General features: G+C 70.2%; 59 protein-coding genes, 1 tRNA gene and 3 pseudogenes (2 of these 63 running past the window's edge). 22 read left to right on the top strand and 41 right to left on the bottom strand.

Annotated features, from left to right (window positions below; translation table 11 throughout):
• Window positions 1-234, top strand: partial view of an epoxide hydrolase family protein gene (locus tag ABD366_RS32330; protein WP_324770986.1) — the final stretch only. The gene continues 963 nt to the left of window position 1, outside the view; the window shows 234 of its 1197 coding nt (coding positions 964-1197); its start codon lies off the left edge, out of view; it ends in the stop codon at window positions 232-234.
• Window positions 235-288: 54 nt separating this feature from the next.
• On the opposite strand, the gene ABD366_RS32335 is transcribed toward ABD366_RS32330, so the two are convergent.
• Window positions 289-1629 (bottom strand): FG-GAP repeat domain-containing protein, encoded by a 1341-nt coding sequence (locus ABD366_RS32335; RefSeq protein ID WP_324770985.1) that lies wholly within the window; start codon window positions 1627-1629, stop codon window positions 289-291.
• Between the two features lie 99 nt (window positions 1630-1728).
• Entirely contained in the window at window positions 1729-2661 is a 933-nt protein-coding gene (locus ABD366_RS32340) for a LysR family transcriptional regulator (RefSeq protein WP_324770984.1), read from the bottom strand.
• A 118-nt stretch (window positions 2662-2779) separates the two neighbouring features.
• Between ABD366_RS32340 and ABD366_RS32345 the strand changes: the two genes are divergently transcribed.
• Window positions 2780-3625 (top strand): alpha/beta hydrolase, encoded by an 846-nt coding sequence (locus ABD366_RS32345; protein WP_324770983.1) that lies wholly within the window; start codon window positions 2780-2782, stop codon window positions 3623-3625.
• A 73-nt stretch (window positions 3626-3698) separates the two neighbouring features.
• On the opposite strand, the gene ABD366_RS32350 is transcribed toward ABD366_RS32345, so the two are convergent.
• Entirely contained in the window at window positions 3699-4616 is a 918-nt protein-coding gene (locus ABD366_RS32350) for a LysR family transcriptional regulator (RefSeq protein ID WP_324770982.1), read from the bottom strand.
• A gap of 205 nt (window positions 4617-4821) precedes the next feature.
• Here ABD366_RS32350 and ABD366_RS32355 point away from each other — a divergent pair, with 205 nt between their 5' ends.
• Window positions 4822-5823, top strand: coding sequence for an ATP-binding cassette domain-containing protein (locus tag ABD366_RS32355; RefSeq protein WP_344442958.1), 1002 nt, complete (start codon window positions 4822-4824; stop codon window positions 5821-5823).
• A complete protein-coding gene (locus ABD366_RS32360; protein WP_324770979.1) occupies window positions 5820-6611 on the top strand; it encodes an ABC transporter permease in 792 nt (263 codons plus the stop codon). The genes ABD366_RS32355 and ABD366_RS32360 overlap by 4 nt, the downstream gene beginning before the upstream one ends.
• Before the next feature lie 20 nt (window positions 6612-6631).
• Here the strand turns inward: ABD366_RS32360 and ABD366_RS32365 are convergent, their stop codons facing one another.
• From ABD366_RS32365 to ABD366_RS32375, 3 genes are all read right to left on the bottom strand, one after another.
• Window positions 6632-7138, bottom strand: a complete 507-nt coding sequence (locus ABD366_RS32365) for a hypothetical protein (protein WP_324770978.1) — start codon at window positions 7136-7138, stop codon at window positions 6632-6634.
• A 41-nt stretch (window positions 7139-7179) separates the two neighbouring features.
• Entirely contained in the window at window positions 7180-7926 is a 747-nt protein-coding gene (locus ABD366_RS32370; RefSeq protein ID WP_324770977.1) for a class I SAM-dependent methyltransferase, read from the bottom strand.
• A gap of 151 nt (window positions 7927-8077) precedes the next feature.
• On the bottom strand, window positions 8078-8974 hold the full coding sequence (locus tag ABD366_RS32375; RefSeq protein ID WP_324770975.1) for an alpha/beta fold hydrolase: 897 nt from the start codon (window positions 8972-8974) through the stop codon (window positions 8078-8080).
• 568 nt (window positions 8975-9542) lie between these two features.
• Here ABD366_RS32375 and ABD366_RS43610 point away from each other — a divergent pair.
• The 3 genes from ABD366_RS43610 (at window position 9543) to ABD366_RS32390 (ending at window position 12398) form a co-directional block, all read left to right on the top strand.
• Window positions 9543-10019, top strand: coding sequence for a ribosomal maturation YjgA family protein (locus ABD366_RS43610; protein WP_411293763.1), 477 nt, complete (start codon window positions 9543-9545; stop codon window positions 10017-10019).
• Between the two features lie 201 nt (window positions 10020-10220).
• Window positions 10221-11543, top strand: coding sequence for an aldehyde dehydrogenase family protein (locus tag ABD366_RS32385; RefSeq protein WP_324770974.1), 1323 nt, complete (start codon window positions 10221-10223; stop codon window positions 11541-11543).
• Between the two features lie 186 nt (window positions 11544-11729).
• Complete coding sequence (locus tag ABD366_RS32390; protein ID WP_324770973.1) at window positions 11730-12398, top strand: Type 1 glutamine amidotransferase-like domain-containing protein; 669 nt, start codon at window positions 11730-11732, stop codon at window positions 12396-12398.
• A 34-nt stretch (window positions 12399-12432) separates the two neighbouring features.
• On the opposite strand, the gene ABD366_RS32395 is transcribed toward ABD366_RS32390, so the two are convergent.
• Together ABD366_RS32395 and ABD366_RS32400 are read right to left on the bottom strand one after the other, a co-directional pair.
• Entirely contained in the window at window positions 12433-12798 is a 366-nt protein-coding gene (locus tag ABD366_RS32395; RefSeq protein ID WP_324770972.1) for a hypothetical protein, read from the bottom strand.
• 81 nt (window positions 12799-12879) lie between these two features.
• Entirely contained in the window at window positions 12880-13560 is a 681-nt protein-coding gene (locus ABD366_RS32400) for a hypothetical protein (protein WP_324770971.1), read from the bottom strand.
• A gap of 174 nt (window positions 13561-13734) precedes the next feature.
• Between ABD366_RS32400 and ABD366_RS32405 the strand changes: the two genes are divergently transcribed.
• Window positions 13735-13953: a hypothetical protein gene (locus ABD366_RS32405; protein ID WP_324770970.1), complete on the top strand. Its 219-nt coding sequence runs from the start codon at window positions 13735-13737 to the stop codon at window positions 13951-13953.
• Window positions 13954-14022: 69 nt separating this feature from the next.
• The gene (locus tag ABD366_RS32410) at window positions 14023-14727 is read left to right on the top strand and encodes a hypothetical protein (protein WP_324770969.1); all 705 of its coding nucleotides are present in this window, start codon (window positions 14023-14025) and stop codon (window positions 14725-14727) included.
• Window positions 14728-14802: 75 nt separating this feature from the next.
• Here the strand turns inward: ABD366_RS32410 and ABD366_RS32415 are convergent.
• The 3 genes from ABD366_RS32415 to ABD366_RS32425 form a co-directional block, all read right to left on the bottom strand.
• Window positions 14803-14877 (bottom strand) — tRNA-Trp (locus ABD366_RS32415).
• Between the two features lie 90 nt (window positions 14878-14967).
• Entirely contained in the window at window positions 14968-15624 is a 657-nt protein-coding gene (locus tag ABD366_RS32420; protein WP_324770968.1) for a hypothetical protein, read from the bottom strand.
• Between the two features lie 38 nt (window positions 15625-15662).
• Complete coding sequence (locus tag ABD366_RS32425) at window positions 15663-17138, bottom strand: alpha/beta hydrolase (protein WP_324770967.1); 1476 nt, start codon at window positions 17136-17138, stop codon at window positions 15663-15665.
• Window positions 17139-17347: 209 nt separating this feature from the next.
• Here ABD366_RS32425 and ABD366_RS32430 point away from each other — a divergent pair.
• The 4 genes and pseudogenes from ABD366_RS32430 (at window position 17348) to ABD366_RS32445 (ending at window position 21008) form a co-directional block, all read left to right on the top strand.
• Window positions 17348-18525, top strand: a pseudogene (locus ABD366_RS32430) (sensor histidine kinase).
• A 141-nt stretch (window positions 18526-18666) separates the two neighbouring features.
• The gene (locus ABD366_RS32435; RefSeq protein WP_324771047.1) at window positions 18667-19317 is read left to right on the top strand and encodes a response regulator transcription factor; all 651 of its coding nucleotides are present in this window, start codon (window positions 18667-18669) and stop codon (window positions 19315-19317) included.
• Window positions 19318-19491: 174 nt separating this feature from the next.
• Entirely contained in the window at window positions 19492-20400 is a 909-nt protein-coding gene (locus ABD366_RS32440; protein WP_324770966.1) for a hypothetical protein, read from the top strand.
• A 134-nt stretch (window positions 20401-20534) separates the two neighbouring features.
• Window positions 20535-21008: a hypothetical protein gene (locus ABD366_RS32445; RefSeq protein ID WP_324770965.1), complete on the top strand. Its 474-nt coding sequence runs from the start codon at window positions 20535-20537 to the stop codon at window positions 21006-21008.
• Window positions 21009-21303: 295 nt separating this feature from the next.
• Here ABD366_RS32445 and ABD366_RS32450 read toward each other — a convergent pair whose 3' ends face one another.
• Both ABD366_RS32450 and ABD366_RS32455 read right to left on the bottom strand, forming a co-directional pair.
• Window positions 21304-21714, bottom strand: coding sequence for a hypothetical protein (locus ABD366_RS32450; protein ID WP_324770964.1), 411 nt, complete (start codon window positions 21712-21714; stop codon window positions 21304-21306).
• Between the two features lie 178 nt (window positions 21715-21892).
• Window positions 21893-22183, bottom strand: a complete 291-nt coding sequence (locus ABD366_RS32455) for a hypothetical protein (protein ID WP_324770962.1) — start codon at window positions 22181-22183, stop codon at window positions 21893-21895.
• Between the two features lie 330 nt (window positions 22184-22513).
• Between ABD366_RS32455 and ABD366_RS32460 the strand changes: the two genes are divergently transcribed.
• Both ABD366_RS32460 and ABD366_RS32465 read left to right on the top strand, forming a co-directional pair.
• A complete protein-coding gene (locus ABD366_RS32460; RefSeq protein WP_411293762.1) occupies window positions 22514-24322 on the top strand; it encodes an RICIN domain-containing protein in 1809 nt (602 codons plus the stop codon).
• 147 nt (window positions 24323-24469) lie between these two features.
• The gene (locus tag ABD366_RS32465; RefSeq protein WP_324770960.1) at window positions 24470-24973 is read left to right on the top strand and encodes an NUDIX hydrolase; all 504 of its coding nucleotides are present in this window, start codon (window positions 24470-24472) and stop codon (window positions 24971-24973) included.
• Window positions 24974-25069: 96 nt separating this feature from the next.
• Here the strand turns inward: ABD366_RS32465 and ABD366_RS32470 are convergent, their stop codons facing one another.
• Both ABD366_RS32470 and ABD366_RS32475 read right to left on the bottom strand, forming a co-directional pair.
• On the bottom strand, window positions 25070-25261 hold the full coding sequence (locus ABD366_RS32470; protein ID WP_324770959.1) for an antitoxin: 192 nt from the start codon (window positions 25259-25261) through the stop codon (window positions 25070-25072).
• A gap of 116 nt (window positions 25262-25377) precedes the next feature.
• Window positions 25378-26271 (bottom strand): helix-turn-helix transcriptional regulator, encoded by an 894-nt coding sequence (locus ABD366_RS32475; RefSeq protein ID WP_324770958.1) that lies wholly within the window; start codon window positions 26269-26271, stop codon window positions 25378-25380.
• Window positions 26272-26493: 222 nt separating this feature from the next.
• On the opposite strand from ABD366_RS32475, the gene ABD366_RS32480 reads away from it, so the two are divergent.
• From ABD366_RS32480 to ABD366_RS32490, 3 genes are all read left to right on the top strand, one after another.
• Entirely contained in the window at window positions 26494-27261 is a 768-nt protein-coding gene (locus ABD366_RS32480; protein ID WP_324770956.1) for a glucose 1-dehydrogenase, read from the top strand.
• A gap of 367 nt (window positions 27262-27628) precedes the next feature.
• The gene (locus ABD366_RS32485; RefSeq protein WP_324770955.1) at window positions 27629-27859 is read left to right on the top strand and encodes a hypothetical protein; all 231 of its coding nucleotides are present in this window, start codon (window positions 27629-27631) and stop codon (window positions 27857-27859) included.
• Window positions 27852-28925 carry a response regulator gene (locus ABD366_RS32490; RefSeq protein ID WP_324770954.1) on the top strand — a complete coding sequence of 358 codons (1074 nt, stop codon included), beginning with the start codon at window positions 27852-27854 and terminating at the stop codon, window positions 28923-28925. The genes ABD366_RS32485 and ABD366_RS32490 overlap by 8 nt, the downstream gene beginning before the upstream one ends.
• A 13-nt stretch (window positions 28926-28938) precedes the next feature.
• Here ABD366_RS32490 and ABD366_RS32495 read toward each other — a convergent pair whose 3' ends face one another.
• The gene (locus ABD366_RS32495; RefSeq protein ID WP_324770953.1) at window positions 28939-29787 is read right to left on the bottom strand and encodes an SDR family NAD(P)-dependent oxidoreductase; all 849 of its coding nucleotides are present in this window, start codon (window positions 29785-29787) and stop codon (window positions 28939-28941) included.
• Between the two features lie 146 nt (window positions 29788-29933).
• Between ABD366_RS32495 and ABD366_RS32500 the strand changes: the two genes are divergently transcribed.
• Entirely contained in the window at window positions 29934-30779 is an 846-nt protein-coding gene (locus tag ABD366_RS32500) for an aminoglycoside phosphotransferase (RefSeq protein ID WP_324770952.1), read from the top strand.
• A 221-nt stretch (window positions 30780-31000) separates the two neighbouring features.
• On the opposite strand, the gene ABD366_RS32505 is transcribed toward ABD366_RS32500, so the two are convergent.
• The 7 genes from ABD366_RS32505 to ABD366_RS32535 form a co-directional block, all read right to left on the bottom strand.
• The gene (locus ABD366_RS32505) at window positions 31001-31573 is read right to left on the bottom strand and encodes a GNAT family N-acetyltransferase (protein WP_324770951.1); all 573 of its coding nucleotides are present in this window, start codon (window positions 31571-31573) and stop codon (window positions 31001-31003) included.
• Between the two features lie 125 nt (window positions 31574-31698).
• Window positions 31699-32559: a DUF72 domain-containing protein gene (locus ABD366_RS32510; RefSeq protein ID WP_324770950.1), complete on the bottom strand. Its 861-nt coding sequence runs from the start codon at window positions 32557-32559 to the stop codon at window positions 31699-31701.
• A gap of 129 nt (window positions 32560-32688) precedes the next feature.
• Window positions 32689-33834, bottom strand: coding sequence for a hypothetical protein (locus tag ABD366_RS32515; protein ID WP_344442966.1), 1146 nt, complete (start codon window positions 33832-33834; stop codon window positions 32689-32691).
• Between the two features lie 290 nt (window positions 33835-34124).
• Window positions 34125-35288, bottom strand: a complete 1164-nt coding sequence (locus tag ABD366_RS32520; RefSeq protein ID WP_324770947.1) for an oxygenase MpaB family protein — start codon at window positions 35286-35288, stop codon at window positions 34125-34127.
• A gap of 62 nt (window positions 35289-35350) precedes the next feature.
• A complete protein-coding gene (locus tag ABD366_RS32525) occupies window positions 35351-36403 on the bottom strand; it encodes a polyprenyl synthetase family protein (RefSeq protein WP_324770946.1) in 1053 nt (350 codons plus the stop codon).
• Window positions 36396-36683, bottom strand: a complete 288-nt coding sequence (locus tag ABD366_RS32530) for a polyprenyl synthetase (protein WP_324770945.1) — start codon at window positions 36681-36683, stop codon at window positions 36396-36398. The genes ABD366_RS32525 and ABD366_RS32530 overlap by 8 nt, the downstream gene beginning before the upstream one ends.
• A 313-nt stretch (window positions 36684-36996) precedes the next feature.
• Window positions 36997-37167, bottom strand: a complete 171-nt coding sequence (locus ABD366_RS32535) for an Lrp/AsnC ligand binding domain-containing protein (RefSeq protein ID WP_324770943.1) — start codon at window positions 37165-37167, stop codon at window positions 36997-36999.
• A 283-nt stretch (window positions 37168-37450) separates the two neighbouring features.
• On the opposite strand from ABD366_RS32535, the gene ABD366_RS32540 reads away from it, so the two are divergent.
• Window positions 37451-37594 carry a hypothetical protein gene (locus ABD366_RS32540; protein WP_324770942.1) on the top strand — a complete coding sequence of 48 codons (144 nt, stop codon included), beginning with the start codon at window positions 37451-37453 and terminating at the stop codon, window positions 37592-37594.
• Here the strand turns inward: ABD366_RS32540 and ABD366_RS32545 are convergent.
• The 17 genes and pseudogenes from ABD366_RS32545 to ABD366_RS32620 form a co-directional block, all read right to left on the bottom strand.
• Window positions 37587-38423 (bottom strand): alpha/beta fold hydrolase, encoded by an 837-nt coding sequence (locus ABD366_RS32545; protein ID WP_324770940.1) that lies wholly within the window; start codon window positions 38421-38423, stop codon window positions 37587-37589. The genes ABD366_RS32540 and ABD366_RS32545 overlap by 8 nt on opposite strands.
• 16 nt (window positions 38424-38439) lie before the next feature.
• Complete coding sequence (locus ABD366_RS32550; RefSeq protein ID WP_324770939.1) at window positions 38440-39480, bottom strand: LLM class flavin-dependent oxidoreductase; 1041 nt, start codon at window positions 39478-39480, stop codon at window positions 38440-38442.
• Window positions 39481-39529: 49 nt separating this feature from the next.
• Window positions 39530-39850, bottom strand: a complete 321-nt coding sequence (gene fdxA / locus ABD366_RS32555) for a ferredoxin (protein WP_324770937.1) — start codon at window positions 39848-39850, stop codon at window positions 39530-39532.
• Between the two features lie 7 nt (window positions 39851-39857).
• The gene (locus ABD366_RS32560) at window positions 39858-40862 is read right to left on the bottom strand and encodes an NAD(P)/FAD-dependent oxidoreductase (RefSeq protein WP_324770936.1); all 1005 of its coding nucleotides are present in this window, start codon (window positions 40860-40862) and stop codon (window positions 39858-39860) included.
• Window positions 40863-40896: 34 nt separating this feature from the next.
• Window positions 40897-41745, bottom strand: a complete 849-nt coding sequence (locus ABD366_RS32565) for a 2-keto-4-pentenoate hydratase (protein WP_324770935.1) — start codon at window positions 41743-41745, stop codon at window positions 40897-40899.
• A gap of 115 nt (window positions 41746-41860) precedes the next feature.
• Window positions 41861-42625, bottom strand: coding sequence for an IclR family transcriptional regulator (locus tag ABD366_RS32570; RefSeq protein ID WP_324770934.1), 765 nt, complete (start codon window positions 42623-42625; stop codon window positions 41861-41863).
• 196 nt (window positions 42626-42821) lie between these two features.
• Window positions 42822-42986, bottom strand: coding sequence for a hypothetical protein (locus ABD366_RS32575; protein ID WP_324770933.1), 165 nt, complete (start codon window positions 42984-42986; stop codon window positions 42822-42824).
• Between the two features lie 106 nt (window positions 42987-43092).
• Window positions 43093-43308, bottom strand: a pseudogene (locus ABD366_RS43615) (LysR substrate-binding domain-containing protein); the annotation flags it as partial.
• A pseudogene (locus ABD366_RS32580) lies at window positions 43301-43768 on the bottom strand (CoA transferase subunit A); the annotation flags it as partial. The pseudogenes ABD366_RS32580 and ABD366_RS43615, both read right to left, overlap by 8 nt.
• Window positions 43769-43785: 17 nt before the next feature.
• Window positions 43786-44574, bottom strand: coding sequence for an SDR family NAD(P)-dependent oxidoreductase (locus ABD366_RS32585; protein ID WP_324770931.1), 789 nt, complete (start codon window positions 44572-44574; stop codon window positions 43786-43788).
• The gene (locus ABD366_RS32590) at window positions 44571-45326 is read right to left on the bottom strand and encodes an SDR family NAD(P)-dependent oxidoreductase (RefSeq protein WP_324770930.1); all 756 of its coding nucleotides are present in this window, start codon (window positions 45324-45326) and stop codon (window positions 44571-44573) included. The genes ABD366_RS32585 and ABD366_RS32590 overlap by 4 nt, the downstream gene beginning before the upstream one ends.
• Window positions 45323-46294 carry a fumarylacetoacetate hydrolase family protein gene (locus tag ABD366_RS32595; RefSeq protein ID WP_324770929.1) on the bottom strand — a complete coding sequence of 324 codons (972 nt, stop codon included), beginning with the start codon at window positions 46292-46294 and terminating at the stop codon, window positions 45323-45325. The genes ABD366_RS32590 and ABD366_RS32595 overlap by 4 nt, the downstream gene beginning before the upstream one ends.
• Window positions 46295-46379: 85 nt before the next feature.
• Entirely contained in the window at window positions 46380-47318 is a 939-nt protein-coding gene (locus tag ABD366_RS32600) for a VOC family protein (protein WP_324770928.1), read from the bottom strand.
• A gap of 6 nt (window positions 47319-47324) precedes the next feature.
• The gene (locus tag ABD366_RS32605; RefSeq protein ID WP_324771043.1) at window positions 47325-48347 is read right to left on the bottom strand and encodes an amidohydrolase family protein; all 1023 of its coding nucleotides are present in this window, start codon (window positions 48345-48347) and stop codon (window positions 47325-47327) included.
• A gap of 17 nt (window positions 48348-48364) precedes the next feature.
• Window positions 48365-49498, bottom strand: a complete 1134-nt coding sequence (locus ABD366_RS32610) for an FAD-dependent oxidoreductase (protein ID WP_324770927.1) — start codon at window positions 49496-49498, stop codon at window positions 48365-48367.
• Between the two features lie 34 nt (window positions 49499-49532).
• The gene (locus tag ABD366_RS32615) at window positions 49533-50495 is read right to left on the bottom strand and encodes a cyclase family protein (RefSeq protein WP_324770926.1); all 963 of its coding nucleotides are present in this window, start codon (window positions 50493-50495) and stop codon (window positions 49533-49535) included.
• On the bottom strand, window positions 50492-51493 hold the full coding sequence (locus ABD366_RS32620; RefSeq protein ID WP_324770925.1) for a fumarylacetoacetate hydrolase family protein: 1002 nt from the start codon (window positions 51491-51493) through the stop codon (window positions 50492-50494). Before ABD366_RS32620 ends, ABD366_RS32615 begins: the two co-directional genes overlap by 4 nt.
• A 136-nt stretch (window positions 51494-51629) precedes the next feature.
• On the opposite strand from ABD366_RS32620, the gene ABD366_RS32625 reads away from it, so the two are divergent.
• Window positions 51630-52565: a LysR family transcriptional regulator gene (locus ABD366_RS32625; protein ID WP_324770924.1), complete on the top strand. Its 936-nt coding sequence runs from the start codon at window positions 51630-51632 to the stop codon at window positions 52563-52565.
• Between the two features lie 146 nt (window positions 52566-52711).
• The gene (locus ABD366_RS32630; protein WP_324770922.1) at window positions 52712-53989 is read left to right on the top strand and encodes a carboxylesterase family protein; all 1278 of its coding nucleotides are present in this window, start codon (window positions 52712-52714) and stop codon (window positions 53987-53989) included.
• A 231-nt stretch (window positions 53990-54220) separates the two neighbouring features.
• Here the strand turns inward: ABD366_RS32630 and ABD366_RS32635 are convergent, their stop codons facing one another.
• Window positions 54221-54941, bottom strand: partial view of a non-reducing end alpha-L-arabinofuranosidase family hydrolase gene (locus ABD366_RS32635; RefSeq protein WP_324770920.1) — the 3' end only. The gene runs 746 nt beyond the window's last position; only the last 721 of its 1467 coding nucleotides appear in the window; its start codon lies beyond the right edge, outside the window — the gene reads right to left on this strand; it ends in the stop codon at window positions 54221-54223.

The following is a 54941-nucleotide window of genomic DNA, read 5'->3' on the forward strand; positions in this document are numbered from 1 at the left end:
GAACTTCGGGTCGACGTCCCGTCGGCCCTCACCATGTATCCCCGCGACGTCGAGAAGTGTCCACGCCCCTGGGCGCAGGAACGGTACCGACAGATCGTCCGATGGAGCCTGCCCGAAAGAGGGGGACACTTCCCGTCGCTGGAGGTCCCCGAACTTTTCGTCAGGGACCTGCAAGAAGGCCTGGCGGCGGTGCTGGCCCCCGAGGCGCAGTCCCTTCCGGGAGACGGTCGGTGACCTCCGGCCCCGCCGACGGCCCAGGACTTCATAGCCGGGACGACGAGCACGTGCCTATGAAGCTTGGTCCTTGCCGGGGGCGAGCGGGAAGGATGCCTCGTCGCGGTCCGTGCCGTCGGTGATCCACCATCGGGACCCGCCGAAAAGGGCCAGTTCGGCGCGGCCGTCGCGGTCCCAGTCGTCGACGGCCATGAGCGCGCCGTCGGCGGGGCCGTCGTCACCCGGCACGGAGCGCTTGGTGGCGCGCCAGGGCTTCGACCCGAGCCCGTGTTCGGAGCCGCCCCGCAGCACCTCGAACCGCGCGTCCCCAGCCTCCTTCTTCTTGGTGAGCTGTACGGCCAGGTCGTCGCAGCCGTCGCCGTTGAAGTCGCCGGCGGCGAGCCGGCTGCCGAAGCCCTCCTTCGGGTCGCCGCCCTCGATGGTGACCCACTTGCCCGGCTCCTTCCCGTAACGGACGCTGACCTGGCCGCGCCGGTCGGGTGTGTCGACCTCGTCGTAGCTGTCGACGAAGCTCCGGCCGACGGCGACGTCGTGGCGCCCGTCGCCGTCGAAGTCACCGAAGACGATGTTCTCGCCCTCCGGCAGCCGCTCGGGCTCCTCGCTCAGGCCGCTGCGGGTACGGGCGCCGCCGGTGAACAGCAGGGGCGGATCGTACGGGGAGTCGTAGATGGCGAGATCGGTGGCGCGGTCGTCGTTCGCGTCCCCGGCGGCCAGCATGGGTGCCGCGCCCTCACTGACCGGGCTGGGGATCTCCGCGGTCCGGGCGGGGGCGCCGGACCGCTTGAACGGTCCGTGGAGAACAACTACCGCCTGGTCCTCGCTCGAGTCCCTGTAGGCCGCGAGGTCGGTGTGGCCGTCCCCGTCGAAATCGCCGGCGATCGGCGCGGTCTGATATCCGTCGCCCGGCAGACGGACGCGCCCGTGCGGCCCGTCGGCCTGCGGGCCCTTGGCGCCTCCCCACACGATCTGGGCCGCGCTGCTGACGACGAGGTCGGCGTGGCCGTCCTCGTCCAGGTCGGCGACCGTGGGCTGCCACCCCTCGTCGCTCACCTGGATGTCGTCCGGCACACCGAGGTCGTCCTGGGTGAGGACGGTCGTGCGGTCGTGGTCCGGGCCCTGCTCGGAGCCGGGCACGACGACCACATCGACCTTCGACGACCCGGAGATCTCGTGCACCAGATCGGCGGAGCCGTCCCCGTCGAGGTCGGAGGTCGCGGGCGGGTCCTCGCGCGCCGAATCGACCGCCCGGCAGGGGCTGCCGGGCACCGGGCGCGCGCCGTCGGACGGGAGGAGAACGAGGAACGCCACCACCGCCACCACTACGAGGAAGGCCGGTACGGCGTGCCACATGCGCAGGTGGCGGACGAACGGACCGCCTGCTGTCGGAAAGTGCATCAGCCCACTTCACGGGCGTGGACGCGGCCCGCACAAGGAAGTGGATCATTTTGTTACGGGGGTGATGCACGGCAGGCGGCCGGGACGACCGGCCCCGCATCAGGCAGGGGGCCGGAGCCGGTCGTCGAGCGCGGCGCCGACATCGGGGCAGTTCTTCCGAATGGTGTCGAGGAAGGCGCTCAGCACGGGGGAGTGGTCGCGGGCGGCGAAGGACAGCACGAGATCGGGCAGCGGCGTGCGCGGCGTCACCTCGCAGAACCACGCTCCCGGACGCGGGGCCGCCTTCATGCGGGACGGTCCGAGGCCGATGCCCACGCCGGAGGCGGCGAGGCCGATGATCGTGTGGACGTCCCGCGCGACGGTCGCGCCGCCGAGGGCCGATGAGTCCGCGCCGAGCAGAATCCGCAGTCCGGCGACGACGGCGGGCTCGTCCTCACCCGCCGACACGATCAAGGGCTGCCGTCGCAACTGGTCGACGCTCACAGCCGGTTGACCCGCGTAGGGGTGCGCGGTGCTCACCACGGCGATGACGTGGTCGTGCCCGATCGGGACGGAGACGAGATGCTCGGCCCCGGCACCCCGTGGCGGGCCGAGGGTGATGGCCACGTCCAGTTCCCCGGCGACGAGAGCCGTGCTGCTGCGGCTGGTCGACATCTCGTGCAACTCGAGGCGTACGTCGGGCCGTTCGCGGCCGAACCGGCGCAGGACGTCGGGCAGCGGGTCGAGCAGTGCCGAGGCGATGAAGCCGAGGCGCAGCCGGCCCGTCTCGCCGCGCGCGGCCCGGCCCGCGTCGACCGAGGCCGCCGCGATCTCGTCGAGGGCCCGGCGCGCCCGTGCGAGAAACGCCTCGCCGGCGGCGGTCGGGAACACCCCCTGACGGGTGCGGTCGAACAGCCGGGCCCCGACCTCGCGCTCCAGGTCGGCGATCTGCTTGGACAGCGGAGGCTGGGCGATGCCCAGCGCGGTGGCCGCCCGGCCGAAGTGTGCGTGCTCGGCGAGAGCAACCGCGTACCGCAGATGCCGCGCTTCCACGTGCTGCCCTCCATCTCATCGTCGCCTTGCCGCATTTGGCGATACCTCAAAGATATTGCCATTCCACTTGCCAGATCTATGAGTGGATGGCGCTGTGGTTCCTGACTGGAATGGGGCCATGAAGAACGCATCTCCGACTGGCACCGTCTTCGTCTTCGTGCACGGGGCCTGGCACGGCTCCGGACAGTGGGCGGCGACGCAGCGCGCGCTGGCCGGCCTCGGCGCCGCGAGCGTGGCCGTCGACCTGCCGGGGCACGGTTTCGACGCACCTCTGCCCACCGGTTACCTGCTGCCCGGCCAGCCCGGCCTGCTGACCGAGAAGTCGCGGCTCGCCACTGTGACGATGGACGACTGCGCCGAAGCAGTAATGAGCGTCCTGCTCCAGGTGCGCCATCACCGCACTGTCGTGCTCGTCGCGCACAGCGCGGGCGGCGGTCCCGCGTCCCTGGCCGCGGAGCGGGCGCCCGAGTTGGTGGACCGGATCGTCTATCTGTCCGCGTTTGTCCCTGGCGGGCGCCAACGGTTCTTCGACTACTTGGGCTCACCCGAGAACGCCATCGCGCTGGGCCGGAACCTGAACCTCGGAGACTCCGCGGCCCTGGGCGCCGTACGGATCAATCCGCTCTCAACGGATCCCGCCTACCTCGACGAACTGCGCGAGACCCACTACCACGACACTCCCGTGGACCGCTTCGACCGGTGGCGGTCCGCGCTGAGCCCCGATCTTCCACTGGCGATCCCGACGTCCCCGGTCACGCTGACCGCAGCACGGTGGGGACGGGTCCCGCGAACCTTCCTGCGCTGCGCCGAGGACCGGGCGCTGGCACCGGCCGCCCAGGACCTGATGATCGCGGAGGCCGACCGGGCCTTTCCCCACAACCAGTTCACCGTACGTACCCTGCCCGGCAGCCACAGCCCTTTCGCCGCCAGGCCGGGCGAGCTCGCCGCTGCTCTCGCCTCATGAGCGGCTCTCGCCTCGTAGGCGGGGAGGCCGGCTGACGCTGGGTCTCTCCGGCCGGTGCCGCGGCCGGCCTTGTCTACTTCGCACCCGCCGCGGGTCCGGGCGGTTGGAGAGGGCCACCTGCGTCGAGCATGGCCTGGACGAACGCGCGTACATGCGGTGTGTTTCCTGAGGCAGGCCACGTCAGGCCGTACTGCACGGGCGGGGCGTCACGGAAGGGCACGTAGACGATGTCCGGGCGGGAGTAGTAGCGCGCTGCCCGGAGAGACGTGGGGGAGACTCCCTTTCCCGCGCCGACCAGGGCCAGCACATCCTGCCAGGCTGTGGCGGACGGTCCGCGGGGAATGGTGCGCCCCGAAGGGGTGCGGTGCGGATAGTGCAGGTCGAGGAAGTACTGAGGCTGGTTGGTGACCGCGATCAGGGGGACTTCGGCCAGGTCCTCCAGAGAGACGGTGCTGCGCTCGGCGAACGGTTGGGCGGCGGGCACCATGAGTGCGCGGGGCTCGGTGAAGAGCACGGGGCCGTTGACGATGTCGGGCTCGTCGATCGGCAACTCGGTCAGCTGGAGGTCACAGTTGCCGTCACGCAAGGGCGTGAGAGGGTCATCCATCTGGAAGTTCAGAAACCTGATCGTGCTGTGCGGGTGACGGGTCCGGAAGGTGTCGGCGGCCGTCACGACCAGGTTCCCGCACCAAGCGGCCGAGTAGCCGACGCGGAGTTCGCCGGTGAAGGTTCTGCCCGCTGCGGCTGCGGCGGCCAGGCTTTCCTGGATCTGCTGATAGCCGGTGGACAAGCCCTCTTTCAGCTGAACGCCGATCGACGTCAGTTGCACGCTGCGGCTGGTCCGTTTGAAAAGCTCGGCACCAAGGGCGCGTTCCTGCTTCTTGACGGCCTGGCTGACACGGGCCGGAGTGACATGCAGGCGGTCTGCCGTACGGCCGAAATGCAGCTCCTCGGCCAGCACCAGAAAGATCTCTATCTCCCGCAGCTCCATGCGTTCCCCCGGCATCGGCATTCCGTCGACTGTTAACTCGCAGGTTAACTGTCGCGGCCCAACCTGTCGTTGATCGGCCGTCAGGCCTCGCCGATCCTTGGGTGAGGTCAGCAACGGCGAGAGGGTGCGCGGGGAAAGCGCTCCGTGCACCGGGCCGAGCCCGCCCCGCCCCCGCAGCCACGTCCGCTCATATCGGGAGATCCCCATGCCTTCATCTGTCATGTCCACTACCAAAGCGACCGGTGGCCTCGCTGCGCCGGCCGCCGTCTCTGCCGTCGGTCTGCACAAGGCATACGGTGACAAGACCGTCCTCGGCGGCATAGATCTGCACGTCCCGGCCGGGTCCGTGTTCGCACTGCTCGGCCCGAACGGTGCGGGCAAGACCACCGCCGTGAAGATCCTCTCCACGCTCGTCACCGCCGACGCCGGCGACCTGCACGTCGGCGGGCACGACCTGGCCACCGACCCACAGGCGGCCCGTGCGGCGATCGGTGTCACCGGCCAGTTCTCCGCCGTCGACGGGCTGATCACTGGCGAGGAGAACATGCTTCTCATGGCGGACCTGCACCATCTGTCCAAGAGCGAGGGCAAGCGCGCCGCCGCCGAACTCCTGGAGCGGTTCGACCTGGTGGACGCCTCGAAGAAGCCCGCGTCCACCTACTCCGGCGGCATGAAGCGCCGCCTGGACATCGCCATGACCCTGGTCGGCCGCCCACGGATCATCTTCCTGGACGAGCCGACCACCGGCCTCGACCCGCGCAGCCGCCACAACATGTGGGGCATCATCCGCGAACTCGTCACCGACGGCGTCACCGTCTTCCTCACCACCCAGTACCTGGAGGAGGCCGACGAACTCGCCGACCGCATCGCGGTGTTGAACGAGGGCAGGATCGCCGCCGAGGGCACCGCCGAGGAACTCAAGCGGATGATCCCCGGCGGACACGTCCGGCTCCGCTTCACCGACCCGGCCGCCTACCAGGCGGCCGCCCGCGACCTGCGCGAGGCCACCCGGGACGACGAAACCCTGGCCCTGCAGATCCCCAGCGACGGCAGCCAGCGCGAACTGCGCTCCATCCTGGACTGGCTGGACGCGGCCGGGATCGAGGCCGACGAACTCACCGTGCACACCCCCGACCTCGACGACGTCTTCTTCGCCCTCACCGGCCCCTCCCGCCTCGCCGACCAGACCCAGGAGAACGTCCGATGAGTGCCCTGTCCCTCGCCGTGCGCGACTCGAACACGATGCTGCGCCGCAACCTCCTGCACGCCCTGCGCTATCCGTCCGGCACCTTGAACCTGCTGCTTGCACCGATCATGTTGCTGCTGCTCTTCGTCTACATCTTCGGTGACGTGATGAGCACGGGCATCGGCGGCCGAGGAGCCGACCGCTCCGACTACATCGCCTACATCGTCCCCGGCATCCTGCTGATGACCATCGGCTCCACCGTGATCGGAGCCGCCGTACACATCTCCATGGACATGAGCGAGGGCCTCATCGCCCGCTTCCGCACCATGGACATCCACCGCGGCTCGATGGTCATCGGACATGTCGTCGGCAGCGTGTTGCAGTGCCTGGCCAGTGTGGTCCTGGTCGGCGCCGTCGCCCTGGCCATCGGCTTCCGAGCCACCGACGCCACACCCCTGGAGTGGCTGGCCGCCTTCGGGCTGCTCGTGCTGTTCTCCCTGGCCTTCACCTGGATCGCGGTCGGCATCGGTATGGCCAGCCCGAACGCCGAAGCGGCCGCCAACAGCGCACAACCCCTGATCCTCCTGCCGCTCATCTCCAGCGCCTTCATCCCGGCGGGCACCATGCCGGGCTGGTTCCGGCCGATTGCCGAGTACCAGCCCTTCACACCCGCCATCGAGACCCTGCGCGGCCTGCTGCTGGGCACCGAGATCGGCAACAACGGGTGGATCGCCCTGGCCTGGTGTCTCGGCCTGACGGCGCTCGGCTACCGCTGGTCGATGGCCCAGTTCAACCGCGATCCGAAATAGCGACACAGCCTGCCCGTTCGTCAACGGCCGTCCGCGGGCCTGTCCTGCTGCCAGGCGTAGACGCGGACGCGGTCGAGATGAAGTTCGTTCGGGCCCATGCAGTCGGCGGCCCAGGTGGCCAGACGTGAGCCGCAGGAGCAGGCCAGGTTGGGGCCGTGCGCCCCGGTGGGGCCACAGCACCCGAGCCAGTTGTCCCCGAGTGTGAAGGGTTGCAGCTGTGGCAGGACATCGTCCGGGTGGACGACGAGGCTGTCGCGCCATCCGGCGGAGACCGTGTCCTCGGTGCCGGCCCGCAGCAGTTCGCGCCCGGCGCCGCGGGCGCGGTGGCGGGACGCGGGTGCGAGGACGAACGGGGCGCCCCACGGGCCGGGGTCGATGGCGTAGCGCCCGCGGGGGACGGTGGAGAGAGCCCGGCCGGTCTGCTTGTCCCGGCCCCGATCAGGGTCGTCGACGTCCGGAACGGCCGGGAGCGCTGTCAGGCCCCCGGTGAGCGCGGTCGCGCACTTGGTGCAGTAGAAGACGGTCACAATGGTGAAGGCGACTCGGGATCCCAGGGACGCGTGCGGGGCTACCGCGCGGGCGGGATGCGGTAGACGGAGACATGGGACCGTGACTCGGCGGTGAACTCGGCGTCGGCCCAGTCCGCATGCCGGGTCTCCAGTTCGAACCCGGCGAGCTGCGCCATGAGGTCGAGCTCCGATGGCCAGATGTAGCGGTGCGGGCTCTGGAACAGCTCAGCGGTTCGCTCGCCCTCTTCGAAGTCGAAGTGGTGAGAGACGACGTGCTGGGTCAGGACGTCGTAGGTGTCCAGACTGATGTGTCCGGGCCCGGACTGACAGACAACGGCCTTCTGGTCCGGCGGGAGCTTGTGCACGTCGGGCACCCAGAGTTCGATCACGAACCGGCCTCCAGGCTCAAGATGGCGGGCGGCGTTGCGGAAGCACTGGACCTGCTCCTCCTGAGTGAGCAGGTTGGAGATCGTGTTGAACACGAGGTAGACGAGGGTGTACTTCCCCGGAGCGACTGCGGTCGCCATGTCACCCATGAACACGGGGATCGTTGCTTCGTCCGCCTTGGTGCGCAGTTGTTCCACCATCAGCGGCGACAGTTCGATGCCGGTGACGGGGACCCCTCGCCCGGCGAGCGGGACGGCTACCCGGCCGGTCCCGATGGCGAACTCGAGCGCTGCTCCGCCCTCGGCGAGCTGGGCGAGCCGGTCCACGGTCGGCTCCAGGACCTCGGGCGCGAACATGCCGGAACCGGGTGTGTCATAGCGCCCGGCGGCATCGGCGTCCCAGATCTTCTCCTGCTGCATGCCGCCAAGGCTCACCCTCGGCGGCAGGCGATGTCCAACCAGTTTTCAGCCCGGAGCCGTGCACAAGATCCGGCACGGTAAGTCCGTGGCAAGGGTGGCAGCTGCGGGCTGCCACCCTTGGTCCGTCAGGCGGCGGTCTCCTCCTGGTGGGTCAGACGGTCAGCTGAGCGAGGATGCGGGCGAGTTCCGCCGGCTGGAGGACGAAGCCGACGTGGCTGGTGTCCAGGGTGTGCACGTCGTAGGGGTTGTCCGGGGTCAGGGCGTCGCATTCGGCGATCAGACGGTCCTGCATCGCCACGGGCAGCGTCCGGTCGTCGGCCAGACGGACGTAGGTGCGGGCGATGGTGCCCCAGGTGTCGGCGTGGCCGCGTGCGTCGTCCGTCATCACCGCCAGCGACTCGTCCGGCTGCAAGGTGTTGAGGAAGGTACGGAACTGCTCGTCGGTGCCGTCGGCCATCATCGCCGCTTTGAGCGCGGCCAGCAGATGCGGGTCGGCGGTGCGGTAGTTGGCCCGGCCGACGCCGAGCTTCGCGGGGTCGCCGACGTTCAGCGCGTACAGCGGGCCCAGCAGGTTCTCGCCGAATTCGGGTTCCTGCATGTACTCGACGGGGCTGGAGCGCTGCACGCACGACCAGGCGGATATGTAGACCAGGCGGTTCACCAGGTCGGGAATCGTGTTGCCGACCCTGGTGATGGTGGTGCCGCCGAGGCTGACGCCGACCAGGACCACCGGCCCGTGCTCGGCCACCCGCCGGACGACATCGACGACCATGTCGACGTTGTCCTGCAGGGTGATTTTCGCGAGGCCGGACGGTTCGGCCGCCCATGCCTCGAGGTCCTGCGGGGCCTGGTAGGCGGCCGAGTACTGGGCGTCGAAGCCGTGCCCGGGAAGGTCGACGGCGAAGCTGCGACGGCCGAGCAGCGCCAGCTCGCGCTGGACGGGAGCCCACATCAGCGAGCTGGAGCACGAACCGTGCACGAGCACGAACGTGGCGTCCGCGGCGCCCGCCTGCCGGGGGCCGGGGGAGTGGCTGGGAACAGATGTCATACGGGTCAGTCCTATGTCCGGTGGGCGGCGCGGCCGGGCGGGCATGGCGGAGAAGCCGATGCCTGCGTGGTGCGCCGCCGAAGCGTGCCGAAACCTGCGGGAGGAAACGGAGACACCTGTTGCCAGGCGCATCGCGATTCCCGGAGCCGGGCGCACACCCGCCGGTGGCAGCGTTCGACCAGCGCCTGCCGACCCGTCAGGGGCAGCACACGCCGTCGAAGCGCTCACCGCAGGCAGTGCGCGTCGGTGGGCAGGGCCGAGCGACACCCGCGGGGCAATGGTGAGACCGTGGCGGTCTCCCCGCGGGTTCCTCGACCGGCGCCGGTCGCTGAGTGACGACGGCGGCAGAGCTCTCAGGCGGTCCGGAGACGGACGAACATGTAGGACATGACAAGGACCGTACCTGAATTCGGATCACCGGCGGGGGTTGTTTCCAGCTCGGCGAGACGGCCTTGGCCGTGGCGATGCCCTGCGGAAATCGCCGTGGTGAAGCCTTCCGGACGGGCCTCGATCGGGACTCGTCCGACGTCCGGACTCCGGCCCGGGCACGGCGCGTAAAGTCCCGACGATGAGCAGACGGTGGTGGGGGTTCGGCGCAGCGGTAGTGACTGTCGCGGCAGGTCTCGGTGTCCGGGCGTGGGCCGGCGGGTCCTTCGCGAAGTACGCGGGGGACGCTCTCTACACGGTGCTGGTGTGTGCCGTCGTGGTCATGGTGGCGCCCCGGCTGCGGCCCGTTGTCGCCGCCGGCATCGCGCTGGGGTTCAGCTGGGCCGTGGAACTGTTGCAGATCGTGGGGATCCCGGCTCCTCTGCGGCCGCTCCTCGGGGCGACCTTCAACGCGCCGGATCTGTTCTGGTACGTCGTGGGAGCCGTCCTGGGGTGGTGTATCGCCCTGCGGGGCCGGGGGCGAACGCCAGATGTCCGCCGCTCAGCGAGAGACGAGTACGAGGTGGCGGCAGCCGGAGCGGCGGGGCGGCCCCCGGACGGATCAACACTCGACAGCGATCACCCCAGGGCCGGAATGCCACAACTGCCTGCGGAGTAACAGGAGTTCACGGAGGTGTACGCCGAAGGCGGGGCGGCTTCGCTGTAGAGCCGGAGCGGGGAACGTCGCGAAGGAACAGGCTTGAGCGAGATCAGGAGTGGGCGGGCGGGAAGAACATCGCACCTCCGATTGTTGGCTAATACAAGTACATGGCGTACATGTGCGTACACATATACGTACCCCCCACCCCGTACAGGAGTCATGGTGCAGTCCACCGTTGAACACCCCGCCGACGTCGTCAGCCGGCTGCGCACCACCTTCCGCTCCGGGCGCACCAAGCCCCTCTCCTGGCGCACCGAGCAGCTGCACGGCCTGCGAACCATGCTGACCGAGCACGGTCAGGACCTTGCCGCCGCACTGCTGGCGGACCTGGGCAAGGGTGAGGCGGAAGCGTTCCGCACCGAGATCGACTTCACCGTGCGCGAGATCGACCACACCCTGGAGCGGCTGGCCGACTGGCTGCGACCCGAGCCCGTCGACGTGCCCGAGCGGCTCGGCCCGGACGCCACGGCCTGGACCGTGCAGGACCCCCTGGGCGTCGTCCTGGTCATCGCGCCGTGGAACTATCCGGCGCAGCTGCTGCTCGCCCCGGTCGTCGGCGCGCTCGCCGCGGGCAACTGCGTCGTCGCCAAGCCGAGCGAGCTGGCTCCGGCCACGTCCCGCGTCATCGCCGACCTCCTGCCGCGTCACGTGGACAGCGACGCGTTGGCCGTGGTGGAAGGCGCTGTACCGGAGACCACTGCCCTCCTTGAGCAGCACTTCGACCACATCTTCTACACCGGCAACGGCACCGTGGGCCGCATCGTGATGCGCGCCGCCGCCGAACACCTGACGCCGGTCACCCTGGAGCTGGGCGGAAAGTCGCCGGCGTTCGTGGACCGCGACACGGACCTCGCCACGGTGGCCGCCCGGCTGGTGTCCACGAAATTCCTCAACGCCGGGCAGACCTGTGTCGCCCCGGACTACGTCCTGACCGACCCCAGGACCGCGCGCGAACTGGAAGGGGCGCTGGAGAAGGCCGTACAAGAGACCTTCGGGTCGGATCCGGCCCGGACGTCCGCGTACGGCAGGATCGTCAACGACCGGCACTTCGACCGGCTGACGGGTCTTCTCGGCTCCGGCCGCGTGGTGGTCGGCGGTGAGCACGACCGTGCGACCCGGTACCTCGCCCCGACCGTGCTCGCCGATGTGGCGCCGGACTCACCGGTCATGGCCGAGGAGATCTTCGGGCCGATCCTCCCGATCGTGGAGGTCGAGGACCTCGACGAAGCCATCGCGTTCATCAACGAGCGCGACAAGCCGTTGGCCCTCTACGCGTTCACGCAGTCCGCGGCGGTTCGCGACCGGCTCATCGCCGAGACCTCCTCGGGCGGCGTCGGAATCGGGCTGCCGGTCGCCCATCTCACCGTGTCCGACCTGCCGTTCGGCGGCGTGGGCGAGAGCGGCATGGGCCGCTACCACGGCCGCTACTCGCTGGAGACGTTCAGCCACCGCAAGGCCGTACTGGACAAGCCGCTCGGCTGAGCCACGTCGGCACGCCGGGGGGCGTCACCGAGCCCCGGTCCCTGCCCGCGGCTCCGGCCTCAGCCCCGGCTCCCGGCGGGCCCGGGAGCCGGGGCTGAGGCCGTAGCCGATGCGGTCGTGCCATGACGGTACGGGTGGATCGTGGGTTCGTTGCGCAGCGCCCGTCAGCCGTGGTTGGCTCGCCCGATGAACTTTCTGCTGACGGCGAGCGGCCTGCGCAACGAGACACTGCGAGATGCGCTGCGGGACATGCTGGGAAAGCCGTTCGGATCCGCGAACGTCGTGTTCGTTCCGACGGCATCACTCGCCGAGTCCGGGGACCACGGGTGGTTCGTAGAGGACATGAACCGGCTGCACAGCCTCGGCTGGCGGGAGTTCGACGTCCTGGAGCTGAACGGCCTGCCCCGGCAGATGGTGCTCGACCGGCTGCTCCACGCCGACGTCATCTATGTCGAGGGCGGCAGCCACTACCACCTCGCGCGCAGCATCACCGGCAACGGCCTGGCCGAGGGCTTCCTTGAGGCACTGGAGAACCGGGTCTATGTGGGGGTCAGCGCCGGATCCATGATCTTCAGCCGCCATCTCACCGAACACTCCGCCGACGTCATCGGGGACACCAAGGACCTCCACGTGCTCGGCGCGACGACCGTGGAGCCGCCGTTCGGCCTCTTCGACTGGTATCTCAAGCCCCACCTGTACTCACCGGACTTCCCCGAGCGGGACGACGCCTGGGCTGATCGCATCACCGCACGCGCGGACTTCCCGATCTACTTCATCGACGACGAGACGGCCGTTCGCGTCAGGGACGGCAAGGTGGACGTCATATCCGAAGGCCGGTGGCGGTTCCAACCGTGACGTAGCCGTGGCGGGAAAACTGCGCCGGACCGGGTCAGAACCGTCCCCGCCCCTGCGCGGGGTGCGTCATCCGCCGCTGCCGGCGTACGCGCTGCGTCATCACCAGACCGGGGATGCCGAGCCCCAGCAGCACCGGGACCGCGGCGGCGAGGGCGACCCAGAGGATGAGGGCGAGATAGCCGAGGGCCTGCTTGTCCCGGTCGGCGTCGGCCAGTGCCAGGAGCACGAAACTGGCGACGAAGGCCACCGCCATGAGGGCCGCGAGACCGACCGCCAGCCAGAGCAGGATCGCGGCCCAGCGCCGGTAGCCGGCGCTGATCTCCTGAACGTGGGGCGGGGCGTACCCCAGGGGCGGGCCGGGTATCGGCGCAGGGTGATGGGGTGGCCACTGATCGGACATGGTGCCCAGTTCTACTGGGCGCGGCCCCGAAAAACCACCCCTGCCGCCACAGCCCGTGCCGTGTCACGGCGGCATTCACATCTACTTCTTCGCGGAGTCCCACGCTCCGGCATTGAAGCTGCGCAGCAGGGCGATCAACGCGGCCCCGAGCCGCCAGTCCACCCCCGGGGCGTGCACATGCAGTGCTTCGCCCTTGGATCTGAACTCCAGCGGGACCTGTCCGTTCGCCCGCCATCTGATGCGGCGGGGAGCGCGAGCGAAACCGCCCTCGTTGCCCGGGACACTGTCGAAAACGCTGGCCACGAGAACCGCCACCATCAAGGGCAGCAGCAGCCACCACATCCACCACCACAGGATGCGGCCCTTGAGGCCCACGGCATCGGGGCCGCCGGGCTGCGTCACGATCCAGCGGGTGCGCAGGCGCCTGCCGCGGAGCGCCTTCTCCCGCACGAGCGTGCCGAGGTGTTCCCCGTGCGCGCCGAGCACCTGGAACCTCGCGACGCCTCGAGCCGCCGACAGGGTCACCACGGTCGCCACGCGTTCCCGCCGGTTGTCGTCGGCCCAGAGCGCGAAGGCCCGTGCCCCGCTGCGACGTGCCGCGCGGTAGGCGGGTATGCCGCCGGGCGGCAGCTCGCGCTCCACATACACGGCGGAGGGCGCCGCTCCCGACGTGTCGGCGAAGCTGACCAGGTTCCCCACTTTCGCGGGCGCGTGGTCATCGACTCTCTTCGGGCCGCCATACATGGTCAGTACGTTGCTCATGCGGGAGCTCCTCGGGGTGTGGCCGGGGTTCGGAGACAGGCCCCGAAGTCTCACTCACCGGCGTGTGCGAGGTACAGACGGCGCGACGGGACGGTGCCGGTCCGTCGGTCGGTGAGAGGACGTCGATCACGGACTCATGGGTGTCAGGCGCGTCGGAGCGAGCACACGGTGGGCATGACGTCTTGGAAGGTTGCCATAGAGAAGAACGACGAGGACGGCCTGGTCAGCGAGGCCGAGCCGGATGCCGTCGCCCACGCCTACGACGTGGACGCCGACAGGCTGCCGCACCACGTCACGTCCGCGTACGCCGTCAAGCCGGATGTGGACTGGGCGATGGCGCTGCAACGGGGGAAGCGCTGCCCCGAGTGCGCGGACGCTGTGCCGCCGCACTAGCGCGCAGTGCCGTCGGCGCCTCTTACGGTTCCATGCCTGGTCGGGGACGTTCGTGGGTACGCGGTGCGCGTGAGTCATGAGCGAGTGGTGCGGTTGGTGGAGCGGGCCGCTGCGGGGGACGAGGCGGGCCTGCCGGGCCGGTTGTGCCGGGCTGTCCGCGACGGCCTGGGGATGGACGGGGCGACGATGTCGCTGCTGACGCACACCGACGCGCGTCAGCTGCTGTGCGTCACCGGGGACGAGGCGCTCCGGCTGGAGCAGCTGCAGTTCGAGTCGGCCGAGGGCCCCTGCATGGCGGCGTCGGAGTCCGGGATCCCGGTCGTGTGCATGGACCCTCGCGACTGCCTGTCCCTGTGGCCGATCTTCGGCTCCCGGCTGAGCGAGGAACTCTCCGACATCGCTCTCGTTCTCGCGGTGCCCCTGATCCCGTCGGGCGGCAGAAAGCCCGTCGGGTCACTGGACGTGCTGCGGCACACCCCCTGGCGGCCCCGCGAGAACCTCGTCGCCGAGGCCACCGCGGCCGCCCAGGCCGTCACCGACATTCTGCTGCGCCGGGCAGTGCACCACTTCGGCGGCACGGAGCCGCTGCCGTGGGAGCCGGCGGACGTGATCGACGCCCACTGGGGGCAGACCCGCCGGGCCGCCGGGCGCCTCGCCGCGCGCCGCGACATCGAGGTCTCGGAGGCGCTGGCCCTGCTGCGGGCCCGCGCCTTCGCCACCGGCCGCCCGCTTCCCCAGGTGTCCGGCGACCTCTTGGACGAGCCGGGCGACTAGGAACAGCGGCCTGTGCCGTGACCGGGTGGCCTGCGCGAACTCGGCCGCACAGGCCACCCGCCGCCCCTCATCGAGCAGGGGCGGCAGGATTCGAACCTGCGGCGTGCGGGTTTGGAATCCGCTGCTCTGACCGGCCTGAGCTACGCCCCCTGGGTGGTATGGAGCGTGCCATCGTGGCGCCCGGGCGTGCCACTGGATTTTCCCGGGCGACGGCGGGACAGATTGCCCCCGGGCCGACCGTCACCCCGCCGTACCGTCGAGCAGCCTGCTGTAGCGCAGCCGCAGAGCCCGTTCCGTGCCGGCCGTCAACGTGATCACTGTCAGCACGGCGTTGCCCCAGAGCGACGGATGGACCGGCGAGGTGAAGGCGCCGACGTGCTCGGTCACCACCGGTACCGCGGTGGCCTTCTCGGCGAGCTGCCCGATGAGCAGGACCAGGGCGACGACGAGCACGGTCAGTGAGACGGTGCCGATGCCGCGGCTCAGCGCCGGGTGGGCGCGGTCGAGGTGGGCGCGGCGGCCCTCGGCGGAGTCGCTGTCCGGGACCAGCAGGTGTTCGGCGCCCTGCGTGGTGACGTAGTGGCAGCGGCGCAGGCCGAACGCGCTCAGCCGCACCTCGACGGTGCCGCCTGGGACAGGGAAGGCGGCGGGGAGTTTCGAACGGGCGTGATGCCTGCCGTCGAGGTACAGGTCGGCCTTGGCCTGCGCGGACGTCTGGTCCTGACCGCGCTTGACGTCCACGGCGTAGATCGCCTGCCCGCCGCCGCTCCCGGCGGGCAGGCGCAGGTAGAACAGGGAGCGGTAGGGCAGTTGCCACCAGCGGAACCGCTCCAGCGGCCGACCGTCCCCCGGGGTGATCCGCCGGGCGGCCCGGCGCTCGCGCATCTCCTCGAACATGTCCGGCACCTCCATCGCTCGCCAACTCGTCCGCGCACCTACTTGGTCGGGTCCGGTTCCGCCGCGCAGTGCAGGTCCCGCGCCGGGCGCTGCCCGGTCGTCAGGAACGCCGTCGCCGCGTCGTTCGCGCACCTGTTGGTGCCGTACGGGTAGACCCCGTGGCCGCCCTGGTCGGCCGTCACCATCCTGGCCCGGTCACCGAAGGCCCGCCGAAGCTGTCGGGCGCCGGCGAGCGGTGTGCCCGGGTCGCGCTCGTTCTGCACCATCAGGACGTTCGACGGGCCCCGGCCGGTGATGCGTACGGGCGGTTCGGTCCGCTCCTCGGGCCAGAACGCGCACGGGTTGATGCTCGCCGTGGAGCCGCCCAGCTTCGGGTACTTCAACCGGTCGACGGCGACATTGCGCCGGTAGTCGCGGACCGTGCCCGGCCAGCGCGAGTCACCGCAGACCACGGCGAATCGTGAGGCCATGAGGTTCTCCACATCCGGGGTCACCTCCGGGAGCGGCAGCTCCTTGCCCGTGTCCGCCGCCTGCCAGAACTCGGCGAGCCCGGGCAGGGAGGCGTCGGAGTAGAGCTGCTCGAAGGTGAAGGCGCGGAACCCGGTCCCGTTGACGCCCTGGACCGGCTTCGCGTCGAGCTTCGCCGCGAGCTCGTGGAACTTGGCGGTGATCTGCCCACGGGTGGAGCCCAGGCCGTACTCGGGGTGCGCGGCGGCGAACGCGGCGAAGTCGGGGAAGCGGTCCTCCATCCCGCGCGCGAACAGCCGCATGGCCGTGACGTCGTACCCGCCGGGGCCCGTATTGCTGTCGAGGACGATCCGGTCGCCGCGCCGCGGGAACAGCGTCGTGTACACCGCGCCGAGGTAACTGCCGTACGAGCCGCCGAGGTACGACACCTTCGGCTCACCCAGGGCCGTGCGCAGACGGTCCATGTCGCGCGCGGTGTTGGCGGTCGTGGTGTGCGGCAGCATCCACGCCGTCCGCGACCCCGCGCACTGGCCGGCGATCTTCCGCGCGTACCCGGCCTCCCGCGTGACGTCGGCGGCGGTGTGCGCGTACGCCGGGAAGTTGCCACGCCACTGCTGCTCGTGCGTCAGGTCGCAGGTCACCGGCGTACTGCGGCCGACACCGCGCGGGTCGAAGCCGATGACGTCGTACGAGTCGAGCACGGACTGCGGCAGTCCCGAGGCGGCGAGGACGGCGGGGTACGTCAGGCCCGCGCCGCCCGGTCCGCCCGGGTTGGTCAGGAGGACGCCGCGCCGCTTCGAGGGCTTCTGGCTCGCCAGGCGGGAGACGGCGACCTCGATCTGCCGGCCGTCCGGGTTCCGGTAGTCCAGCGGAACGTCGAGCGTCGAGCACTCCAGGCGGGGCGCGGCAACACCCTCGGGACACGGCCCCCACCGCAGGGCATCCGGCGTCGTGGGCGTCGTAGCCGCTGAGGACGCGGCCGCCGGGAGCGAGGTCGCCGCCGCCACCGCCGCGGTGGTGAGAGCGAGGGACAGACTTCTGCGCATGAGGTGTCCTCCAGAGGCCGTGAAGAGGGCTTGACCGGTACATGCACGAGTCTGTTCGCCGGGCGGAGCGGGCACATCGGCCCGGCGGCCCGGCCCGGCCCCTACCGCGGGAGAGGCGGGTATTAGACCTGGGTCGAAGGCACATCGGTCCCGGGTCTGATCCACGGGTCGTACGAGGTGGCGACAATGGCCTGGTGAACACGGATGTGATGCCCCGGCTCGGGGAGTGGCAGCAGACCTGGCGGCTGTCGGTGGCCGTAGTCGTGAGCCTGCCGATCTGGCTGTCGACCCTCGCGCTGATGCGGCACCAGTCCGGCGGCCCGACCTCCTGGAACCTCGTCGGCGATCCGCTGGTGGCCCTGGGCTGTCTGACGGCGCTCCTGTGGCGGCGCCGGTGGCCCCTCGCGGTCGCCCTGCTGGTCACCGTCGCCTCGACCGTGTCGGCACTCGCCACCGGTACCGCGCTGCTGGCGCTGTGCTCGGTCGCCACCCGACGCCGTCCGCTGGAGATCGGGGCCGTCGTCGCGGCCTACGTGGTCGCATCACAGGTCGCCGTCGTGGTGTACCCGGTCGAGGAGCCGCCCGCCTCGCTGTGGTGGGTCCAGGTCGCGGTGCCGGCGCTGACCGCGGGGATCGCGGTGGCCGCCGGGATGGCGGTGGGGGCGCGGCGGGTCGAGGTGCGGTCCCTGCGGGCGCGTGCGGAGAGCGCGGAACGGGAGCAGAACGCGCGGGCGGCGCAGGCGCGGGCCATGGAACGCAACCGGATCGCCCGCGAGATGCACGACGTCCTCGCGCACCGCATCTCCCTCATCGCCATGCAGGCCGGCGTCCTCGACCACCGCGGTGACCTCCCGGCCGAGGAGAACCGCGTACTGGTCCGGGGGATCGCCGAGGGTGCCACCAGGCGCTGGAGGAACTGCGGGAGGTGCTCGGCGTGCTCCGCGCCGACCCCGGCCGCCCGGAGCCCCCGCAGCCGTCCCTCGACGGGGTCCCCGCCCTGGTGGCCGACGCCCGGACCTCGGGGCTCGACGTCACGCTCACCGACGCCGTGACCGCGACTCCGCCCGACGGGGTCGGCCGGACCTGCTACCGCGTCGTCCAGGAAGCGCTGACCAACGCCGCCAAGCACGCGCCCGGCGCGGTCGTGGAGGTCACCCTCGGCGGCGCCCCGGGCGGCACCCTCGACGTCGGCGTCCGCAACGGACCGGCCGCCCTGCGCACCGCCCCGCCGCCGGCCTCCGGCTTCGGCCTGCTCGGCCTCGGCGAACGGGTCACCCTCGCCGGCGGCGAACTGCACCACCGCCCCACGCCCGACGGCGGGTACGTTCTCACCGCACGAGTGCCCTGGCCGGACAGCCCCGCCCACAGCCAAGAAAAGAGCGCCTGAGTGGAAAGCCGACCCGGTCCCGCGGGGCCCGTACCGCCGTCCGTTCCGCCGTCCGTTCCGCCGTCTGTACCGCAGTCCGTACCGTCATCCGGTTCGTCGTCCGTACCGACCTCGGGGCCGACCTCGGGACCGCCCGTACGGATCGTCATCGTCGACGATGAACAGCTGGTGCGCATGGCCTTGCGGCTCGTCATCGACGGTGAACCGGACCTGGCCGTCGTGGCGGAGGCGGCCGACGGGAACGCCGCGCTCACGCTGGTCGAGGAGCACCGGCCCGACGTGGTCCTGATGGACATACGGATGCCCGGCCGCGACGGTCTGGACACGACCCGCGAGCTGCTGTCCCGGCCGGCGCCGCCCCGCGTGCTGATGCTGACCACCTTCGACTCCGACGACCTGGTGCTCGGGGCGCTGCGCGCCGGCGCCCTCGGGTTCGTCCTCAAGGACACCCCGCCGGCCCGCATCCTCGACGCGGTGCGCACCGTCGCGGACGGCAATCCCGTACTGTCCCCAGCCGCCACCGCCCGGGTCATCGCTGCGGCCACGGGGCCCGACTCCGCGCACACCCGCGACCGCTCCCGCGAGGCCGCGCGCGAGCGGCTGTCCGTGCTGACCGACCGGGAACGAGAGACCGCGCGGGCCATCGCCGACGGACTCGGCAACCCGCAGATCGCCGAGCGCCTGCGCGTCACCGTCGCGACGGTCAAGGCCCACACCGGCAGCCTCTTCGCCAAGCTGGCGGTCGAGAACCGCGTCCAGATCGCGCTCCTGGTGCGTGACGCGGAGGACTGACCGAGCGGAGGACTGAACGAGCGGAGGACTGAACGAGCGGCGTGGCGGAACGCACCCCTACAGCCGTGCACGCCTGACCAAGCTCCCCGCACGTACGGCCAAGTTCCGTCCCCGCGCCCGTCCTACGGTCATCGGGCGATCTCGGAATCCGGTGCCGGAAAAGGGGACACGTCCGTGAGGAAGAAGACCTTCGTCGCCGCTGCCATGACGGTGGTGGTGTGCTGCATGGCCGGCTGCGGTGCGCAGGCGGAGCGGCGGACCGCCGCGGACGTCGCGGTCCGGGAGCGCACCGTCCGGGATCTCACCGTCCGGGAGGAGATCGAGATTCAGCGCGCCGAGGAGCGGCTCGTGAAGCAGTGCATGGAGGCGAAGGGCTACCCCTACTGGGAGTTGCCGGTCCCCGGAGTGGACGAGCGCCGGGCCGGCCGTTACGTCACCGACGACGTGGAGTGGGCGAAGAAGTACGGGTACGGCCGAGGCTTCGAGGAGCGGGCGGAGAAGATCCGCAGAACCGACCCGACCACCGTCTACCAGAACAAGCTCCGCCCCAAGGAGCGAGCCGCCTACGAGAAGGCCCTCGACGGCGACTACCGGGACCGGATGAGCACCGAACTGCCGGGCGGGGCAGGCACGGTGGACGCTCCGCGTGGCGGTTGTGCGAACGAGGCACGCTCGAAGCTCTACGGGGACTCCGAGGAGTGGTTCGTCACCCGCAAGACCGTCGAAGGTGTCCTGCCGCTGTACGGCCGGGACCTCATGAACGACGCCCGCTTCACGAAGTCCGTCGCGAAGTGGGCGCGGTGCATGAAGGAGGCCGGCCGCCCCTTCGACGACCTCGACCAGCTCCGCGGGAACCGCGCGGCGGTCACGGAGGGAATGTCCTCGGCCGAGGCGCACGAGTTCGACGCGGAGCTGGCGGTCCTCGACGCGACTTGCGCGAAGAAGACCTCCCTGGCCAGGACGATGCGCACCCTCGAGACCTCGTACCAGGAGAAGGTCCTCGAACGGTACGAGAAGGAACGGGCCGACTATCGCGGGATGCGCCTGAACGCCCTGGCCGAGGCCGAAGACATCCTCTCCTGACGCTGACGCTGACGCTGTACCGAGCAGGCCCGTAGGTCACTCGTGGCGGATCCGCTCCGATGCCGATGCCGATGCCGATGCCGTGTCCGCCGATCACGGGAATCCAGAAAACACACTCACCGAAGGAGTTCACCATGCGCAGATTGTCCGCCGCGGCTGTCGGAGCCGTGTTCGTCGGTATCAGCCTCGCCGGTCCCGCCCCCAGCGCCTCCGCTGCCGAGGCGGCCACATGCTGGGACATCTTCTACAAGACGGCTCGCGCCGGCTACATGTACGCCTACAACGGCGCCAACTGCCAGGGGCAACTCGGCCTCGCACTCGGCAACGACCAGGACTGGGGCGACTCGGCAAGCAGCTTTCAGGGGACCGACAACAACAAAGCCTCCTCGATCCTGAACAAGGGAAACTACTCGCAAGTCAAATTCTTCGCGTTCCCGCTGAGTTACCCCAACTTCAACCCCCACATCTGCCTGAGCCGCGCTGAGGGCTTCGCCTCGAACCTCAGTGACGACGACTTCATGGAAGATCCGATCTTCGGCACCGCCAACAACAGCATCAGCGCGCACATCTGGGTCGATTCGACCTCATGCAGTGCCTACGCGCAGTGACCCTCTGAGCTGCCATCCTGGTCGGCATTCTCTCTGGCACGGGTCAGTTGGAACACCCCGTTGAAGTCGCTCGCCTGGGTTCCGGATCCGCCCCCGGCGCGCCTCGCGTGGTCGGCGTGGACGCATACGCCCAGCGCGGGGGGCGGATCCGGCGCAGCTGGGCGTGATGCAGTCCGCCGGGGCTAGGTCCCCGGTCGCGTTCGAGCGAGTGAAACGTGCCCGACGGCAGCGGGCGAGCGCGCGATGGGCGCAACCCAGGTGCTGGACGGGGCGACAGCGCACTGCGGCGGTCCGTTCATTGCTGCTGAGCCTCAAGGCGGGCGTTCACACGACGCAACGCACCTTGTATTGGCTGAAGGTCGGGCACTCCGGCATCGGTGAAGTAGGCGTGGGCGCGCAGTAGGCGATCCTGGGCAGTGGCGAGATCGTCGGACGCTTCCGCGGCCTGTCCCCAGGCCATCATGATGCGGGCCAGGTACTGGCTCGAGCCGGAGTTTTCCATGACAGTCCAGGCGGCGCGGGCGAGTTCGAGCGCCTCTGACGCACGACCGACCCGGGTCAGGGCTACCGTCGGCCACCCGGAACGGAAACCCGTGACCGACTCCGAAACCGTCTCCGTGACCGCGCGGTACGCGAATGGCAGCGTCAGCCCACTCGGCTCCACCCTTGACCAGCGCCCGTCGAGCCGTCGCAGACCGTGCCGCAAACCCCGCCCTCCGGCGCGAACGCCTGGCCAACGCCCCTCAGCCGCTTGCTGTCGAACCCTCGGCGACCGCGCCGCGGCCGCCCCGAGGACCGGCCGTGACCGCGGCCTGGAACTCCAGGGCTTGCGGTCCTCCTCCGTTGCCGGCCTGGCCGATCTGACGGAGGAGGACCCGTCACGGTCAGCCGCGGAGCAGTGAGGTGTGGATGCGGGCGACAGCCCGCAGCACCTCGTCGCGGTTCTTGGCCTGCTGCATCCACGCGGGCAGGCGGGCCACCACGGTCATCTTCCGGCCGTGGTCGTGCCAAGGAATCCCCTCGCGCAGTGACGCCTGTACAAATCTCTTGATCACCTCAAGGTGTTCCAGGTTGTAAGCCCATACCCATCCGCGCCGGGTCTCGGTCTGCAGCCACAGACGGGCGCCGAAGTACGGGTCTGTGGCCGGCTCGCGCGAGTTCCGATGCAGGGCCACATATCCACGGCTCCACTCCCTTGCCGCCCCGCAGTTCCGGCAGACGAGACGCTGGTCGCACGCGTCGTGGCGGGGCCGGGCCGGCCGTATGTGAGCCGAACGCGATGGGCCCTACCCGTTATAAGTCAAGCTCAGAGCGTCGGCCGCTTCTTGCACAGCTGGTTCCGGGTAGCCGCGCTTATGGGCTCTCGGAGTCTCCGCTACACGAACGCCGCTGAGGCCGCGCCTCCCTGATGGTCCTGAACAGCACAGCCGTCCCGCCCATTTACATCGATGTACACGCGGCTCTAGATTGACGCGACGCCCCACGTGTCCGCAGGAAGGAATGCCGTGTTCCCGTTCCTCTCGTTCCGCGTGCCCCGACGCCGACGCCCCCCATCCGCAGGTCACAGCGCCGCCCGAACGCGCCGGTCTGGGTCCCGCGCGCATCTCTCCAGACGGGCGGCACAGACAGCCGTCCTCGGACTGGCCGTCGTCCTCGGCCTGTCCCTCGGTCCTTCCGCCGCCGCGACCGCGGCCCCCGCCGCCGAGCCTCCCGCCACGGGCACCGCCGCAGCGGCGAGCCAGGCACGGACCGCGAGCGCGCGGACGGGGGATGCCTCCGTCCTGGCGACGGGCACGGCGCTGGGCACCGGCACCGGCCTGTACCCCCGTGCCGTACGCCTTGCCCACAACGGCTCCGCGAACGGCCGGATCATCGCGAGCGTCGTGTCCTTCGACGGCAACAACGGAATCGGGGCGATCCACGAGAGCACCGACTCCGGAGCCACGTTCAAGCAGGTGGGCAAGGTCGCCGACCCGGAGTCGTCGGGCGGCCAAGGGCTGTGCTGCACCACGCTGTTCGAGCTTCCCCGACAGGTGGGAGGCCTGCCAGCCGGCACACTGCTGTGGGCCTCCTCCGCCGGTCAGGACGAGCAGAACCGACGTATGTCACTGCGCATCTGGCGAAGCAACGACGTGGGCCGCACCTGGTCCTACCTCTCCGCCTGTGCCACCGCGACCAACACCGAAGGCCTGTGGGAACCCGAGTTCTCCGTCGCCTCCGACGGCGCGCTGGTGTGCCACTACTCCGACGAGACGGACTCCGCGCACAGCCAGAAACTCGTCGCCGTACGCAGCTATGACGGTGTCACCTGGCAGGGCAAGCACGACACCGTGGCGAGCAGCCTGTCGACCGATCGGCCGGGCATGCCCGTGGTGCGCCAACTGCCCAACGGCACCTACTTCATGAGCTACGAGATCTGCACTCCCGGCGGCCAGTACCAGTGCGTGGTGCACTACCGGACCTCCGCGGACGGCTGGAACTGGGGCACCCCGACCTCTCTCGGCATCCGGCCCGAGACGGTCGACGGGAAGTACTTCCGTGCCGCGCCCACCATCGCCTGGGCACCGGCACCCGACGGCAGCCCCAATGGCAGGATCCTGCTGATCGGACAGCGTCTGCTCAACAAGGACGGCTCCGTCGCGGCGGACAGCGGGCACACCATCCTCGCCAGCACGGAGAACGGCAGCGGGCACTGGTACGAGATGGACTCCCCGGTGTCCGTTCCGTCGCCGGAGGTGAACTACTGCCCCAACTACAGCTCGCCGCTGCTGCCCTCGGCCGACGGGAAGCGGGTGCTGCAGTTCGCGACCGACTGGGACGGTTCGGTGTGCCGCCCCTACTACGCCACCGGCAGCCTGCTCGGCAGCGCCGACGCCACTGGTGTCACCGACGGGGCGACCTACCGGCTGGTGAACGCCAACAGCGGCCACTGCCTCGACGTCTCCGCGGACTCCCGCAATCCCGGCGGCAACATCCAGCAGTGGACCTGCAACGGCCTCGGCCCGCAGAAGTGGAAGTTCAGCGCTCGCGGCGACAGCAACTTCACGCTGACCGGCGTCAACAGCGGCTACTGCATGGACGTAGAGAACGGCTCCGCCGCACCGGGCGCCAACGTCCGGCAGTGGTACTGCAACAGCGCGGCGGCGCAGGACTGGCGCCTGTCGAACGTGGGCCGTGGCTACTACCGGCTCGTCGCCCGGTCCAGCGGCCAGTGCCTGGACGTGTCCGGCGGCTCCCGCGACCCCGGCGGCAACGTCCAGCAGTACACGTGCAACGGCCTCCAGCCGCAGATCTGGAAGCTGGAACGAGCCTGACACGCCCGTAGCACGTTCGTAGACCGCTGAACTCGTGGGGTCACCTCCAGGTGCACGCTCGGAGGTGACCCCCACATCGCAGGTCTCCGGCCATCTCCGCGGCGGCCCCGGCGCCGGTGAACTGGCCGTACCCGTAAGGTCAACGGCATGACAGCGCAGGATCTGAAGACTCCCGAACCCCGAGTTCAGCTGGTTATTGGCATCGTTCGCCGAGGCGACGAGATTCTGCTTGTGCGAGAGAGCCTCGGCGCCGATGGTGAGATGCGCTGGTCGCTGCCCGGTGGCGGGGTCGAGGACGGCGAGCTCATGCACGAAGCTCTCCGCCGCGAGTTGCGGGAGGAGACCGGGCTGCTGGTGGGCGACCCGGTGCGGACCGCCTTCCTCATGCACATCGATTCCGAGCGGCACCCTTCGGCAGTGGCTGCCGCCTTCGAGATCGACGCATGGGCCGGGGACCTCGCGCCACAGGACCACGACATCGAACAAGCCGCCTTCTTCCCCCTGCCCGACGCCCTGAAGCTGCTCGGCGAACTGGACAGCGCGACCCAGCGCGACCCCATCGTCGGCTATTTGAGCGGGGCCATCGCGCCGGGGACCACCTGGCTGTACCGCAACCGGGGTAAGAAGGAGACACTCATCGCCCGCTGGTAGGGGACATGTCGCCCGGGCGGCGCCGGCACATCGACGTAAGCAAGCGCGCAGCGGCGCCCCCGGCCGAACAGCCGGGGGCGCCGCGATCAGAGGACCTCAGTGTCCGTCCGTGCCACTGCCGTAGCTGCGGCGGGCGGCGTCGGCGGCCTTGTCGGTCTGCGCGTCGTACTTGTTGCCCGTACGTTCGTCGATGGCCCGCTCGGCGCCCTCGACGCCCTTGTCGGCCTGGTCCGGGTGTCCCTTGGCCATCTGCTTGGCCTTGTTCGCCATCTCGCCCAGCTTGCCCATGGTGGATACCTCCTACGTTCGTACGTGCTTTGTGCGTCGTGCGTAACGACGGGTACCCCGGATCTCGCGCGGAATCCTCTATTCCCTTTCGGATTCGCGTCAGGTCGAGAGATCACCTAGGGGTGACGGGGGCGAGTGCGACGTGTTCCGTCGTTGCTGGTCGGCTGCTTCTGTGTGTCGGCCCAGGCTGCCAGCAGGGTGAGACCGTCGGCGCTGGGCGTGCCGGGGTCCGCGGTGTAGGTGGTGATCGAGACGTGCGGGTCGCCGGGCAGAGCGAAGTCGTCGTAGGCGAGGTCCATCGTTCCGGCGGCCGGGTGGTGGATGACCTTGCGTCCGCGCGAGTGGCGGCGCACGTTGTGCTGGGCCCAGCGGGTGCTGAAATCGGTGCTGCGGGCGGAGAGCTCGCCGAGGAGTTCGGTCACCTGTTGGTCCAGCGGGTCACGCCCGGCGGTTGCGCGGAGTATCGCGACCAGCTGGTCCTTCGCGTCATCGATGTCGGCGTAGAAGGCTTTGGCGCGCGGATCGAGGAACACGTATCTGGCGAAGTTCGGTGGCTGCTGCGCCATGGTCAACAGGTCGGCGTACAGGGCGCGGCCCAGGTCGTTGGCGGCGAGGAGATCGAGACGGCCGTTCTGTACCACGGCGGGAACACGCATGGAGTCGAGGACCTGCTGCACCGATGCGGTGATGGGGGAGGTGGGCTCGGGGTGCCTGCGGCGTGAGCCGGGGGCGACGTTGCGTGCCAGGTGGTAGAGGTGGGCGCGCTCGTCGTCGTCGAGTTGCAGCGCAAGGGCGATCGCGTCGAGGACGCTCTCGGACGCGCCGCCGAGCTGGCCGCGCTCCATACGGGTGTAGTACTCGACGCTGAGGCCGGCGAGTATCGCGACTTCTTCGCGCCGCAGTCCTTCGACGCGACGGTCACCACCGACGTAGGGCAGCCCGGCCTGCGCGGGCGTGATCCGCGCCCGGCGGCTCATGAGGAAGCCCCTGATCTCCTGCTGAAACTCCATGGCCTCCACGTTAGGACGCCCCTTTCTGTTCTGGGGGTCCCTGAGAGTGCCTGGCAGGCCTCCGCGAGACGAGGGACGGTGGTGAGGCACCCCAGGAAATCTGTGTGCGTGGCCCCGGGGCGGCAGCCCTGGCCCCAACGCACCCATTCCCGCGCCCTCACCCGGGACCACACACGTCCCGGGCAGGTTGCGGGACCTCACCCAATACAGCGGGAGAACATCATGAACCCCACCTACGACTTCTCCGGACAGGTGGCCCTGGTCACCGGCGCCGCCTCCGGCATGGGCCTGGCCGCAGCCCGTGCCTTCGCCGACTCCGGTGCCGCCGTGGTCCTGGCCGACCTCGACCACGATGCCGTCCACAACGCGGCGAAGGAGATCACCGACCGCGGAGGACGGGCGACCGGTGTCGTCTGCGACGTCACCGACGAACAGCAGGTGGAAGCGGCGGTGCAGCGCGCGGTGACGGAGTACGGCCGCCTGGACATGGCGTTCAACAATGCCGGCATCCAGGTGGAGCCGACCGACGCGGCCGACGAGACGGCCGACTCCTTCGACCGGGTGAATGGCGTCAACCTGCGCGGTGTCTGGGCGGCGATGAAGCACGAACTGCGACAGATGCGCGAGCAGGGCAGCGGCGCCATCGTCAACTGCTCCTCCCTGGGCGGGCTCGTCGGGCTGCCCGAGCGTGCGGCCTACCACGCCTCCAAGCACGGCGTCATCGGCCTGACCCGCAGCGCCGCGGTCGAGTACGCGTCCCGGGGCATCCGCATCAACGCCGTGTGCCCCGGCGTCATCGACACCCCGATGGTCGCCGACATGGTCGAGAACCAGGCCGAGGCCATGGCCGGGATCATCAAGGAACAGCCCATCGGCCGACTGGGGCGAGCGGACGAGGTCGCGGCAGCCGTCCTGTGGCTGTGCAGCCCCGGCGCCGGCTTCGTCGTCGGAACGGCTCTCCCCGTCGATGGTGGCTTTACCGTCCACTGATGACGGATGCGGACTCGGGGTATTCCGGCCGGCCCATGCCCGGTCGACGTGGCGAGATGCATGGCCCTGACCGGAACTGCGCGTGGTGCCCCGTCCGGCGGCTGCCGCGAGCGTTGCCGCCGGTTCCCATGTTGCGCGCAACATACTGAACGACCCTTTTGCGCGACCGGGGCGATGACCTCCTTGGATACGGTTTTCGGTAATGATGCCGTGAAGCGCAACACCGCGTCGGGAGCGTTGTTGCAGGATTTTCGGCACGCAACGCACCCCGCGCACTCCATCCTTTGTGTCACCCCGGGCGGCAGCCGTGCCGCACGAATGACGGACATCCTCGTCGACCGAGCAGGGGTGAGCGGATGGAGACCCGATGGAACGGCCCTTATTGACGACCCGGGCGACGCTGGTGCTGCTGCTCGCGATACTCAGCGGGGCTGCCGCGGCAGCACTGTCCTGGTGGGCAGGGGAGGGACTTGCCCGCAGTGTGCTGGCCGGTCTTGCGACGACCGGGCTGGCCGTCTCGTTCTTCAACCGGTTGATCGCCGGTGAGAACGTACGGGGCGGCGCCCGCGGCGGGGGAGAGGAAGAGGAGCATGGGTGAACTCAGGCCGCTGGGCAGCGATCTTCCCGAGGCCACCCGCGTATTGGCGCAGGCGCTGCGGGAGTTGTTCGAGGGGCTGGAGATCTCGGTGCGCCGGTACGCGGCGCGTCGCCGGCTCGACCCCGGCACCCTCTCCCGTTACCTGAACGGCACCCGGATGCCATCGTGGAAGGTCGTGAGAGAGCTGCTGGCCGATCTCGGCGAGCACCGGGGCACTGCGGTGACCCCCGAGGCCATCGAGCTAGTCCGGGAGATGTACCGGGCCGCGGCGGAGGCCGGATCCTCGCACCAGGCGATGGAGGTGCTCGAGGACCAGTTGGCTGATGCCGACCGCAGGTCTCGCCGCTCCAGCGTCCAGGGAGACGTCCTGGGAGACGCCCTGCTCGAGCGGACGAACCGCATCCACGACCTCGAGGTGCGTCTGTCCCAGTTGGAGGCCGACTGGAAGGCCGAGCGGGGTCGCGCCGACCAACTCGCGGCCGCCCACCCCAATGTCTCCCAGCTGATCGAGGAACGCGACGTACTTCAGCAGCAAGCTGTGCGCCTCGAAGAGGAGCTGCGCGGTGCTCGCCAGGAACGGGCCGCTGCCGAAGAGCGCTGCCAACTGCTGGAACGACAACTCGAGGCCCTGGAGCGTCCGGCGACGCTTCCGGCGCTGCCGGACACCGGCGTACCGAAGATCCTCATCGTGGACGACCAGCCCGACAACCTTCTGGCCATCACCGCCGTCCTGGGCACACTGGACCAGGACCTCGTCACGGTCGCGTCCGGACGGGATGCTCTGAAGGCCCTCCTGGACAACGACAACTTCGCCGTCATCATCATGGACGTACAGATGCCCGACATGGATGGCTACGAGACGGCCGCACAGATCAAACGCCGGCACCGCAACCGGGACGTTCCCATCATCTTCCTCACCGCAATGGGCGCGGATCCGGTACATACCAGCCGGGGATATCTCTCGGGCGGCGTCGACTACATCACCAAACCCTTCGACCCGTGGGCTTTGCGGGCGAAGGTGGCCGTCTTCACGCAGATCCACATCGAACGGCGCATGACATCGTGAACTCCCGGCGGGATCATTGCCGGCCGGGGTTCCGATAGCGCGGGGCGAGTGTGCTGGTGGAGGAGGCTCTCAGTCCGGTTTCCGCCGCGGTGATGCGGTCCACCGCCGTGTCGTCGACCAGTCCTGGCACGCATACGACTTCGCCGGTCTCCAGGGCTCTGAACGATGCGGTCACCACGTCCTCGACGGGCATGCCTCCGTCGTCGTGCACGCGTGCTTGCTCACCGCCGACCGGTTCGTGGCCCTGGGCGAGGTGGAACTCAGTGGCGGTCAGACCGGGGCACAGTACCTGGACTCGGATCGGGGACCCGTCCAACTCCGCGGCGAGGGTTCGGCTGAAGGTGACCACGTACCCCTTGGTCCCTCCATAGACCGCACGTGTCGGCAGGGGACCGGGCGGCAGCGAGCCGGCGAAGGCGAGGGTGGACGCGACATTCACCACGGTGCCGTGGCCGCGGGCCAGCATGCCCGGCACGGCTGCGCGAGCGAGCCGGGTGACCGCCACCACGTTCACGGCGAGCACTTTCTCCAGAAGGGAGGGGTCGGTTTCGGCGAAGGGGCCGTAACCGTTGATGCCCGCGTTGTTCACCAACACATCGATGTCGTCCTCGGCGGCCCGCCGGACGATCCGGTCCAGATCGCCGGTATCGCTCAGATCCGCAACAAGGGTTTCCACGCGCACGTCGTGTTTCTCGGCCAGCTCCGCGGCCAGCGCCCGCAGGCGCTCCGCGCGACGGGCCACCAGCACCAGGTCGTGGCCGCTTGCAGCGAGCCGTCGTGCGTAGGCCGCACCGATGCCCGAGGAGGCGCCGGTCACGATCGCTGTTCCTCTGCCGCGCGAAGGTTCCAGATGAGTGGTCATGGTGCTCCTTTTTCGTGGATGCTATGGCGCGGACGTCCCGCAAACGAACAACCGCCGGGCGCACACGTGTCGCGGGTCGGTGTGACGACCGGTGCCGGGTGAAAAGAAGGTGCACTGGGCACGGCGGTGTCGGCAGGATGCCTGGCGTGACCGAGCTGCCGAGCAACGCCGTGCCTGCCCCTGCCGTCCTCGATGCCTTCGGTGTGAAGGGGACTCCCGTTCCGCTGGTTGGCGGGCAAGGACGAAGCGTTCTCGTCGGTGGGTTTGTGTTCAAGCCGGCGGAGGGAGCCGAGGACGAGGCCGAGTGGGCTGCCACTCTGTTCGAGGCGCTGGCACAGGGCAGCGGCTTCCGCGTCCCGTTGCCGCTCCGCGCCGTCGGCGGGCGGAGCGTCGTGGACGGCTGGACGGCGAGCGAGTTCCTGACCGGCGAGTCCGGTCCGCAGGAACACTGGACTGGTGTGCTCAGCGCCGGTCGTGCCTTCCATGCCGCCCTGCGACAGGTGCCCCGGCCCGACTTCCTTGACCGGCGTACGCACCCCTGGGCCGTGGCCGACCGCGTTGCCTGGAACGAGCGGGACATCGACGTGATCCAGGACCTCGCCGCGCCGTTCTCGGCTCTGCTGGAGTCGAGGCGCCCGGTGGAGCAGGACGCGGCTCAGCTCATCCACGGCGACCTCACCGGCAACGTGCTCTTCGCCGCGGACGAAGCGCCTGCCGTGATCGACTTTTCGCCGTACTGGCGGCCCCCGGTGTTCGCCGAGGCCATTGTGGTCGTAGACGGTCTGCTGTGGTTCGATCTTCCGTCCGACCTGCTGACGGGTGGCAGCGATCATCCCGACTGGCAGCAGATGTTGATTCGTGCGCTGATCTTCAGGCTCGTCGCACACAGCGAGAGTGCCGCACCCTTGGAGCGGGCTCGGCCTGGTGAGCGAGAGCGGTATGCAAGGGCAACCGACGTCGTGGTACGTACGTTGGCCGCCCTCAAGGAGTAGCCCTCGTGCTCGGCGGCTCAGCCGGCCCACGTGGTGTCGAACCGCCTGGCCGTGCGGGGTCCGGTGGTCGGCGACGTCCGTGCGAGCCGGGGCGCTTGTCGTGATCCATTGTCCAGAGCGCCGGGTACGGAAGTGACCTCTGCATCACTTGACCACGGATCTCTGCGCGGTCGACCATGCGCTCGGCCGGCTGCTCAGACCCCAGGACAGGGGGCGGCTCTCTAAAGGGCCCGCGGCGGGACAGCCGACGGCTTCCACTCCCGCCTGATCAGCCCGTACACCCATGAGTCGGACACCTCGCCGTTCACGACGCAGTCTTCGCGCAGCGTTCCTTCGCGTACGAAGCCGATCTTCTCCAGCACCCGGGCAGATCCCGCGTTGCGCGTATCGGCCTCGGCCTGTACCCGATTCAGGTCCAGCGTGTCGAATGCCCACCGCAGCAGCGCGTGTGCGGCCTCCGTCGCGTAGCCGTTGCCCCACAGCGCGTCGTCGAGGCAGTAGCCCAGCGACGCGCTGCGGTAGACCGGGTTCCAAGCGGTCAGACCGCACCAGCCGACGAAGGCCCCGTCAGATGCACGGTCGATGGCGACCCGCGCTCCGGTGCCTTCGTCCGCCAACTCCTGGCACCTGGCGATGAAGCGATCGGCGCGGGCCGGTTCGTCCCACGTCGGGGAGTCCCAGTAGCGCATCACGTGGGCGCTGCCGTGCAGCGTGTAGAGGCGGTCCGCGTCGGCGTCGCTGAAGGGGCGCAGTCGTAGGCGAGCGGTGTGCAGTGTGGGCGTGGCCAAAGTCATGGGCCCCATCTTGCGACCGCACGGGGCGGGCTGAACACCAAATATTCGTGCCTGGCCCGGTGGTCGTTCGGGGCTGTCCCGGGGCCTCGGCGCCGTGGTGAGACGGATGGTTGGGAACCTGGCCGTCACACGTGCAGCCGGGACTCGCGCAGCAGTCGGCTCATTTGTTCGGCAGCCCGCACGGCGGCGTCACCGCAGCAGTTGTTGAACAGCACGTGGACCCGCTCCACCCGCCCGGCGAGCTCCCGCAAGCGTGGCAGCCAACCGGACAGTTCGGCTTCGGTGTACGTGTACCGGAAGCGGTCCTCCTTGCTTCCCCGGCCCCACGACGTGCTGCGCCCGTGGAACCGCACGACGGCAAGTCGGGCATCGGCGACGGGGGTGACGGGAGGCAAGGAGGACGGCAGTCCCTGAGCCATGTCGACGGCGACCGCGGCCATGCCGAGGTCCGCGAGACGCGCGCACGTCAACTCGGCCTGTCCCGCACGCCACCAGCCGGGATGCCGGAACTCCACGGCGACCGGCCAGCCGGCTGTGCGCCGCGCGGTCTGCGCCAGTACCCGTTCGGCTCGGGCCCCGGGCCGCAACCACGGCGGGAACTGGAACAGCACGCTGCCGAGCCGCCCGGCGTCCCGCAACGGCGCGATGCCTTCGGTGAACCGCGCCCACACCTCGTCGAGCACGCCGGAATCCTCGGCGTCGGGCGGCAGTCCGCCCGGCATCACCGCCGCGCGGGTGGGATGCCCGGTCAGCAACGAGAACGCCTTCACGTCAAAGGTGAACCCGTCCGGGGTGCGTTGCGCCCACATCCAGCTGACACGTGCCTGAGGCAGGGCGTAATAGGACGCGTCGGCCTCGACGACCGGAAACCGCCCCGCGTAGTACCGCAACCGCCCCTCGGCGTCCCGATGCCCGGCCGGATACCAGCCGCTGCGCACGAGTGCCGGGTCTGTCCACGAGCAGGTCCCCACGAAGATGTCGCCCATGAGGGCCCAGTACCCAGGAAGCGAGAGCCTGCGCGTGGTTTTCCGCGCTGTCCGGGCGGACCCTCCCTCCTGAGCCGGCGTGTGGGGTGCGGTCCGCCGACCCGGGCCACGCATGTGTCCCCCCGGGTGTCAGTCGTCGGATGCGGGCCGCAGCGTGACCAGGTCGCGGCCGTCGCAGTAGGACAGCAGGCCTCTGTGTGCGTACGCCTGACAGCTGGAGACCGCGCTCCAGAGCTTCTTGTCCTCGTCGCCCAGCAGGACCAGCCGGTGTCCGTCCTGCCAGAAGCCGCTGCCGAGAAAAAGTGCGGAGGAGCTCACGCCACGCGGGCGGACCCGGTCGCTCCCGCTGTCGTCCAGACGCCGGTCCGGACGGCCCGGCCTGCGGATGAGGGCCGCGTCGGACAACGTCTGTTCGGACGCGGGCTGTTGGGATGTCAGGTAAGCCCCCCGGGCCAGTCGCCGGTGAGGGTGCAGGGTCCCGAAGTATGGGTGGATGAGGAGGGCGCCCTTGGCATCCGGCAGGACCATGCGGAACCCGAGGGTCAGAGGGAGCGAACGGTCCCAGCGGCAACCCGAGCGGGGGTCGCGTCGAGCCTGCGGTTGATCCCACACGAAGGTGTGCCGCCAACCGCGGTCCCCCTCCCCGGAGCCGACACCACTCGCCGCCACCGTGGCCTTACAGGTGCCTTCGGCCGGTGCCGTGACCAGGACGGTCCGGTCCCCGTCCCGCGCGATCCGGTCCACGACGCCGTCCGGCGGTCGCAGGCCTGCCACCCACTGCACTCCGCCGTCCTCAGGATCCAGGACACCGACGCGCCGACGAGTGATGACGTACGGGGAGCACGGCTCCGGCTGGGGCGCAGCGGGGTTCAGGGCATCGGCTCCGCAGGAATCGAGGACGCGTACGGCCCCGGGCACGGTGCGCGTCCACCGGCTCGCGCCCAGAGAACCCGGCCACGCGGTGATCTCGCAGGAGCCGGTGCGGCAGATCACTTCGAGCACGTTGCCCTCCGCGGCGAAGACCCGGCTCCCGGGAGTCACCGCTCGGTGCCAGAGGAGGCGGCCGTTCGCCGCGTCGATCCCTGCCAGCACGCTCGGACCGCGATCTCCCGCTCCGGCGCCCGCCACCCACACCTGACCGGCGAACATCGCGGAGTGAGGGGCGCCGAAGACGGGGGAGGTAAGGCGCAGTTCGTCGGGCAAAGTGGTTCGCCAGGCCGCTGCCTGAGGGCTCTTGAGGCGGGCCAGGACCCGGCCCTGGCCCAGCAGTTGCATGTCGGGACGGTTCAGGGCCCATGTCCCATCGGGGCCCGGGCGCACCGGCAGCGGCGTGCGCGACGCCTCTTCGGGCAAGGAGTGCCCGTCACCGAATGTCGGACCCTGCGGGGCGAAGCAGCCCGACACCAGCAGCATCACCAGTACCGCTGTCAACCCGCGCGACCAACCGGTCCTCGTCCTGGCCCTCGTCTTCGCCCCCATGATGGCTCCACGCTATGACCACCTGGGACGTGCGCGTCCACGCTTGCCGTCTTCGTGATGACCTCGTAGTCACGGCCCACCATGCGTCAGGTGGCCACGGTCGGCGCGGGCGGAGTCCAGCGGTGGGTGCTGGGCACGGTGGCGTTGACGCCGAAGTCCTTCTTGAGCTGTTCGGGGATGGCGTAGTGCATGACGCGGCCGCGGGTGAGGGAGGACAGTTCGAAGACGGTGGTGAGGTGCCCGATACGGTCCAGGGCCCAGGCGCCGAACGAGGAACGGTCCTCGATGCTCTCCAGGACGCCGAGCAGGGCCGGAACGGTCCGGGCGACCTTGTCCCAGGCGGTGCGCGGTACTTGGAGCCAGTCGGCGCAGGTGTCTCCGATGAGGTAGCGGATGAGAGCGGAGACGATGGGGTCGAAGAAGGTGCCGGGGACGACTTCCTCGTAGAGGTCGATCAATTGCCTGGTCAGGTGGGCACCTTCCGCGGACGGTCCCATGTGGCGGATCATGTAGAGGTCGAGGAACTGCCGTGCCTCCTCCAGGGTTTTGGGTACGGCCTCCTGGTCCACGCCGAGGATCGCTCCGACCACACGCCAGGCGTAGTAGTACGCCTCGGCGCCCTCCGTGGACATGTGGATGTTCAGGCGGTGCAGGCTGTCCAGGACGAGCAGGGAGAAGAACATCTGGCCGCCGATCATGTCCTCCTGACTGATCGGCGTGCCGAGCGTCCGCGTGTCCCAGCGGTCCTCGCGCTTGAGGTGATGGCGGATCGACGCGTGCAGCAGGCGCACCTTCTGCGCGGCGGGGATGAAGCGGCCGCCGGCCTCGAACGCGTCGGGCTGCATCAGGTAGACGGTGAACTGGCCGGTCTCCGCCATCCGTCTCGAGGGGTAGTCCAGGCCGTGGGTCGTGGAGAGCAGGCGGGCGACGTTCGGGACGACGTAGCAGGCGGGCATGGAGGCGAAGGACAGTGCCGTGGAGATGTGGACGTTGTTGTCGATGAAGAACAACCGCGCCTTCTCCATCTCGCCCCAGTCCACCCAGGACGGGGGGACGCTGGTCGCGTGGAGGTACTCGCGCGCGACGTCGGGCAACCCGTCGGGCAGGGGTGCGCCGGCAGTGGAGACGTAGCGCATCAAGGTGTTGAACTTCCCCACCTCTCCCCGGTCGAAGAGGGTGGCGACGACGGCGTCGGCGAGTTCGTCTCCGTCGAGGCGCAGGGCGTCCATCGAAGCTTCGGTGTAGGTCATGACAGCTGTTCCTTCCTGGCCGGCCGCTCTCGTGGTCGTGGGCGGCCTGTTCACGCCACGGATCAGTGGTGGCGGTCGGTGGCGGTGTACGCGAGGTCGGTCAGCGCCCCGCGTGCCTGCGCGGGCATACCGAGCCCGCCGAGGTGGCCGACGGCCTCCCTCACCCGCGCGGCGATCAGCACCTCCACCTGCTGCGGCGCCTTGAGCTCGCGCATCAGCTCGCGGACCGTGTGCAGGTCCGCTTCGTCGAGGTCGTGGCGGCCCAGCAGTCCGGCGAGCCGTTCACGCTGGGAAGGACCGGCGGCCTGCCAGGCCATGGCCAGCAACGTGGTGGGCCGGTGACCGCGGATGTCGTCCAGACCGGCCTTGCCCGTGTCGTCGGGTTCGCCGAACAGGCCGAGCAGGTCGTCACGGAGCTGGAACGCTTCCCCCAACGGCAGCCCGTACGCGCAGAGGCCCGCACGCAGACCGGACGCGGCACCCGCGAGCAGAGCGCCGATGAGCAGCGGCTGCTCGACGGTGTACTTGGCGGTCTTGTAGCGCACGACCTTCAGGGATGTGCCGGTGTCCGGCGGGGCGCCGGTGCTGAGAATTTCCAGGCATTCGCCCGCGATGAGCTCCCGCGCGAGTTCCGACCACACCGGCCGCGCCCTGGCCAGGTAGGCGACGGGCAGACCGCTGGTGGCGAACAACTGGCCTGCCAGCGCCATCAGATGGTCCCCGACGAGCATGGCGAGGGAGCGAGCCGCGGCCCGCGCGCGTGGGTGAGCGGTGACGGCGGTGCACAGCGAGATGTGAGCGGTGGGCAGGTTGTGCCGTAACGGACTGTCGTCGATGAGGTCGTCGTGGACGATCGCCGCCGCATGGACCAGATCCATCGAGGCGGCCGCCCGCAGGAGGGCATCGTTGTCGGGCTGCCCGGCCGCGCGCCAGCCCCAGTAACAGAAGGCCGTTCGTAATCGCTTGCCGTGGGCGGAGGCCGCCTGCAATTGCTCGGCCACCGGCTTCAGCGCGTCGTCGATCGCGAGCAGATGCCCGGCCTCCTCGGCCAGGAAGCCGGCCAGGAGGGCGTCGACGCGTTCCCTGAATCCGGCCTGGTCCCAGCGCTCAGGCATCGCTACCGGTCGCCGCCGCTCGCTCGGCCATGGCGTGCTGGGCCAGTACTTCCAGATGGGCGGGTGGGACGGTGGCGATACGGTCCAGGGCGATCCGGCCGCGGGCCATCAGGTCCTGCTGCGCGTCCCGGGCCAGTTCGCGTCCGTCCGACCGGCGCAGCAACTGCTGGACGAGGGAGGCGGCCGAGCCGATGGCGCCCACCGTCAGGTCCGCCAGCCCCGCCACGAGTAACACCGCCTGATCTTCCAGCCCTTGATCACGGCGTGCACCAGATGTCATGCGATTCTCCTCTGTCATCCCGGTACAGCCGGCCGTCCCTGTACTGCTGGTCGTCCCTGTACCGCTGGGGCACCAGGACACTCGACCGGGCACGACAACGCTTGCCCGTCAGTTGTAAACCACACCTTCGACTGATCGAATTCGAGTGTTGTCCGGAATGCAGGAGGCAGGTCGCCGCACCGTAGGGAGCGGCGTTCTGGGGGTCACCCATCCGAATGGCGCAGCGGTACGACTCCCACGCTGTGCCCGTCGCGGTCGAGGAGACGCCCCATGTGCTTGACCGTGCGCAGGACCACCGAGCGGTCGCGGACGCTCAGGTGGGGAGGGCCCGCGCGAGGTGGGACTCGAAGGCATGCACGTCGTGCAGGGCGCGCAGCCACACGTCGACGACCAGGTTGTGCGGGCCCGCCGTGATGGAGCATGAACGGACTTCCGGTACGCGGGAGAGCACCCGGCCGGTCTCCTCCACATACTGGCCGGGCACGGAGGCGAAGTACACCGCGGGCAGGGGCCGGCCGGACAGCGGGCGCGCCAGGTCGCAGCGGAGGAGCAGCCGGGAGGAGACCAGGGACCGCAGGTGGCGGCGGACCGTGGTCAGGGGAGCGTCCGTGGCGCTCTCGGCCGGATCTGCAGCGCCTGAACGACACCGCGGTCCAACTCGTCCAGTCCGTACGCGGCGTGTAGGAACACGGCGGGGTACGTCGTCATGATGTTCGTCGCCGCGCGGGTCATCGCGGTGTTCAACTGGTCGAACCTGGGCGTGCTGCTTGGTCGTCATCTCCGGCTCGGCGCTGTGGTCCCTGATCGGGCCGGTGTTCGTGCCGTTCCTTGCGGTGTGGCTCGCCATTCTCGCTGTGTTCTACGGCCTCGATCTGCCGTTGGGGCCCGGGGCGGAACTCAAAATCAAGTGACCGCGGGACCGTCGGCGCGGCCCACCCACTCCAGGACCGTCCGGGCGAACTCCGCCGGTACCTGCTCCGGCGCCGCCACATGTCCGTCGGACAGCACCCGGGTCTCGCAGCCGAGCGCGGCCGCGAACTTCGGAAGGGAAGGGAGCGAGAAGTGGTCCCCCGATGCGCAGACGGCGAGGGTACGCGCGGTGATCTGCGGCAGCCGGGGCTCCATGACGTAGCGGCGCAGCGACTCGTGGCCCTCCTCGACCCGGTCGAGGACGGTCAGCGCGTCGATGACGTACCGGGTCAGGGCCGCCTCCTCGCCCGGCCGGTAGAAGCCGCGCCGTCGGTCCCACAGCTCCCGCAGGTGCGAACCGTCGGGCTTCGGATCGACATGGTCGACACGGCCGTGCCCGCCCACGCCGCTGCGCTTCTCGTCGTCGACGAACGCGGTCGCCGACAGCGTCAGGCTCGCCACACGGTCCTGGAAACGGGCCGCGACCTCGACGGCGATCGCCCCGCCGGTGTGATGGCCGACGAGGTGGAACCGGTCGAGACCGAGCGCCTCGACCAGGTCACCCACGCCGTCCGCGAACCGCTCTACGGAATGGGGGCCCTCGGGCTTCGCGGAGGCCCCATAGCCCAGGGTGTCCATCGCGATCGCCCGGTACCGGGCACCGACCAGGGGGAGGACACCGAGGTATTCCGTCCAGGAGCGGGGCGTCTGGTGGAGCAGCAGCACGGGTTCGCCGTCGCCGTACTCCACGTAGTGCAACTGGCCGAAGCGGCTGGGCACATAGCCCTTGCGCAGCGCGTTCGTGTGCGGCGCGTTCGTCGTGTCCGTCATGCGTGGGTCGCTTACGTCACAGGGCCGGCAGCACCGAGGCGCCGACGGATTCGATGAGGTCGGTGGGTGGGTCGTACGAGCCGACGTGCTGAAGGAACACTCCCTTCACGCCGTCGGCGTGCAGGGCGCGCAGCCGACGCGCGATCTCGTCCGCCGTGCCGAAGAGACAGAACTCCTCGGCGAACCGCAGCGCCGCCGCGTCGTCGACCCACGCGGAGGCGACCCGCACGGCGGCGTCCCAGTCCTCGGCGTGCACCAGATCCGGGTACACGCCCTCGACGACGTCGGGCACGGCGACCTCGATGCCGGCAAGCGCGAGGAACGGGGCGCCGCCGTTCTGGGCGATCGAGGCGCAGATCGGCTTGATCCGTCGGGCCGCCGCCTCGATGTCGTCGGTCACCTCGCAGTACGCGGACACCGTCAGCGGCACCGAGGCCGCCGCACGGCCCGCCGCCCGCTCGCCCTCCCGGACCCGGGCCGTGGCGCCCGCCAGGGTGCGCGGCGAGACGCCGCTGAGCAGGATGACGCCGTCGGCCACCTCTCCGGCGAGCCGGACATTCCTCGGCCCGCTCGCCGCCAGATGCAGCGGCACGGCGGGGTGGGGGTCGCGCAGTCGGGAGCGGACCGTTCCCGCCGCGCCTGCGAACTCCCATGCGTCGCCGTTCAGGAGCGCACGCAACTGTGCGAGTCCCTCGCGCATCTCGGTGGTCGTGCTCTGGCGCAGGCCGACGGGCGCGACCGAGCTGTTGCCCACGCCGAGCCCCAAGGTGAAGCGCCCCGGGGCCAGTTCGGCGACGCTGCGCGCGGCGGAGGCGACGACGGCCGGGTGGCGGGTCACCAGATTGGTGACCGCCGTGCCCAGCCCGATCCGCTCCGTGCCGAGCGCGGCGGCGGTCAGCGTGGTGAACACGTCGCGCCACAGGAGCTGCGAATCCGGGAACCACGCGCTGTGGAAGCCGAGTTCCTCCGCCCTGCGCACTGTGGCCATGATCCGGTCGGCGCGGACGCAGGGCGGAATCCGGACACCGACCGCCAACCGGTGCGGCACGGGGTTCATGTGACGCGCCGCATGCCGTACGCGGCGTCGATGTCGCCCTCGGCGGTGCTCACCGAGTGCTCACCAGCGGAGTGTCGACGCCCACCGGGCCGAGCGGTGTCGCCCCGCCGGGGGAGCCGAGCGCGCTGTCGCGGCCGGGCAGGACCTCCACGAAGAAGGCCCGGTTGTCCTCGCGGAAGTCGGGATCCGCCTTGCGGTCCACCGTGATCGCCTGCTCGGGGCAAGCGACTTCGCAGGCGCCGCAGTCGATGCACTCCATGGGGTTGATGTAGAGCTTGCGCTCGCCCTCGTAGATGCAGTCGACCGGGCACTCCTCCATGCAGGACCGGTCCATGATGTCGACGCAGGACGCGCCGATGACGTACGCCATGGTGTGTTCAGTGCTCCCTCTCGGTGGAGTGGCCGGGGAACAGGGCCGCTTCCGGGTCGATGACGGTGGCCGCGTTGTTGACGGCGGTGGCGGCCTCGCCGAAGCCGACCGAGATGAGGCGGACCTTGCCGGGGTAGTCGGTGATGTCGCCCGCGGCGAAAACCCGGGGCAGATTGGTCGCCATGTGGGTGTCGACGGTGATCTTCCGGGCCTGGAGGTCGAGCCCCCAGTGCTGGAGCGGACCGAGGTCGGCGAGGAAGCCGAGGGCGGCGACCACGGTGCCGGCCGGGACGAGGCGGGTCTCCCTGGTCGTGCGGTGCCGGAGCTCCGCCTGCTCCACGCGGCCGGCGCCGATGAGCCGGCTCACCTCGCTGTCCGTGACGATCTCCACGCCGAGGGCGCGCGCCTTCTCCACGGACGCCGCGTGGGCGCGGAAGCGGGCGGTGCGGTGCACGAGAGTGACCGAACTGGCGATCGGCGCGAGGAGGGCCGCCCAGTCGAAGGCGCTGTCACCGCCGCCGACGACCACCACGTCCCGGTCCGCGTGCACGGACGGGTCCGGCACGAAGTACTCGAGTCCGCGCCCGAGGAACTCCTCGCCGGCGGGCAGCGGGCGCGGCGTGAACGTCCCCACGCCGCCCGTGATGACGACGGCCCTGGCCCGCACCGTCGCCCCCTGGTCGCTGCGGACGACCGGCAGTCCTTCGGCGTCGTGCGTCAGCTCGGCGGCCCGGTGGCCCAGGAGATAGCGCGGGGAGTACGGCTCGGCCTGGGCGACGAGACCGTCCACCAGATCGCGGCCGCGCACGGAAAGGAAGCCGGCGATGTCGAAGATCGGCTTCTCGGGGTACATCGCGCTGATCTGCCCGCCGAGCTGCGGCAGGACGTCCATGACGGTGACGGTCAGGCCGCGGAACCCGGCGTGGTACGCGCCGTAGAGGCCCGCCGGACCGGCGCCGATGATCAGGACGTCGGTGGTCAGGACGCCGCTTTCGTCGGTGAGTTGGCTCATGTCCGTGAGCGTAGGAACGAGGGGGTGGTTCTCCCTACGGAGTCGTTCCGGTGAGCAGGACGGTCCCGAACGGAACAGCCCGGAACGCAGTGAGGGGCCCGCCGTCCGGCGGGCCCCTTCGCACTCGTACTGTTTGTGCTGTCTCTCCTCGCCGACGCTCAGGCCAGTGAACGCCCGATGCCGAGTGCAGCCGTTCTGAGCGCCGTCGCGTACCCCGCCGCGTCCATTCGGTAGGTGGGCGCCGTGATCGACAACGCGCCCACCAGCGTGGTGCCCCCGGCGAACACCGGAACGGGGTTTCCCCACCCCGCTCGAGGGTCATGGCGGCCTCCACCGGCTCGAACTCGGTGAGCGGCTTGGCCGGGGCGCCGAGGACGTAGAGCGCGGAGGACCCGTTGTCCGCGACGGTGTCGCCGAAGGTGATGTCCCAGTCGGCGATCCGGCTGTCCACGATCTCCAGGGCGGGGACGGCGTGCGCCACCGCGGCCCGGATCTGCGCGGCGTCGAGCGGTCCTTCGGCGAGGTCGGCGCCCAGGACGAACGCGATCTCCGCCTCGACCTTCGGCTGCAGCAGCGTCTCCACCGGTACGGACGCCCCGTCCGCGACGCTCATGTCCGCGAACAGCACCCCGAAGTCCGGCTGTTCCACGCCCAGTTGCCGCTGCACGGCGGGGGAGGTGAGGCCGATCTTGCGGCCGGTGACGCTGCCGCCCGCTTCGAGGCGGCGCGCGGTCAGCAGCTCTTGGACGGCGTAGGCCGCCTTCACGTCGTCGCTGCCGATCAGATCGCGGACCGGGGGACAGGGAACACGGTCGGCGGTGGCACGCAGCAGACGGTCGGCCGCCTGCGCCACGGCGTCGTCGCCGGGAGAGGACTCGTTCATGCCCACAGCTTGAACACGGGGGCCGTCCCACGCCCAGCAATGAGTTCCGCCTCGCGGAACTCATCCGCCGATCAGTTCCAGTGCGGCAGCCGATCAGTGGCTGCGCGGTGGCCGATCAGTGGTTGCGCAGCTCCGCCCGGCGGCCGAGCGTCGCGGAGATCCCCGCCGCGGCGGCCCGCACACTGGTGGCGTGCCGGGCGGGCTGGAACCGGTGCACCGGGCCCGTCACACTGACCGCCGCCACGATCTCGTCCGACGGTCCGAAGATCCCGGCGGCCACGCAGACGATGCCGACCGCCGACTCCTCGTACTCGAAGGCCACACCCTTGGTGACGACGTCGGACAGCTGGCGCCTCAGCACGTCGACGTTGGTGATCGTCCGGGGCGCCTTGCGCTCCAGGGGCCCGCGCAACGCGGCCTCCCGCACTTCGGCCGGGGCGTGGCTCAGCAGCACCTTCCCGATGGCCGTCGCGTGCAGCGGCATGCGCCCGCCGAGCCGCGACGGGGAGTGGGCCTGCTGGTGGCCGCCCATCTTGGCGACGTAGACGACCTCGGTGCCCTCTCGGGTGCCCAGGTGGACGAGTTCGTGCGTGCGCTCGTACAGGTCCTCGAGGAAGGGCGTGGCCACTTCGAGCAGCCCGCGCTCGACGGACGCGCGCATTCCCAGCTCGAAGACGAGTCCCGACAGGCGGTAACGCTCCTGGACACGGTCCAGGAGCCGTGCCGCCACGAGGTCGCCGAGCACCCGGTGCAGGGTGCTCTTCGCGAACCCCGTACGTCGCCGCAGTTCGGTGAAGCCCAGGGTGGTGTCCTCGACGGTGAATGCCTGGAGCACGGCGAGGGCTTTGCTCAGGACGCCGCTCGGCGCGTCGTTGCTCAAGGGGGTCTTCTTTCCGGGGCATCGCAACGTGTCGACTGTACGGGACCACGAGTGGCCCCCGTGGTGACGCTGCGTGACCGACATCGACAGGGGCAGGGCGGATGAGCGACGGCAACCGAGACCTGAGGCCCCCGTCATCGCCGTGATTCCGACAGCACGGGGTCGGTCTCCCGGGCGACCGCGACGATCTCCTTGATCAGAAGGCTGGTACTCGCGGACGGCGGCCGGTCGGCGGCCGGTCGGCGATCGTGGTGATCCCGATCTCGCGCGGCACGGTGTCGAGCCCCAGGGGCAGCACGGCGAGCAGCGGGTCCCGTGCGCCGATCAGCATGGGCAGTGGAGCGACGGCGTCTGTTTCCAACAGGATCGTCCTCAGCGTGAGGATCGTCGAGCACTCGATGATGTTCGCGGGGAGGGGCAGGCCCCCGGCGGTCGAAGAGTTCGTCGATCTCCTGGCGCAGCCGGCTGTTCCGGCCCGGCAGGATCCACGGCAGGTCCATGAGGTCCTCGATGCCGCTGGTGGGTGCGGAGAGGCAGGGGTGCTCATGCCGAACGACGAGGCGAACCGGTTCCTCGTAGAGCCGTACGTGACGCAGCGTGGCGCGCAGGCTCGACGGCTGAAGCCGGCCGACCAGTACGTCCACTTCGCCTCGGGAGAGTTGCAGGCCGAGTTCCTCCGGCATCGCCTCGACGATCCTTCGGCGGGGAGGCCACGGCGACCGTGCCGTCGGGGGCGTAGCGCCAGGGCAGACCGCCGCGCGCGACCTCGGTGCCCACGCCGGCCGGGGTGTAGAAGGCGGGGATGCCGCAGCCGCCCGCGCGCAGCCGTTCGGCGAGCGTGCCCTGCGGGGTGAGTTCGACCTCCAGCTCACCGGCGAGGTACTGGCGGGCGAACTCCTTGTTCTCGCCCACGTAGGAGCCGGTGACGCGGACGATCCGTTCCGCGGAGAGCAGGACGCCGAGACCGTGGCCGTCGACGCCGCAGTTGTTGGACACGACCGTCAGACCGGTCGCCCCCTGGGCGTGGAGGGAGTCGATGAGGACGGCGGGGATGCCGGAGAGGCCGAAGCCGCCGACGGCGAGGGAGGCCCCGTCGGGGATGTCGGCGACCGCCTCGGCGGCACAGGCGATGACTTTGTCCACGGTGGTGCGGGGTCCTTTCAGGGGAGCGGGTTGGGCGGGCCGGGTAGAACCGTCGACCAGCCTCCGTCGACGACGAGGTTGTGGCCGGTGATGTACGCCGCGTCGTCGGAGGCGAGGAAGAGGGCAGCCCGGACGACGTCGTAGGGCGAGCCGATCCGGCCGAGCGGGATGTGGTCGGCGGCGGCGCGCAGGGGGTGGTCCTCGGCGAGGAGGTCGCCGCGGGATCCTTCGGTGTCGATCATGCCGGGGCTGACACAGTTGGCACGGATGCCGAACGGGGCTCCCTCGGCCGCCAGTTGGCGGGTGAGCGCGATGACGGCGCCCTTGGACGCGGAATGGGCGGTCCGGCGGTTGCTCAGCGAACCGGTCAGGCCCGCGGTCGAGCCGACGGTCACGATGCTGCCGTGGCTGCGCTCGAGGTGCGGCCAGGCGAGATGGGCGGCGAGCCACACCGAGTCGAGTTCGGCGCGCAGCGTGAACGCGAAGTCCGCGTAGGGCTGGGTGTCGACGGCGCCGAAGCGGACGGCGCCCGCGTTGGCGTAGAGGATGTCGATACCGCCGAAGGCGGACACGGCTTCCTCGACCCAGGCCCGCACGGAGTTCTCGTCCGTCGCGTCGAGGGGCGCCGCAGTGAGGGCGACGCCGCCCGCGCGACCGATCAACCGCTGTGTCTCCAGGGCCTGTTCGTACAGCAGGTCGCCACCGACGACCAGCGCGCCTTCGGCGGCGAATCGCAGCGCCGCCGCTCGGCCCTGGCCGCGGGCCGTTCCGGAGATGAGGGCGACCTTGCCCTCCAGACGCTTCATGACTCCGCTCCGGGCCGCAGGGCGTCGGAGATCGACTTGGCGCCACCGTGAGCGGTGTAGCCGCCGTCGACCGGGATCTCGGCGCCGCTGATGAAGGAGGCGTCGTCCGACAACAGGAACGTGACCAGCGGGGTGATCTCGTCGACCGTGCCGGTGCGGCCGAGCGGTGTCTCGCGGATGTTGGCCTCCCTGAAGGCGGGGGCGGCCGACGCCGTCATCTCGGTCTCGATGAAGCCGGGATGGATGGTGTTGACGCGGATGCCGCGCGGCCCGAGTTCGAGCGCGGCCGTCTTCGACAGGCCGCGCAGCGCCCACTTGCTGGCCGTGTACGCGACCGGGTAGTGCCCGGTCAGCGCCGCCGATGAGCCGACGTTGACGATCGAGGCGCCGGGCGGCATCAGCGGGGCGAGGTGCTGGATGCCGAGCAGCGGGCCCGTGACGTTGACGGCGTGGACGCGCGCGAAGTCGTCGGCTCGGATCTCGTCGAGGCGGGCGCGCCAGGTGACGCCCGCGTTGTTGACCAGACCGTGGAGCGGCCCGTACGACTCCCTTAGCTCGGCGGCGAGTTGGGCCCACTGCGCCTCGTCGGTGACGTCGAGCGGACGGATGCCGGCCCCCTCGGTGACGTCGGTGGCGATGACGCGGGCGCCCTCCCGGGTGAGAGCCTCGGCCTCGGCGGCGCCCTGGCCGCGTGCCGCGCCGGTGACGACCACGACCTTGCCGAGGAGCCGCTTGGGATACAGGTCGCTCACGGCCGTTCCCGGGAGCGGCGCCGGCCGGCGGGCAGGGGAACCGGGGCGGCGCCGGGGGCGACGGTGTTGGTGAGCGTGCCGATGCCCTCCACCGTGAGGGTGACCGTGTCACCGGGCTTCAGCGGCGGCGGGGTCTGTTCGCCGCGCCGGCCCCAGAGTTCGGCGAGGCAACCGCCGTTGCCGCAGGTGCCGGAGCCGAGGACGTCGCCGGGCACGACGCGGGTGCCGCGGGAGGCGTAGGCGACCATCTCCTCGAAGGTCCAGCTCATGTTGGACAGCAGGTCCGTGCCGACCACCTGGCCGTTGATCTCGGCGGTGAGGGCCAGGCGCAGGAAGCCCTCGCCGTCGCGGTACGGGTCGAGTTCGTCGGCGGTGACCAGGTACGGGCCGAGCGTGGTGGCGGTGTCCTTGCCCTTGCAGGGCCCGAGCCCGACCTTCATCTCGGCGGACTGCAGGTCGCGGGCCGACCAGTCGTTGAAGACGGTGTAGCCGACGATGTGGTCGCGGGCCTGTTCGGGGGTGAGGTCACGGCCTTCGCGGCCGATGACGGCGGCCACCTCGAGTTCGAAGTCCAGGGCAGCGGAGCCGGGCGGCGTGGGGATGTCGTCCAGGTGGCCGAATATCGCGTGTGGGTTGGTGAAGTAGTAGGTCGGCGCCGCGTACCACTGTTCGGGCACCCCCGCGGTGCCGTCCACGGATCGCCGTACGCCCTCGACGTGCTCCTCGAAGGTCACGAAGTCCCGTACGGACGAGGGCTGCAGCGGGGGCAGGAGACGTACGTCGGAGATACGCGGTCCGGGCGGGACGTCGAGGGCCGCCGCCCCCGCGTCGAGCAGTCCGGGCAGGCCGCCGGTCGACGCGATCAGTTCGGACAGCGAGGAGACGCCGGGCAGCGGGAAGAGCGTGCCGTCGTTCTCGACGACGGCCACGTGCGGGCGGCCGCGGTACTCGTATGAGGCGAAGCGCATGGAGATCCTGTCGGGGCGGGACCGGGGGCGCGGCGGACAGCCAGGGCATGGACAGGGCCGCCGCGCCCCCGGAGCTCGGATGGGGTCAGACCGGCGGGGCGACGAACACGCCGCGGTCGGGGTCGTTGAAGGACTCCTTGGCGATGAGCTCGTTCATGGGGTTGGCGGTGCCCCACTGGTCGGTGACCTCGGGCTGCGAGAAGTCGTAGACGTGCGGGTGCCAGGTGTCCTCGTCGAGGAGCTCCAGCTCGGTCGTGTACTCGATGGTGTTGCCGTGCGGGTCGAGGAAGTAGGTGAAGGTGTTGTCGCCCGCCATGTGCCGTCCCGGCCCCCAGATCTTCTGGTACCCGGCGCGCATCACACGGCCGGAGCCACGCATGTACTCGTCGATGCCGCGCATCTCGAAGGAGACGTGGTGCAGGGCGGTGTGCGGGCCCTGCGCGATGGCCATGGAGTGGTGCTGGTTGGAGATCCGCATGAAGTGCATGACCTCGCCCATGTGCGGCGACGACAGCGTGTCGGACAGGGCGAAGCCGAGGTGGCGCTCGTACCACTCGCGGGTGCGGTTGAGGTCGGGGGAGTTGAGGACCACGTGGGAGAGCTTGACCGGGATGGCCTCCTTCTCCTCGATCTTGCGGTGCTCGCGCACGGCGACATCGGCCGAGACCTCGATGGTGCGGCCGTCGACGTCGAAGAACCGGAAGCCGTAGCCACCGCCCGGGGTGTCGACCGTTCCCGGCCGGGATATCAACTGGACACCACCGGCCAGGAGGTGCTCGGCGAGGGTGTCGACGTCGGCGGTGGACGCGGCGCCGTAGGAGACGAGGTCGAGGCGCTTCTCGTCGGCCTTGCGCAGTCGGACGACGTAGTTCTCCGGGCTGCCCTCGGCGGCGAGGAAGGAGATGCCGGAGTCCTCCTGGACCTTGGTCAGGCCCCAGACACCGGAGTAGAAGTCGAGCTGCTTGTCGTAGTCGGGCACGGCGAGGTCGACGTGGCGCAGATGGGTGAGCAGACGGTTGCTCATGATGTGTCAGTCCTTCCGGAGGAGGGCGGCCGCGGTGCCGCCGCGCACTGCTTCGAAGTCGGCGTCGGACAGGCGGGCGGCGCGCAGGGCGCCGAGGGGGTCCGTGGTGCCCATGTCGAAGGGGAAGTCGGACCCGAGCAGCACCCGGTCCGCGCCGGCCACGCGCACCAGTTCCCGCAGCACGCCCGGGTCGTGGACCAGGGAGTCGAAGTACAGGCGACGCAGGTAGCTGCTGGGCAGGTGGGCGCAGCCGGACCCGGCGTCGGGCCGGGCCTGCCAGGCGTGGTCGGCGCGGCCGATGTGGGTGGGCAGGTAGCCGCCGCCGTGCGCCGCGATGATCCGGAGGTCCGGGTGGCGGTCCAGGACACCCGAGAAGATCAGGTGGGAGAGGGCGACGGCGTTCTCGGTGGGCTGGCCGACGGAGTTGGACAGGTACCACCGGTCGAGCCGCTCGTCGAGGGTGCAGCCGAAGGGGTGGAGGAAGACGATCGCGCCGGTCTCCTCGGCCCGGGCCCACAGAGGCTCGTAGTCGGGGTCGGACAGTTCGCGTCCAGGGGCGTGGCTGGAGATCTCGACACCGGACAAACCCTGCTGGAGTGCGTGGTCGAGCGCGCGTACCGCCTGGGCGGGGTGTTGCAGGGGCACGAGGCCGAGGCCGCGCAGCCGGTCGGGCGCGGCCGAACAGTGCGCCGCGGTCGCCTCGTTGGCGAGCCGGTACACCTTCTCGGCCGTCTCCTCGTCGGCCCAGTAGTGGTAGTGCGAGGGGGAGGGGCTGACCAGCTGTATGTCCACGCCCTGTGCGTCCATCGCCGCGAGCCGGACCGCGGGATCGGTGAGGCGGGGGATGCGTTCCCCGATCATCGGGCCGTTGACCCGCAACGCGGCGGAGCCGTTGCGGCGGGCGTCCAGGGCTCGTGCGTCGGCGAGGCCCGGCAGGCCGTCCACCAGCGCCTCGATCCCGGGCAGGAGGACGTGGGCGTGCACATCGATGGTGGGTGGTGCTGTCACGGCGGTGCCCGGTGTCGTCATGGCGGTGTGTGGCGTCGTCACGGCAGCTCCCGCAGCATGGTCATGGTGCGGCCCATCAGGCCGGGCAGATCGGCGTCGCGGACGCCGTCGAGCTGCCACTGGCCGATCTGTACGGAGGCTTCCACGATGGGACGTACGCGGGCGACGCGTCGCTCGTAGTACGCCTGGAGGAGCGCGTCGTCCCAGGTGTCGGTGGCGGCGAGCATCTGGGTGAGCACCCAGGCGTCCTCCATGGACAGGGCCGCGCCCTGGGCGAGCGTGGGCGGACAGCAGTGCGCGGCGTCTCCGACGAGGACGACACGGCCGCGATGCCAGGAACCCTCGACCAGCATCCGGTCGAACCAGGTGTAGTTGACCTGGGCCGGGTCGGTGATGTGCGCGGTGATCTCGGGCCAGTTGCCGCCGTAGTGCCGGGCCAGGGCGCGCATCTCGCCCGCGTACGAGTCGGCCGGGATGGCGGCCCGGTCGCGGTTGGCCTCGACGACGTACGCATACAGGGTGTCGTCGCTGGTGGGGCAGTATCCGGCGATGTAGGCGGGGCCGCCGTAGGCGAGGTCGGTGCGGGTCACACCGGCCGGGCGGGGTGCGGCGACGCGCCAGATGGCCATGCCGGTGGGCTCGGGCCGGTCGGTGATGCCGATGGCGGCGCGGGTGGCGGAGCCCAGGCCGTCGGCGGCGATCACCAGGTCGTAGCGGTTCTCGGTGCCGTCGGAGAAGCGGACGGTGACACCGTCGCCGGCGGACTGGTCCAGGGACAGGGGGCGAACGCCGAGCCGGACGGTCGCACCACTGGCGCGGACGGCGTCGATGAGGATGCGCTGCAACTGCGGGCGCTGCATACCTACGGTGGCGGGCAGGTCGTCGCCGCCGGTGCGCAGGTCTTCCGCCACATGCAGGACGGTGCCGTCGGGGGTGGTGATGCCGACCGCGCCGAAGCCGTAGCCGGACTTCTCCACCTCGTCCCAGACGCCGAGTTCGCGCAACACACGAAGGGCGTTGCCCTGGAGGGTGATGCCGGATCCCGCGGTGGCGTTCCAGTCGTCCTTGGCCTCGACCAGGTCGACCGTGATCCCGGCGCGGCGCAGCAGGATCGTGGCGGCGTTGCCTGCCGCGCCACCGCCGATGACGAGGACGGTGCGGGGTGTGCTCATGAATGACTCCTCTGCTGCTGGCGGAAGTTGGGGACTACTTGACGGCGATCGGGTTCACGGGTGAACCGACGGCTCCGGTGATGGGCAGGGGAGCGGCGGTGAGCCAGAAGTCGTACACGCCGTCGTCCGCGCAGTCGGCGGCGAGCGCGTCCAGGTCCCACATCTCGCCGATCAGCAGACCCATGTTGGGGATCGCGACCTGGTGCAGCGGCTGGAAGGCGTGCTCGAACTCGTTCGGGCGGACCTCGAAGCCCCAGGTGTCCGTGGCGATCGCGGCGATCTCGGTGCGGTGCAGCCAGCCCGCCGAGGTGAAGGAGAGGCCGGGCGCGGGGCCGCCCGCGTACTCGCCCCAGCCTTCACGCCGGGCGCGGGCCAGCCGGCCCGTGCGCACGAGGACGATGTCGCCGCGTCCGATGGTCAGCCGGTGTGCCTCGGCCGTCGCGGTCAGGTGTGCCTCGGTGATCGGGAAGCCGTCCGGCAGTTCACCGTCCTCGCCCACGACGCGGCCCACGTCGAGAAGGACGGCGCGCCCGGCGACGTACGGGGCCATGTGTTCGATGCCGGTGACGAGGTCACCGTCGGAGGTGACGACCTGTTCGGCAGGACGCCCGTTCCACGCCTTGCCGTGGTCGAAGATGTGGCCGAGCCCGTCCCACTGGGTGGAACACTGCAGGGGCATCGCGATGACGTCGTCGGCGCCACCGAGACCGTGCGGGAAGCCCTGGTTGCCGAGGGCGGCGTCGGTGCCGGTGTCGAGCATGGTGTGCACCGGGTTGGTGCGTCGCCGCCAGCCCTTCTGCGGTCCTTCCATGTCGAAGCGCTGGGAGAGGGAGAAACTGACCCCGCGTCGTACGAGCGCGGCGCCCTCGCGGCGCTTGGCCTCGTCGAGGAAGTTGAGGGTGCCGAGCACGTCATCGGCGCCCCATCGGCCCCAGTTCGAGTACGCCTCGGCGGCCTGCGCGATGCTCCCTTCCGGGTCCGTGCGGTCCAGGGTCACGGCGTCACCTCCGCCAGGCACCGGGTGCGCTGTGCGCCGAGCCCGGTGATGGAACCGTCCATCACGTCACCGCCACGCAGCAGGCGTCCCCAGTGCATGCCGTTCCCGGCGGGGGAGCCGGTCAACACCAGGTCGCCGGGGAGGAGTTGAGCGCTCTGCGAGGCGTAGGACACCATGCGGGCCACATTGAAGATCATGTCCTGGGTGGACTCGTCCTGCATGGTCTCGTCGTTCAGCTTGAGGACCAGGCGCAGATCGTCGGGGTCGGCGATCGACTCGGCGGGCACGATCCACGGGCCGAGCGGGGTGAAACCCGGCGCGTTCTTGCTGCGCAGCCAGTCGGTGCCGATCTGCGGCATGTCGCGGCGGAAGACGGTGGCCCGGTCGGTGAGGTCGTTGGCGATCGTGTACCCGGCGACGTACTCCAGTGCCTCCTCGACGGAGACGCGGTGCGCCGGGCGACCGATCACGGCCGTCAACTCCAGTTCCCAGTCCGGCTTCTCGGCCCACGCGGGGAGTACGACATCGTCGTAGGGGCCGGTGATGGCGCTCGGCAGGCCGATGAAGACGTACGGCAGGTCTTCCTTGGCCCTCCGGTCCATGATCTCGGCGGCCTCGGCGCGGCGCTCGTCCTCCGGGCGGTCGTCACCGGGCGCGCGGTGGGCGACGTGCAGATCGATGACGTGCCGGCGGTAGTTGGCGCCGGACTGGAACACCTGGCGCGGCTCGACCGGGGCGTGCACGCGGAACCCCGCCAGCGGCGCGCGCTCCAAGGACGCGTCATCGGCCAGCGCCCGCAGCCTCGGCAGTACCGCGGGCCAGTCCTCGAGGAGGCGGCGGACGGTCAGGTTCGCGTCCTTCATGGCGCCGCGCAGGTCGACGACGTGCTCGTCGGGCGTGACCAGGGCGGGGAACGCGGGACCGTCCGGGGACGAGAGCGTCGCCAGGGCGAAGGGGCCGGCGAAGGGCGCGGATACGGGAGCAGGTTTCACGGACATGTCCTCCAGATTGCGGTGGGTCCAATCTGGACCCGCCACCCGCGATCAGGGAAATAGATTGCGTGGATGTAAGTCATCCGTCGGGTAAATTTCCACTGGTCAGCGCCGACCGACGCCGCACAGCAAGGGAAAGTCCGTGAATCTGGCCCGCCTGGATCTCAACCTCGTCGTCGCGCTGCGTGCCCTGCTGGAGGAGCGCAACGTCACCCGTGCCGGTCAGCGCGTCGGCCTGAGCCAGCCCGCGATGAGCGCGGCCCTGGCCCGGCTGCGCCGCCACTTCGACGACGAGCTGCTCGCCCGCGTCGGGGGCCACTACGAACTGACCGCCCTCGGGCAGGTCCTCCTCGACCGCACCTCCACCGCCTACGACGTTCTCGAGCGCCTCTTCTCCAGCCAGGCCGAGTTCGACCCGGCCAAGGAAAGCCGTGAGTTCAAGCTGGTGGCCTCGGACTACGCCGTGTCCGTTTTCGGCGCCGAACTCGCCCGCGTGGTGCACGAGGAGGCCCCTGGCATCCGGCTGCGCTTCGCGCAGACCCCGACGACCGTGGTCGAGGACACCGCCACCCTGCTCAGCGCGGTCGACGGACTGCTCATGCCGCACGGCGTCATCAGCGACTTCCCCGCCACCGACCTCTACGACGACCGATGGGTCTTCGTGGTCTCCGACGACCACCCGAGCGTCCCGGACCGGCTCACCCGCCAGGACCTGGCGGACCTGCCCTGGGTCACCTATCAGCGGACCTACGACGCACCGGCCGTCCGCCAGCTCGGCATGCTCGGCGTGGAGCCACGCGTGGAGGTGTCCGTCGACAGCTTCCAGCTCCTGCCGCTCCTCGTGGCCGGCACCCGGCGCATCGCCATGGTCCAGGCACGGCTCGCCCGGCTGCTCGCGCCCCTCGCCCCGGTCCGGGTCGTGGAGCCTCCCTACGAGGCCGTTCCGTTGCAGGAAGCCCTGTGGTGGCATCCGGTGCATACGCACGACGCCGCGCACATCTGGCTGCGGGAGACGGCGGCGCGGGTCGGGGCGACGTTGGCTCCGCCGCACCTGTCCGCTACGCGGCGACGCCGTTAGCATGCTGGTGACACCCAGACATGTCCTGCCCATGACACCTCCTCACCTCATCCTGTACGTGGTGGGTCAGGGTCAACTCCGATGCATCAGCGCAGTGTTGGGCGTACAGGAGTCGATGAAGCCTTCGCACCCCATAGGGAGTCCGTATGGCAACACGTATCAACCGTCGCACCGTTCTGGCCGCCGGCGCGGGCGGCGCCGCCGGGCTGTCCCTGCCCGGCGTCGCCGCGTACGCCGACAACGGTGCGCCCGCCGGCGTGAGATTCACCCTGAACGCCCAAGTGCTCGACGGCGGTGAACAGGTCACCTCGATCACCCTCGAGACGGCCCGGCTCGGACCGATCGACCCGGCCGGCCTGACGACCGCCACCTTCGGCGTGCACGCCAAGGCCAGCAGTCCGTTCCCCCTCGCGGCCGGCGAGAGCATCGGCGGCGAGTACGACCTCGACCGCACGGTGACCGCCGCCCGGCTCGACAACCGTGGCAACATCGTGCTCGAACTCGGCTATGGCGAGGGCCAGTTGGGGGGCGGTACGCTCGGCTACCTCGCGGACGAGGGCCGCAACGTGATGCTCGACCTCGCCTACACCCTCACGCAGCATGCCCCGATCGCCTCGCGCAAGCACCGATCGATCGTCATCAAGAACTTCGTGCAGAACCCCCGGCTCTCGGACCCCGAGGTGGACGCGTTCAGCTCCCACACCTCCGGCTCGGGAATGAAGTACCGGCTGTTCTCACCCGCCGAGTCCCATTCCTCCCGGCGGGACAAGAGGCCGCTGATCGTCTGGCTGCACGGCGGGGGCGAGGGCGCCTCACTGCCGAACCACTACTACGACAACGAGGTCACGCTGCGGGCCAACCGCGGCGCACTGGGCTTCGCCACCCCGCAGGCGCAGCGCATCTTCGACGGCGCCTATGTGGTCGCCCCGCAGAGCACCTCCTATTGGATGGAGGACGGCCCCCGCTTCGCCCCCCTCATCCACGAGATCATCGACGACGTCGTGCGCAGGAACCGCATCGACCGCGACCGGATCTACGTGGCCGGCTGTAGCAACGGTGGCTACATGAGCATGAAGATGACCACCGTCTATCCCACCTTGTTCGCCGCTTCCGTGCCGATCTGCGGCATCGTCACGGCCTTCCCGCCCGGGGGCGCACCGCTGCTTCCCGACAGCGAGCTGGCCCGGATCAGCACCCCCAGCTGGCTCGTCACCTCCGCGGACGACCCCGTCGTGGACCCGCAGGCCAACACCGTCCACGCGCACGATGTGATCCCCGGATCGCTGATGACGCTCTACGACCACGTCGTCTGGAACGACTACCAGTTCCTCGGCCACTTCTCGTGGATCTACGTTGCCCGCAACGATCCCCGCATCGACGGAAGGCACATCTGGCAGTGGATGGCCGCCCAGCACCGGCGCTGAGAGGACGGTATCTCCGGTGGACCGGCGTCACGCCGCGACCGGGCGCCGGCTGGGAGTGCGCCACCCTGGCACCACCGGACGGGTGATCGTCACGCACTAGGACGGCCCGTCACCCGGGGGGGGCTTGGGTCCGGACCGGATCTCCTACGCCGGGACCTGCGCACTGCCCGGCGCAGCGTGACCGTCACGCCGGGCAGTTTTACCCGTTCGGATGCCGGGCCGTCCGAGATGTCAGCGCTGCAGTGTCAGCAGGCCCGGACGGTAGGGCAGAAGCCCGTAGTCGCCGCCCGAGTTGGGGCTGCGCCCCTGGTAGAGGAGTTGGAGATTGCAGGGATCGACGGTCATGGTCTGGTCCGCGCTGGTCCGGAGGAGCTCGCCATGGCTGATGTCATTGGTCCAGGTGGCGCCACTGTTGGCCTTGCCCGCGAAGGGATTGCTCTCGGTGGCGGCCTGCGGTGTCCATGAGCCGTTCAGGCTGGTGGCCGTGAACGAGCGGAAGTAGCGGCCCTGCGAGCCGATCGCCTCGACGATCATGAGGTAGCGGTTCTGGCCCTGCAGCTTGTAGACCTGCGGGGCTTCGAACAGGTTGTTGGTCGTATCGCTCATGACGACGGTCGAGGTCGTACCGAAGCTGCCCGGGAAGTTCCCGATCGGCATACTGGCCCGGTAGATCTTGCCGTTGTCACCGGCGAAGAACAGGTACATGTTCGTCCCGTCACCGATGAGCGTCTGGTCGATGGGGCCCGTTCCGGAGCCGGAGATGCTCCCGGAGAAGAGCACCTGCGGGGACGACCAGCCGTTCGGGTTGGTCGGGTCGCTCGACGTCCGGTACGAGAAGGCGGTCCCGCCCCACTGGTAGGTGAGCACCCAGATGTTCTTCGGCGCGAAGTAGAAGAGCGTGGGCGCGACGGTGGAGCTCGACATCGTGTTCTGGCCGGCCGAGGCCATCTCC

The organism is Streptomyces kunmingensis, assembly GCF_039533535.1.
GTDB lineage: Bacteria > Actinomycetota > Actinomycetes > Streptomycetales > Streptomycetaceae > Streptomyces > Streptomyces kunmingensis.

Bases quoted from the DNA above. Each gene is read 5' to 3' on its own strand.
- ABD366_RS32520 (WP_324770947.1), bottom strand. From the start codon at position 35,288: ATGACCTACACCGAAGCTTCGATGGACGCCCTGCGCCTCGACGGAGAC.
- ABD366_RS32525 (WP_324770946.1), bottom strand. From the start codon at position 36,403: ATGCCTGAGCGCTGGGACCAGGCCGGATTCAGGGAACGCGTCGACGCC.
- ABD366_RS32345 (WP_324770983.1), top strand. From the start codon at position 2,780: ATGAAGAACGCATCTCCGACTGGCACCGTCTTCGTCTTCGTGCACGGG.
- ABD366_RS32545 (WP_324770940.1), bottom strand. From the start codon at position 38,423: ATGACGGACACGACGAACGCGCCGCACACGAACGCGCTGCGCAAGGGC.
- ABD366_RS32400 (WP_324770971.1), bottom strand. From the start codon at position 13,560: ATGAGCAACGTACTGACCATGTATGGCGGCCCGAAGAGAGTCGATGAC.
- ABD366_RS32385 (WP_324770974.1), top strand. From the start codon at position 10,221: ATGGTGCAGTCCACCGTTGAACACCCCGCCGACGTCGTCAGCCGGCTG.
- ABD366_RS32550 (WP_324770939.1), bottom strand. From the start codon at position 39,480: ATGAACCCCGTGCCGCACCGGTTGGCGGTCGGTGTCCGGATTCCGCCC.
- ABD366_RS32390 (WP_324770973.1), top strand. From the start codon at position 11,730: ATGAACTTTCTGCTGACGGCGAGCGGCCTGCGCAACGAGACACTGCGA.
- ABD366_RS32630 (WP_324770922.1), top strand. From the start codon at position 52,712: ATGGCAACACGTATCAACCGTCGCACCGTTCTGGCCGCCGGCGCGGGC.
- ABD366_RS32495 (WP_324770953.1), bottom strand. From the start codon at position 29,787: ATGACCACTCATCTGGAACCTTCGCGCGGCAGAGGAACAGCGATCGTG.
- ABD366_RS32530 (WP_324770945.1), bottom strand. From the start codon at position 36,683: ATGACATCTGGTGCACGCCGTGATCAAGGGCTGGAAGATCAGGCGGTG.
- ABD366_RS32370 (WP_324770977.1), bottom strand. From the start codon at position 7,926: ATGCAGCAGGAGAAGATCTGGGACGCCGATGCCGCCGGGCGCTATGAC.
- ABD366_RS32465 (WP_324770960.1), top strand. From the start codon at position 24,470: ATGACAGCGCAGGATCTGAAGACTCCCGAACCCCGAGTTCAGCTGGTT.
- ABD366_RS32560 (WP_324770936.1), bottom strand. From the start codon at position 40,862: ATGAGCCAACTCACCGACGAAAGCGGCGTCCTGACCACCGACGTCCTG.
- ABD366_RS32600 (WP_324770928.1), bottom strand. From the start codon at position 47,318: ATGAGCAACCGTCTGCTCACCCATCTGCGCCACGTCGACCTCGCCGTG.
- ABD366_RS32565 (WP_324770935.1), bottom strand. From the start codon at position 41,745: ATGAACGAGTCCTCTCCCGGCGACGACGCCGTGGCGCAGGCGGCCGAC.
- ABD366_RS32470 (WP_324770959.1), bottom strand. From the start codon at position 25,261: ATGGGCAAGCTGGGCGAGATGGCGAACAAGGCCAAGCAGATGGCCAAG.
- ABD366_RS32395 (WP_324770972.1), bottom strand. From the start codon at position 12,798: ATGTCCGATCAGTGGCCACCCCATCACCCTGCGCCGATACCCGGCCCG.
- ABD366_RS43610 (WP_411293763.1), top strand. From the start codon at position 9,543: ATGAGCAGACGGTGGTGGGGGTTCGGCGCAGCGGTAGTGACTGTCGCG.
- fdxA (WP_324770937.1), bottom strand. From the start codon at position 39,850: ATGGCGTACGTCATCGGCGCGTCCTGCGTCGACATCATGGACCGGTCC.
- ABD366_RS32375 (WP_324770975.1), bottom strand. From the start codon at position 8,974: ATGACATCTGTTCCCAGCCACTCCCCCGGCCCCCGGCAGGCGGGCGCC.
- ABD366_RS32475 (WP_324770958.1), bottom strand. From the start codon at position 26,271: ATGGAGTTTCAGCAGGAGATCAGGGGCTTCCTCATGAGCCGCCGGGCG.
- ABD366_RS32505 (WP_324770951.1), bottom strand. From the start codon at position 31,573: ATGACTTTGGCCACGCCCACACTGCACACCGCTCGCCTACGACTGCGC.
- ABD366_RS32585 (WP_324770931.1), bottom strand. From the start codon at position 44,574: ATGAAGCGTCTGGAGGGCAAGGTCGCCCTCATCTCCGGAACGGCCCGC.
- ABD366_RS32335 (WP_324770985.1), bottom strand. From the start codon at position 1,629: ATGCACTTTCCGACAGCAGGCGGTCCGTTCGTCCGCCACCTGCGCATG.
- ABD366_RS32480 (WP_324770956.1), top strand. From the start codon at position 26,494: ATGAACCCCACCTACGACTTCTCCGGACAGGTGGCCCTGGTCACCGGC.
- ABD366_RS32605 (WP_324771043.1), bottom strand. From the start codon at position 48,347: ATGACGACACCGGGCACCGCCGTGACAGCACCACCCACCATCGATGTG.
- ABD366_RS32610 (WP_324770927.1), bottom strand. From the start codon at position 49,498: ATGAGCACACCCCGCACCGTCCTCGTCATCGGCGGTGGCGCGGCAGGC.
- ABD366_RS32510 (WP_324770950.1), bottom strand. From the start codon at position 32,559: ATGGGCGACATCTTCGTGGGGACCTGCTCGTGGACAGACCCGGCACTC.
- ABD366_RS32445 (WP_324770965.1), top strand. From the start codon at position 20,535: ATGCGCAGATTGTCCGCCGCGGCTGTCGGAGCCGTGTTCGTCGGTATC.
- ABD366_RS32355 (WP_344442958.1), top strand. From the start codon at position 4,822: ATGCCTTCATCTGTCATGTCCACTACCAAAGCGACCGGTGGCCTCGCT.
- ABD366_RS32490 (WP_324770954.1), top strand. From the start codon at position 27,852: ATGGGTGAACTCAGGCCGCTGGGCAGCGATCTTCCCGAGGCCACCCGC.
- ABD366_RS32620 (WP_324770925.1), bottom strand. From the start codon at position 51,493: ATGTCCGTGAAACCTGCTCCCGTATCCGCGCCCTTCGCCGGCCCCTTC.
- ABD366_RS32515 (WP_344442966.1), bottom strand. From the start codon at position 33,834: ATGCAACTGCTGGGCCAGGGCCGGGTCCTGGCCCGCCTCAAGAGCCCT.
- ABD366_RS32425 (WP_324770967.1), bottom strand. From the start codon at position 17,138: ATGCGCAGAAGTCTGTCCCTCGCTCTCACCACCGCGGCGGTGGCGGCG.
- ABD366_RS32485 (WP_324770955.1), top strand. From the start codon at position 27,629: ATGGAACGGCCCTTATTGACGACCCGGGCGACGCTGGTGCTGCTGCTC.
- ABD366_RS32420 (WP_324770968.1), bottom strand. From the start codon at position 15,624: ATGTTCGAGGAGATGCGCGAGCGCCGGGCCGCCCGGCGGATCACCCCG.
- ABD366_RS32350 (WP_324770982.1), bottom strand. From the start codon at position 4,616: ATGGAGCTGCGGGAGATAGAGATCTTTCTGGTGCTGGCCGAGGAGCTG.
- ABD366_RS32595 (WP_324770929.1), bottom strand. From the start codon at position 46,294: ATGCGCTTCGCCTCATACGAGTACCGCGGCCGCCCGCACGTGGCCGTC.
- ABD366_RS32360 (WP_324770979.1), top strand. From the start codon at position 5,820: ATGAGTGCCCTGTCCCTCGCCGTGCGCGACTCGAACACGATGCTGCGC.
- ABD366_RS32405 (WP_324770970.1), top strand. From the start codon at position 13,735: ATGACGTCTTGGAAGGTTGCCATAGAGAAGAACGACGAGGACGGCCTG.